The following is a 55,594-nucleotide window of genomic DNA, read 5'->3' as shown; positions in this document are numbered from 1 at the left end:
CCGGTCACGCCCGGCACCGCAAAGATGCGGCGGGCAAGCGGCGATTTCTGCGCAGCTTCCGCGCTGGGGAAGTCGGCGGTGCCCATGTCCAGCACGGTCAGGCCGGGCAGAAACTTCAGGGTCGCGGGGTTCGGCGTGGATTCGGTCTGGATGAACATCGGTAAGCTCCTCGGTCAGCGCCAGATATGCGCCTTGCCCCTGCCATAGTCAAGGTTTGGAACGATTCTAAAGTGCATGCCGCATGTGCCTTTTCCAGGCGCCTGCCGTGCGGGCGGTGTCAGGCCGGGGGGGCGTCAGCTCGGGGAGCGGGGGCCGGGGGTCAGGTGATGGCCTCCAGCCGCTCTTTCGACATTTCGCCGGGCACGATGGTCATCGGGCAGGGCAGGCTGCCGGAATTGCGGGTCATTTGCGTCACCAGCGGACCGGGGCCGGATTTATCCGTGCCCGCGCCCAAAACCAGCACACCGATCTGCGGATCATTGGCGATCACATCCAGAATCTCGGTGGCGGGCACGCCCTCACGGATCACCAGCTCCGGGTCCACCCCCTGCCGGTCGCGCATCCATTTGGCGAAAACCTCGAAATGCGCCACGATCCGTTCGCGCGCTTCCTCGCGCATGATGTCGGCAACCCCGAGCCAATGCTGGAACTCTTCCGGCGGGATCACGGACAAGATGGTGACCCCGGCGCCCGTATGGGCGGCCCGCATTGCGGCGTACCGCATGGCGTTCAGACATTCGCGGGTGTCGTCGAGCACCACCAGAAACTTGCGCATCGTTCTCTCCCTCATCTTCGCGCGATGATTGCCGCAAAGGTCCGGGCCTGTAAACCGGCAGAGTGGTGGTGCGCGCGGCGGCCGCCTCCGCACCGGTCCCGAACGGCCTGCCCTCCGCACCGCCCCCCCCGCACCGCCCCCGCCCCCGCATAGATGGTTCCGCAACCGCGGGGGCAATGCTATGGCGGCACAAAGCGCAGACAAGGCGGGGGGCGACATGACGGACAGGTCGGGCAAGGCACGGCTGCTCATCCTGGGGGGCAACGGGCGGCTGGCGCGCCTGTTGCGCCCGGCCTTTGCGCTCTTGCCCGAGCCGCCGCGCTGTCTCTGGCAGGCGCGGCAGGCGGCACCGGGCATTGATCTGATCCTTGATCCCCTCGCCGAACCGCAGGCATTGGCCGCCGCGATGGCGCAAGCCGAGGTTACCCTGGTGCTGGCGGGCCGCATCCAGGGCAATGCGGCTGATCTGGCGGTGAACAGCACATTGGCGCTGGCAGCCTTGGCGGCGGCGGCGGGGCATCCGGTGCTGCTGGCCTCGTCGGCGGCGGTCTATGGGGCGGGGCAGGGCCTCCTGCGCGAGGATGGCCCCGCCGTGCCCCTTGCGCCCTATGGCATCGCCAAACAGGAGATGGAAGCGGCGGCGGCCCTGCAAGCAAGCGGACCTTGCTGCAGTTTGCGGATTGGCAATGTGGCGGGGGCGGATGCCCTGCTGGGGCAGTCGGCCCCTGCCGGAGGCCGCATTCTCGATATCTTTGCCGACGGGCGCAGCCCCGCGCGCAGCTATATCGGGCCCATGGCGCTCGCCGTGGCGCTGGACCGGCTGGCGGCGCGGGCGGCGGCGGGCGAAAGCCTGCCCGACCGCCTCAATCTTGCCCTGCCGGGGGCGGTGGAGATGGCCGACCTGCTGCGGGCAGCGGGAGAGCGCTTTGTGCCACGCCCCGCACCGGTCAGTGCGATTGCCTCGGTTGAGCTGGATGTGTCCCGCGCCGTCGCCCTCGGCCTTGTCCCGGCCTCAAGCCCGGCGGAAGGGCCAGATGTCCTGTTGCCGGGTGCAGAGGCCGCCAATGCACAGGCGCGCGCCATTCTGGCGGATTTGCGCATGGTTCAGGCCGCAGCCGCTTCCAATGGTCCGGAGGCCACATCATGACCCTGTCAAAACGCCTGTTCGACATCCTGTTCTCGGTGCTGCTCGGGGTGCTTCTGGCGGTGCCCATTCTGGGGGTTGCTGCGATCCTGGCGCTGCGCGAAGGCCGGCCTGTGCTCTACCGGTCCGAACGCATGCGCGGGCCCGATCAGGCGTTCGAGTTGCTGAAGTTCCGCACCATGCGCGCGAGTGTCGAAAATGCCGGGGTCTCGGGCGGCGACAAGGCCGGGCGCATGTCCGCCTTTCAGCGCCGTCTGCGCCGCACACGGCTGGATGAGCTGCCGCAGCTGTGGAACATCTTGCGCGGAGATATGAGCTTTGTCGGCCCCCGGCCCCCGCTGCGCCAATATACCGAACGGTTCCCCGCGCTCTATGGTCAGGTGTTGCGCAACCGGCCGGGCGTTACCGGCCTTGCCTCGCTGGTCTATCACCGGCACGAAGAGCGCATACTTGCCGATTGCAGCACCGCCGAGATGACGGATTCCGCCTATTGCCGTCGCTGCATCCCCGCAAAAGCCCGGCTGGATCTGATCTATCAGCGCCACCAGACCCTGTGCTTTGACGTGGTTTTGCTGGCAAAAACCTTGAAAAGCGTTGCCCGGAAGGGGCCGTGAGTGCTGCAATGCGGCGTAGACGATTGTTGCAGATTGCTTGCAACTGTGACTTGCTCTAATCGAGCATGAAAGGATCCGCAGTCAACGCACGCCATTTGAGAGAAAGTCGGGGATGATCCGAACGCTGGTCGCCATGACGCGCCGTCAAAAAGCCTTGATCCTGCTGGGGTTGGACTTTTGCCTGGTGCCTCTTTCCCTGTTTCTGGCCCTGTCACTGCATGCCGCCTCTCGGGGCTCGCTCTCTCTCCTTGCGGATTTTACCCCCTATCTGGCCGTCGCGGCAGGCGTTGGTGCGGCGCTGTCGATCCGCCTGGGCGTGCCGTTCACGCCGCTCAAGGATTATCAGCTCTCGGGGGTGCTGCGCAGCACCGTCGTGGCAATTGGTGTGGTGATCGTCACGGCGGTTCTCGCCGTCACGTCGGGGCAGGCCGAAATCGGGCATCCCGGTGTGATGGTGTCGTTTGGCCTGATTTTGATGGTGACGATGATCGCTTTGCGCGGCGGCCTGTTCTACCTCGTGCTGGGCATGTACCGGCGCAGCCGCGAAGTGACGCGGGTGGCGATTTACGGGGCAGGGCGCACGGGGCTGGCGCTGGCCGCAGCGCTGCGCAGCCATCCCCATATCGTGCCTTTGGTGATCCTGGATGACAATGCCACCCTGCGCGGGCTGAACCTGTGCGGGCTGCCGGTGATGTCGGGCGGGCAATATGCCAAGGTGGTTGACCGCTACAAACTGAGCCGTGTCATTCTGGCCATGCCCAACCTTTCGGCCGACAAGCAAACCTACCTCTCGCGGCGGTTTGAAAAACTGGGGGTTGAGGTCCAGACCCTGCCATCCTTTGCCCAGCTTCTGGGCAGCGATGATTTGCTGGAGAAACTCACCCCGGCGGGGCTGAACGGTCTGCTGCGCGCCGATCATTTGCGCGATGCCGGGGGCCGTGGCTATGAGGAATATCGCGGCGCCTCAGTGCTGATTTCGGGGGCGGGCGGCTCGATCGGTCTGGAACTCTGCCGTCAGGTGCTGGCCTGCCGTCCGCGCCAACTGGTGATGCTCGAACTGAGCGAACTGGCGCTGTATAACGCCGAGGCTGAAATGCGGGTGCTGGCGGAGGCCGCAGGCGTGCGGGTGGTGCCGGTTTTGGGCTCTGTGCAGGACGGCAAGCTGGTGGAGAATGCGCTGGCGGAGCATCGGGTCGAGATTGTCCTGCATGCGGCGGCCTATAAACATGTGCCGATGGTCGAGGCCAATCCGCGCGTCGGCGTGTCCAACAACACCCTCGGCACCGCGGTTCTGGCGCAAAAGGCGCGCGACGCCGGGGTGCGGCGCTTCGTCCTCGTCTCGTCTGACAAGGCGGTGCGGGCAACTTCGATCATGGGCGCCTCCAAACGTTTTGCCGAACTGGTGGTGCAGGATCTGGCGGCGCGGCCCGGCAAGACGCGGTTCTCCATCGTGCGCTTTGGCAATGTCATGGGCTCCTCCGGTTCGGTGATCCCGCTGTTTCAGGAGCAGATCGCCCGCGGTGGCCCGGTCACCCTGACCGACCCCTCGGTCACCCGCTATTTCATGAGCATTCAGGAAGCGGCACGTCTGGTGCTGCTGGCCGGGGCCTTTGCCGAAGGCGGCGAGGTTTTCGTGCTGGACATGGGCGAGCCGGTGCAGATCCGCGATCTGGCAGAGCGTCTGATCGCCGCCGCTGGTTTCACGCTGCGCAATGCGGAAAACCCCGATGGCGACATCGAGATCGTGGTGACCGGATTGCGGCCGGGCGAGAAGCTTTATGAAGAGCTGATGATCGCCCCTGGCGTGCAGGCGACGGCGCACCACAAGATCGTCAAAGTGCGCGAGGCATCTCTGTCTGAGCTGGAAATGGCGGGTGCGCTCAAGGCGTTGCGCGACGCGGTGGTGCAGGGCAGCGATGCCGCCGTGCTCAGCGCCGTTGCGCGGGCGGTGGCGGATTATCAGCCAAATCCCGATGCGCAGCAGGCCCGGGACGCTGCCGCCGAGGCCGTCAGGCTCGATCCGCCCGCTGTGCAGGCGCCAAAGCCCGCCACCCTTGCCCCGATGGCCGCGGGCAGCCCGGCCAAAGCCCGGGGCGTGGCGAGCAAAACGCCGGCAGAATAAAGGGCGCGCCCCGTCTGGCTGCGCAGGCCGGCATGCCTATGGGGGGCAGACGCCGCCGTGTCGTGGCTGCGCGCAGGGCCAAGGGCGGCCCCGCCCGTGCGGTGCCCGGCCCCAGTTAAGGCGCCCCGTCAAGGCACCGCGTCAAGCCACCGTCTGAAACGGATCCTCTGGATAGCCCACGCCACAAAGATAGAGCCCCTGAGGCGGGCAAACCGGCCCGCAGGCCGCGCGATCGCGCGCCGCCAGGGCCTCGGCCACGCGGTCAGGGGCCCAGGCGCCCGCGCCCACCCGCTCCAACGTGCCAACGATGGAGCGCACCTGATTGTGCAGAAAACTGCGCGCCCGCAGGTGAAAGTTGATTTCCTGCCCCTGCGTGGTGGCAACGGTTTCGATGCGGATCTCATCCAGCGTCTTCATCGGCGATTTCGCCTGACAGAGCGAGGAGCGGAAGGTGGTGAAATCATGATGCCCGAGCAGATGCGCCGCACCCGCCCGCATCGCCTCGACATCCATCGGCGCCAGCACCTGCCAGACCTTGCCACGGTCATGCACCACCGGCGCGCGGCGGCAGACAAGGCGGAAGAAATACCGCCGCTCGCGCGCCGAGAACCGCGCGTGAAAATCGTCATCCACCCGGGCCAGATCGACAATCGCAATCGGTGCGGGCTTGAGGTGATGGTTGATCGCCCCGGCCAGACGGAACGTGTCCCAGTCGCGGATCAGATCGACATGGGCCACCTGCGCCGTGGCATGCACCCCGGCATCGGTGCGCCCCGCCGCCGCGATGCTGTGCTCGCCCGGCTGGATCTTGGCCAGCGCGGCCTCGATGGCACCTTGCACCGAGGGGTGATTGTTCTGCCTTTGCCATCCGGCAAAGGGCACACCGTCATATTCGATCTTGAGGGCATATCTGGGCATGCCGCCCCATAGCGCGCCACCGCCCCCGCTGACAAGTCCGCCGCAGCGCTCCGGGCTGCGGATCTGCACAGTTCCCCTGTAAACCTGCGCCGGGAATGCCTATGTTCGGGGCAAGCAAGAGTGGGGCAGGGGCATGGCGCGCATCGCCGACCGTATCGGCACATTGGGCAGCGATCTGGGCGATGCGGTTTCCGGCGCGCTGTTCGATCAGACCATCCGCCTTGGCATCACCGGCCTGTCGCGGGCGGGCAAGACGGTGTTCATCACCTGCCTCGTCGCCAATCTGATGGACCGCGCCCGCATGCCCGGGCTGGTCGGGGCCGATGTGATCAGCGCGGCCTTTTTGCAACCGCAGCCGGACGACACCGTGCCGCGCTTTGACTATGAAAACCATCTGGCGGCGCTGACCGGCCCCGCGCCCTATTGGCCCGAGGGCACCAAGGCGGTGTCCGAGCTGCGGCTCTCGTTCCGCCTGCGCCCACGCGGTCTGCTGGGCGGGCTGCGCGGCGCGCGGCGGCTGCATCTGGACATCGTGGACTATCCCGGCGAATGGCTTCTCGACCTGACGCTGATGGAGAAATCCTATGCGGAATGGTCGGCCGAAACCCTGTCGCGGCTGGAATCCCGCAGCGATACCGCCCCGCCGGAGGCCGCGGCCTATCGCGCCGCGGTCACCGCCACCGACCCCGCCGCCCCGCTGGACGAGCCGCAGGCCCAGGCGCTTGCCCGCGCCTTCACCGCGCATTTGCAGGCGGCCCGCGCGGCGGGCTGGTCGGATTGCACACCGGGGCGGTTCCTGCTGCCGGGCGAATTGGCGGGCTCTCCGGTCCTGACCTTCGCGCCCTTGCCGCAGCCCGAACCCTGCCCGCGCGGCTGCCTCTGGCGCGAGATGGAGCGCCGCTATGAGGCCTATAAGGCCAGGATCGTGCGCCCCTTCTTTCGCGATCATTTCGCCAAGATCGATCGGCAGGTGGTGCTGCTGGACGTGCTCGGAGCGCTGCATCACGGCCCGGCGGCGCTGGAAGACATGCGCCGCACGATGGCGCAGATCCTGACCGCGTTCCGACCCGGCAAAACCGCCTGGCTCGCCAGCCTTCTCGGCGGGAAGCGGGTCGAGCGGATCCTGTTCGCCGCCACCAAGGCCGACCATCTGCATCAAAACCAACATACGAAACTGACGGCGATTCTGGCGGCCTTGCTGCGCGATGCGCGCGACCGGGCGGATTTCGCGGGCGCCGACACCGCGGCGATGTCCATCGCCAGCCTGCGCACCACGGTCGAGGAGACCCGCCCCAGCCGGGGCGAGTCCCTGGACATGGTGCGCGGCCATCTGCCCGGCGGCAAACAGGCGGCGTTTTATGCGGGCGATCTGCCCGCCGACCCCGCCCGCCTTCTGGCCCCCGCCCGCCAGGGCGCCGCCGACTGGCCGCAAGACCGCTTTCAGGCGATGGATTTTGCGCCCGCGCCGCTGCATCTGCGCCCGGGCGAGGGGCCGCCGCACATCCGCCTCGACCGCGCCGCGCAATTCCTGATCGGGGATCTTCTATGAGCCAGCCACCGAAAGCACCGCTTGTCATCGAGCTTGAGCCCGAGGATCTGGCGCCCGGCCCGCTGGGCGCCCCGATGGGCCCCGCCGAGGCGCCGCTGATCGACGATGCGGGGGCGCCCCTGCCGCAGGGCCGGGCGATGCAGATGGCAGCACGGCTGGCGGCGCGCCCCCCCTCGCGCCTCGCGCGGTTCTTTTGGCAAAGTGCGGGGGCGGCGTTCAGCTTTTTCCTCGGGCTGGCGGCGTGGAACGCGCTGACGGCGCTGATCGCGGCGCATCCGGTGCTGGGCTATATCGGCACCGGGCTGACGCTGGCCTTCTTGCTGGCGGCGCTTCTGGTCATTGGCCGCGAGCTGCGGGCCTGGGCGCGGATGGCGCGGCTGGACAAGGTGCATCGCGCCGTGATGCAGGCCGCCGCCGGATCTGACCGCAAGGCGGCGGATGCGGTGGTGGATCAACTGCTGACGCTCTATGCCAAACGCGAGGATATGCGCTGGGCCACGAACCGTCTGTCTGAGCGGCGGGCAGAGGCCTTTGATCCTGACACGCTGCTCTTGTTGACCGAAACCGAACTGATGGCGCCGCTGGACACCGCCGCCCGCGCCGAGGTGGAGGCCGCGGCGCGCACTGTGGCGACGGTGACGGCACTGGTGCCGTTGGCGCTGGCGGATGTGGTGGCGGCACTCACCGCCAATCTGCGGATGATCCGGCGGCTGGCCGAGATATACGGCGGCCGCGCGGGCACCTTTGGCAGCTGGCGGCTGGCGCGCACGGTGCTGACGCATCTGGTGGCCACCGGTGCGGTGGCGGCAGGTGATGATCTTTTGGAGACGATGGCGGGCGGCGGCATCCTGTCAAAACTCTCGCGCCGCTTTGGCGAGGGGGTGGTCAATGGCGCGCTGACCGCCCGGGTGGGCATTGCCGCGATGGAGGTCTGCCGGCCGATGCCGTTTGTGGCGCTGCCAAAGCCGCGGGTGACCAATCTTGTCGGCCGGGCGCTGACCGGGCTCTTTGGCCGCGACAAGGCCTAAAAGAACTTCGGTACCTCGCCGGGCGCGCGCCCGATATCCTCAACGCCCTGTTTCAGCCCCTGACCGATCCGATGCGCCAGCGCCGACCAGCCCGCGGCGGCCAGCGGGTCCAGCTCTTGCCGCAATGTGTCGTCAAACAGGCCGAGCCAGACCGGGAAATGCCCCGGTTTGACATCCCCCGCCCGGCGATGCGCCATCATCGGGCTGCCCTCATAGCCGCGCTCAAAGAGAATGGCATTGCGCCAGAAGGCGGCGATCTTCGCCTCATGCTCGGGCCAGTCGGTGACATGCGCGCCAAAGATCGGCCCCAGCATGTGATGCCCGCGCACCCGTGCGTAAAATGCAGCGACCACCCGGTCGATCTCTTCGGGGGTAATCTCAAAACGCGGTGGCAGTGGGCTCGGGGGCATCGGGATCTCCTTCGCCCCCGAGATAAGCAGAGGCGCGCCGCGCCGCAAGCGCCGCAAGGTCGCAGTCTTGCTTCGGTGCAAATATCCCCGCCGGAGGCTCCTGCGGCGATCACGGAAGCCTCCGGCGGGGATATTTAGAACGAAGCAATGCAAAAGCGCCGGGTGCTGCCCTTGCCGGGTGCGCCCCCACTTGCCGGGTGCGGCGGGCACTTCTATAAGGCGGGCATGATCTGGCATCTGCGCATATCCGCACGAATTACCGGCCCGGCGCTCTGACGCGTCAGGGTTGCCGGGAGATGAGCCATGCCCGGGCGCTTTGCGCGCCCGACACCCCCCTGCTTTAGGAAAATTCCATGTGCGCCGATACGCCTGAAACCACTGTCGATTACCGCGATACCGTCTTTTTGCCCGAAACCGATTTCCCGATGCGCGCCGGTCTGCCGCAACGCGAGCCGGAATGGCTGGCGCGCTGGGCGGAGATGGGCATCTATGACCGCCTGCGCGCCAAGGCCGCCGACGGCAGCCGCGTGCCCTTTACGCTGCATGACGGCCCCCCCTATGCCAATGGCCATCTGCACATCGGGCACGCGCTGAACAAGACGATCAAGGACATGATCGTGCGCTCGCATCAGATGATGGGTCGCGATGCGCGCTATGTGCCGGGCTGGGATTGCCACGGTCTGCCGATCGAATGGAAGATCGAAGAGCAATACCGCGCCAAGGGGCTGAACAAAGATGACGTGGACATCGTCACCTTCCGGCAGGAATGCCGCAGGTTTGCCGAGGGCTGGGTGGATATCCAGCGCGAGGAGTTCCAGCGTCTGGGCATCACCGGCACCTGGAATGACCCCTATCTGACGATGGATTTCCATGCGGAATCGGTGATCGCGCAGGAATTCATGAAATTCGTGATGAACGGCTCGCTCTATCAGGGCTCAAAACCCGTGATGTGGTCGCCGGTAGAAAAGACCGCTCTGGCCGAGGCCGAGGTGGAATATCACGACCTGACCTCGCATACGATCTGGGTGCGTTTCCCGGTGACAGCGGGCGACCTTGCGGGCGCTTCGGTGGTGATCTGGACCACCACGCCCTGGACCATCCCGCAGAACCGCGCGGTCTCGTTCGGCCCGGGGATCGCCTATGGGCTGTATGAGATCGGTGATGTGGCCGAGAATGCCACCGCCAGGACCGGCGAGAAGATCATCGTGGCGGATGCGTTGGCAGCCTCGATCTTCACCGCGGCCAAGGTGGAAAGCCACACGCGCCTGGCCGATGTGTCGGCGGCGGCGCTGGAAGGCATGACCCTCGCGCATCCCTATGCGGGGATTGAGGGCGGCGCGGGCGAGTGGGACTTTGACGTGCCGATGCTGCCGGGCGACCATGTGACCGAGGATGCGGGCACGGGCTTTGTGCATACCGCGCCGAGCCATGGGGATGACGACTATCAGATGGGGCTGAAATTCGGCCTGCCAATGACCTATAATGTCGAGCCGGACGGCAGCTACCGCGCCGATCTGCCGCTGTTCGGCGGTCTCGCGATCATCACCGCCGAGGGCAAGGAAGGCCCGGCCAATGTCGCCAATATCAAGGCCTTGCATGGCGCGGGCGCTTTGCTCGCCAAGGGCAAGATCAAGCACAGCTATCCGCACAGCTGGCGCTCGAAAGCGCCGCTGATCTATCGCAACACGCCGCAATGGTTTGTCGCGATCGACAAGGATTTGAATGATGGCATGGACGAGCATGGCACCACGATCCGTCAGCGCGCGCTGAAAAGCATCGAGGAGCTGGTGAAATTCACGCCGGCCACCGGCCGTAACCGCCTGCATGCGATGATCGCGCAGCGGCCCGATTGGGTGCTCTCGCGTCAGCGCGCCTGGGGCGTGCCGCTGACTTGCTTCACCAAGGCCGGGGCGAAGCCGACGGATGCCGATTTCCTGCTGCGCGATGCTACGGTGAATGCCCGCATCGCCGATGCCTTTGAGGCTGAGGGCGCGGATGTCTGGTACACCGAGGGCTTCAAGGAAAAGATGCTCGGCGGGCTTTATGATCCGGCGGCTTATGTGCTGGTGCGCGATGTGCTCGACGTGTGGTTTGACTCCGGCTCGACCCATGCTTTCGTGCTGCGCGACCGCGCCGATGGCACGGCGGATGGCATTGCCGATGTCTATATGGAAGGCACCGACCAACACCGCGGCTGGTTCCATTCCTCGCTTCTGCAGGCCTGTGGCACCAAGGGACGCGCGCCCTATCGCGGGGTGGTGACGCATGGGTTCACCCTGGACGAAAAGGGCATGAAAATGTCCAAATCGCTGGGGAACACCATCGTTCCGGCGGAAATCGTCAAGGATTACGGCGCCGATATCCTGCGGCTCTGGGTGGCGCAGGCCGATTACACCTCGGATCAGCGGATCGGCAAAGAGATCCTGAAGGGCACGGCGGACAGTTATCGCCGGCTGCGCAACACCCTGCGCTTCCTGTTGGGGAACCTTGCGGGCTTTACCGAGGCCGAAAAGGTCGCCCCGGCCGAGATGCCGGAGCTGGAGCAATGGGTGCTGCACCGTCTGGCCGAACTCGACCAGCAGGTGCGCAAGGGTTATGCCGCCTATGATTTCCAGGGCGTGTTCCAGACGCTGTTCACCTTCTGCACGGTGGACCTCTCGTCGCTTTATTTCGACATCCGCAAGGATGCGCTCTATTGCGACGCGCCGGGGGCGCTGCGCCGCCGTGCCGCGCGGACGGTTCTGGATATCCTGTTCCACCGGCTGACCACCTGGCTCGCGCCGATCCTGGTGTTCACGATGGAAGACGTCTGGCTCTCGCGCTTCCCGGGGGCCGACAGCTCGGTGCATCTGCAGGACATGCCGGAGACCCCGGCGGATTGGCTGAACGAACCTTTGGCGGCGAAATGGGCACAGATCCGGCAGGTGCGCCGGGTGGTGACCGCCGCGCTGGAGGTGCAGCGCACCGCCAAGGTGATCGGGGCCAGCCTTGAGGCGGCGCCGGTGGTGCATGTCGAGGACAAGGAAGTGCTGGCCGCGCTGAAATCGGTGGATTTCGCCGGGCTCTGCATCACCTCGGATCTGTCGCTTTCGGCCGATCCGGCCCCGTCCGAGGCCTTCCGCCTGCCGGAAGTGCCGGGCGTCGGCGTGGTGTTCGAGCTGGCCTCGGGAGAGAAATGCGAGCGCTGCTGGCAGATCCTGCCGGATGTCGGCAGCCATGCACATGCGGGCACCTGCGCGCGCTGTGATGCCGCGCTGAGCTGAGGCTGAAGGCCCTTGCCAGTGGAAAGGCGCGCCCGGGTGGCGCGCCTTTTTCATGTGATCAGCGGCGTGGCAGCGGCTCTGCCGGAACCACGGCACGGCGATAGAGATGCCAGGTTGCATGGCCGAGCACCGGCAGCACGAGGATGAGGCCGATGAAGAAGGTCATCACCCCCAGCCCCAGCAACACCGCGACAGTGGCCCCCCAGGCGGCGGTGACCACCGGGTTTTGCCGCGCCAATGTCAGCGAGGCGACCACCGCGCGGCCGACGCCGACATGCCGGTCGATCAGCAGCGGAAACGAGATCAGCGTGGCGGCCAGCACACAGGCCGCAAAGACAAAGCCCGTTGCCATCCCGATGATCAGCATCGCCCAACCCGCGCCGGTCGTGAAGATATCGCGCAGGAAGGCACTGGCCGAGGCGGGGGATTCCGGCCCCATCGTCATCGCAAAGATGAAATATGCCGTCACCATCCAGACGGCAAAGGCGGCCAGCAGATAGCCCCCAAGGAGCAGGATCGGAAAGAACGACGGCGAGGTCAGAATCGCAAAGGCGTCGCCCCAGCCGGTCTCCACACCCTGCTCGCGCCGACGGCTCATCTCATAAAGCCCGATGGCGGCGAGCGGCCCCAGCAGGGCAAAGCCCGAGACGAGCGGGAACAGCAGCGGCAGCATGTCGCGGTCCAGCGCGAGGCGTACGAGCAGCAGGCCGATCACCGGATAGACTAGCACGATGAACATCACATCGGTGCGCAAGGCCATGAAATCGTCCAGCCCCTTGCGCAGGGCGACAGAAATGTCCGCGAGTTCAAGTTTGTTCAGGGTGACCGGCGCGGCGTCGTCGCCGATGATTTCACCGGTGCCATCGCTGATCCGGTGCCGACTTCGGCCCAAGGATGCCGCGGCCCAGGACAGAGGATTGCCGATTGTTGCGACCATGACGTGTCTCCCTCATCTCGAAAGAGTGACGGGCAGAGCGCGGTGGCGCATCGGCCCCAGGATATTGACGTGGGGTCATCTTAGCAGATAATCGACGATTTGTCCTCTGCCGCCGCCGATCTCACGCAGCTTTGCGCCAGATCATGCCCGATCGGGATGCCGCAGTGCAGAGCAACGCAGCCGTAACAGGCCGCCGTAACAGGCTGCCGGTCAGGCGCGTGGTCAGGTGCGGCGGGGAAAAAGCTCTTGCACGATGCCAGCCAGGAGGAGGTAGAGCGAGGTGATCACCAGCCCCCAATGCGCCCAGCTGCCGGGGTGGAAATCATCCACCGCCGCCCAGGCGGCAAAGCCGGTCCAGGCCAAAGCGACGGGCAGCGAGAGCATGCGCCACCGCTCGGTCCGCACCGGGTGGATGAATTTCAGATTGGTGAACATCGTGGCCGCGAGGGCGACAACGATCCCCAGCACGATCCAGAAATTCGGCTGCACGGCAAAGAGCACCAGCACCACCATATTCCAGCAGGCCGGAAAGCCTGCAAAGGAATTATCCTTGGTTTTCATGCGCGTATCGACGAAGTAGATCACCGACCCATAGGTGATGACGATGATCGCGATCCAGCCGGTCCAGCCCGGAAGCACGCCCGATTTGAACAAGGCATAGGCCGGAATGAAGACATAGGTCAGATAATCGATGATCAGATCCAGCAGCACGCCATCATAGGTGGGCCAGTTCCGCTTGACATCATAGCGTCTCGCCAACGGGCCATCGATGCCATCGACGACAAGGGCCACGACAAGCCAAAGGAACATCAGGCTCCATTGTTCCTGAACGGCGGCAAGCATCGCCAGCATCGACAGGACGGCGCCGGTCGCGGTGAGCAGATGAACGAAGAGGGCTTTCAGGCGCGGTGTCATGTGCCCGTCATGCCGCAATCTGCCGGTTGAGGCAATGCTTGCGGCGCAAGTTATCGGAAATCCCGAAAAACCGTGGCGCGGCGGCGCGGGGCGGGGCCTTGTGCAGCATGGCGCGGTGGGGCCTCGGCGCCGATGGACCCCGGGGGAGGGTCCATCGGCGCTTGCAGGTGGTCAGTGCGCGCGCGGCGGCGGGGGTGAGGTGCGGCCGGACGGGCAAGGGTGTTTTCAGGGCCACGGGCTGTTGGGGGTGAGGTCGCGCGTCGCCCTGTCAGATCAAGCCGGGGGTCAGGCCACCTCCGACAGCAGGTTGAGGAACTGGTTCGCCCGATTGCGGTCAAATGTGACGTTGTCCTGACCCTGTTGCGCCGACCGGGCCTCGAACAGGGATCGATAGACGCTGTCGGCCGCCTTCGTGGTGCTGGCGCTTTCCTCGGGGGAGGGGCCGTGCGGACCATTGCCCTCGCGGGCGTCCGCGGTTCCGGTGGCGGCGCCTGTCGCCTCGCTGCTGTGGGGGCCATCTGCCGAGGTCAGCGCAGAGGTAAAGGCGCCCAACTCATCCGCGGACACCTGTCCATCGGCGTTGGAATCGGCGGCGCTGAGAATCTGGGAGAGCAACGCGCCCGCTGCGCTTTCGGTGCTTTCGGCGCTGCCCGAGAGGGCGCTGTCGCCATCCGTATCGCCATCGCTGTCGGTGCGCAGCGCGTCGAACAGGGATTTTGCGCTGGCGCCGGTGCCGGGAGGCGGGCCGGGCGGCGGACCTGCGGGGGGACGTCCTTCGGTGGCTTGCGTCGCGTTGGACGCAGCGCCGGACCCGCTGGCGAAATCGGTGGTGGCGGCGGTGCTTTTGCTCTGCTGCGTGCCCTGCAGCTGCTGAAGACCGGCCCACGACGCTCCCGCCAGGGATGTCATCGAAATCAGGGTCATGGGATACCTTTCTGGTTGAGCCCTGCCTCTATCGATGGCGCCGAGACCTTAACCGTTGATGAGGTTTTGCGGCAGCCTTGCGATGAAATGCTGAAAATACCGGGCAATTTCGCCCTATGGGGGCGGTATGGCCGGGGAGCTCGCCGGTGGGTTGCGGGCGGTGGGTCGTGCCCGGTGCCGGGCCCGCGGCACTTGTATCAGGCGCGGGGATGCGCGCGGGCGTAAACCTCCATCAGGCGGGCGGTATCGACGGCCGTATAGACCTGCGTCGTCGCCAGCGAGGCATGGCCCAGCAATTCCTGGATCGCCCGCAGATCGCCGCCCGCAGAGAGCAGATGCGTGGCAAAGCTGTGGCGCAAAGCATGCGGCGTGGCGCTGGCGGGCAGCCCCAGTGCGCCGCGCGCCATCTCCATCGCCTTGGCGATCAGCCGCGGGTTCAGCGCCCCGCCCCGCGCGCCGAGAAAGAGCGGCCCCGTGGGCCTGGGCGCATAGGGGCAAAGGCGCAGATATTCCGCCACGGCGGCACGCGCGGCGGGCAGCACCGGGACAATGCGCTCTTTGCCGCCCTTGCCGATGATGCGCAAAACCTCGGGCAGGGGGGCGTCGGCCCCGGTCAGGCCCAGTGCCTCCGAGATCCGCAGGCCGCAGCCGTAAAGCAGGGTGATCACCGCCGCATCCCGCGCGGCAATCCAGGGCACCATCGCCTGCACATCCACCTGCGCAATCACCGCCCGCGCCGCCTCTTCGCTGAGCGGGCGCGGCAGTTTGCGGGAAAATTTCGGCGCGCGGGCCGACAGAACGGCGGTGGCGTCAAAATCCTCGCGCTCGGCCAGCCAGCGGATGAAACTCTTGACCGCGCTCAGTCGGCGCGCAAGCGAGCGGGCGGCGATGCCCCGCGCCCGCTCATGCGCCAGATAGGCCCGCATGTCGGACTGCCCAAGGCTGGCCAGGCGGCCAAGCCCCATCCCCTCGCCGTGATGATGGCCCAAAAAGCCCAGAAACCCGCTCAGATCAGTGCGATAGGCGGTGATCGTGGCCTCTGACGCGCCCTCAAGCGCGCGCAGATGGTCCAGCCAGCGGTTCAGCGCCTCGCCCAGGGCGGGCGAGAAACCAAGCGGTGGCAGCGCCGCCATCAGCCGAGCCAGCGGCGCATCGCGCGCTCAAACACCCCGGCGAAAAAGCTCAGCAGATCGGTACCTTGCGAGGGTTTGAACAGATGCGGGTCTTCGGCGCCCATCACCAACAGGCCGGGCAGACGGCCGGGGCCGAAATCGAGCCGCATCAGCGCCTCCGACCGGATCCAATCAGCGGAATCCCCATAGATCGCATGGCTTTGCGGCAGGGTCTGGCGCAAAACCACGGTGCGCGGCTGCGCATTGCGCCCGCCGCGCATATATTCCGCGATGAAGCCCGGTTCCGCCACGCAAAGCACATCGCCCAGACGGTTCAGCGCCGGGTCATCCTCATTCCGCGGGCTTTCCAGCACGAGGCGCACGCAATCGACGCGCAGAATATCGGCCACTTCGGTGCCGAGGTTTTTCAGGAATTCTTCAAACTCCAGCGGATCCAGCATCTTCAGCACCGCGCGATGCACCTGATTGGTCCCCGCGAGGTTCTCATAGGCGGCGGCGATCACCGAACGGTGGGTGTCCTCCAGCCGGTCGAGCCGCGCCTCCAGCCGCTCCATCGCGACGCCGCGCAGATCGATGATATTGGTGCCCATCGCGCGTTCATTCGCAGCAATCAGCGCCTTCATAAGGTCGTGATCTTCCAGAATGGCATCGGGGTCGGCAATGATTTTCTCGCGGATCTGATCCGCCAGTGCGCTCTCGGTCATGGGGCCTCTTCGGGTGACTCTGCTGGTCATTTGCCGCAACCTTACACGAATTCCCGGGGAGGACAGAGGGGATTTTGCGCCGCAGCAGAGATGCGCCGGTGGCCGTGGCAGGGCTGCACGGGCGATTGACCCCGGCGTGGGCCAATGCGAAACCCAAGGCCAGCAAAGGGGGCGCCGTGGCAGAGACCGGGTATTTCGAGGCAGGCGAACGGGTGGCGGTGCTGACTGCCGAGCCGATCGGGCGGCCATTGGACTACCGCGCGCCGGAAGGGGGATGCTTTCCCGGTGCCTTTGTCGAGGTGCCGCTGGGCCCGCGCAAGGTTCTGGGCGTGGTCTGGGGCCCGGGCGAGGGTGGCTTTGACGCGGCCAAATTGCGCTCGGTGATCCGGGTGCTCGACGCCGCCCCGATGCGCGAGGAGCTGCGGACCTTTCTGGTCCGGGCGGGCGAATATACCCTGACCCCCTTGCCGCAGATGCTGCGGCTGGCCACCCGCGCACCGGGTCTGGGCGAGGCACCGGGGATGCGAAAAATCTATCGTCTCGGGCAGGGCGAGCCCGCGCGGATGACCGATGCCCGCACCCGGGTGCTGGAGGTTTTGCGCGAACATGGCGGGGCCGGGTTCATGCTGGGCGAGCTGGCGCATCTGGCCGGGGTGACGACGCAGGTGGTCAAGGGCCTCGTGGCCTCGGGCGCGGTCGAGGAGGGCGAAAGCCCGCGCGATCTGCCGTTTCCGCGGATGGATGCGAGGCTGGCGGGCAAGGATCTCTCGCCCGATCAGGCCGCCGCCGCCGCGCGCCTGAATGCCGCGATCCGCAGCGGCGGCTATGGCACGACGCTCCTGAAAGGCGTCACCGGCTCCGGCAAGACCGAGGTCTATCTCGAGGCGGTGGCGGAATGTCTGGCGCAGGGGCGACAGGCGCTCGTGCTCTTGCCCGAGATCGCGCTGACGCAGGAATTTCTGACCCGGGTCGAGGCGCGTTTTGGCGCGCGGCCCGGTGAGTGGCACTCGGGCGTCACCCTGACCGAGCGGCGGCGGCTCTGGCGGATGGTGGGCGAGGGCGGCTGCGATATGGTGGTGGGGGCGCGCTCGGCGCTGTTCCTGCCGTTCCGCGATCTGGGGCTGATCGTCGTCGATGAAGAGCACGACACTTCCTACAAGCAGGAGGAGGGGGTGCTCTATCACGCGCGCGACATGGCGGTGCTGCGCGCCAGCCAATGTTCGGCGCAGGTGGTGCTGGCCTCGGCCACGCCGAGCCTCGAAAGCTGGGTGAATGCCGAGGCGGGGAAATACACCCGCCTCGATCTGGCCGCCCGCTTTGGCGTCTCGGAATTGCCCGAGATGGCGGCGATTGACCTGCGCGGCGAGAAGATGGCCGCGAACCAGTGGATTTCGCCCAGTTTGGCTGAGGCGGTCACCGCGCGGCTGGGCACGGGCGAGCAGAGTCTCCTCTTTCTCAACCGCCGCGGTTTTGCGCCGGTGACCATCTGCCGCGCCTGCGGCCATCAGATCGGCTGCGATCATTGTGACGCGCGGATGGTCGAGCACCGCTTTCAAAAGCGCCTCGTCTGCCACCAATGCGGCGAGACGAAACCGATCCCCACCGCCTGCCCCTCCTGCCATGTCGAGGGGAAGCTGGCGCCGGTGGGGCCGGGGGTGGAGCGGTTGGCGGAAGAGGTTTCCGAACGCTTCCCCGAGGCGCGGCTCTCGGTGCTGTCCTCCGACCTCTTCGGCTCGGCCCGCGCGCTGAAAGAGGCGATCGGCGCGATTGCCCAGGGGGCGGCGGATATCATCATTGGCACGCAGATCGTGGCCAAGGGGCATAATTTTCCGCATCTGACGCTGGTGGGGGTGATTGACGCCGATCTCGGGCTGCAAGGCTCGGATCTGCGCGCGGCCGAGCGGACGTTTCAGCTGATGCGGCAGGTGGCGGGGCGTGCGGGGCGGGCAGAAAAGCCCGGCATGGCGCTCTTGCAGACGCATCAGCCCGAACATCCGGTGATCCGCGCGATTTTGGGCGGCGATGAGGAGGGGTTCTGGCGCGCCGAGGCCGAGAGCCGCCGCGCGATGGGGGTGCCGCCCTATGGACGGATGGCGGGGATCATCCTCTCGGGGCCGGATGTCGCGCAACTCTTTGAATTTGGCGGCGAACTGGCACGCCGGGCCGAGCCGTTGCGCCGAATTGGCGCCGAGATTTTCGGCCCCGCCCCGGCCCCGATTGCCCGGGTGCGCGGACGGCACCGGGTGCGGCTGTTGATCAAGGCGGCGAAGGGCGCGCCATTGCAGGCGGCGCTTGCCCAATGGCTGGCGCAACTGCGGGCGCCGAATAATCTGCGCGTCGCGGTGGATATCGACCCGCAGTCTTTCCTCTGAGCGTGGCGCGGGGGGCTGTCTGCCCCCACGGCCTGCGGCCTCCCCCGAGGATATTTCAGATCAGGCAAAGATGCAGGGTGATTGGAAATGCCGCGCCGCGCGCCTATCTATGGGCTCAGCACAGGAGGCGCATGATGTTTTCTTTGATGGGCAAAAAAGCCACCCTTCCCACCCTCGCCGAGGCCCTCCCGGGGCGCCCGGAGCCGATTCCGACCGCCGAGACGCATTTCATCTATCACCGTCCGCTCTTGGCGCCGGTGCCGGAGGGCATGCAGGAGGCTGTGTTCGGCATGGGCTGTTTCTGGGGCGTGGAGCGCAAATTCTGGGCGCTGGACGGTGTCTGGAACACGATGGTCGGCTATGCGGGCGGCGTGACCCCGAATGCGACCTATAAAGAGGTTTGCACCGGCATGACCGGCCATAATGAAGTGGTCCGCGTGGTCTATGACCCGGCGGTCATCAGCTATGAGGCGCTGCTGAAGGTCTTCTGGGAAAACCACGATCCGACGCAGGGCATGCGGCAGGGCAATGACCGTGGCACGCAATACCGCTCGGGCATCTACACTTTCAGTGACGCCCAGCAGGCAGCGGCAGAGGCCAGCCGCGCCGTGTATGAAGCCAAATTGCAGGCCGCGGGTTACGGGACGATCACCACCGAGATCCTGCCCGCCCCGACCTTCTATGTGGCCGAGGAGTATCACCAGCAATACCTCGCCAAGAACCCTGAAGGCTATTGCGGCATCGGCGGCACCGGCGTCACCTGCCCGATCGGCCTGCCCGCATAAGGCTCTTTCTCTGGCCTTTGCTTCGTCGGAAATATCCTCTGGGGGGAGGCCGCAAGGCCGTGGGGGGCAGACAGCCCCCCTTTCCGCGGCCTTTTCCCCCGCACGACTTGACGGCAAGGGGCCAAACCGCCTAGCTGCCCCGAAACCTGCCGGAGCCGATCATGCCCACCTATACCGCCTTCACCACCCTTTCCGACCGCGACCAGGCCGAACTTCTGGCCGAACTCGTCGAGGAGCTGGAGCCCGAGCCCTATGGCGTCGGTGTCTTTGAGATTGAGGATGGCTCGGAGCGCTGGGAGGTCGGCAGCTATTTCAACGAGGCGCCGGATGAAACCGCACTGGCGCTTCTGGCGATGGCACATGGCGCGGCGCCCTTCGTGATCTCGGAACTGCCCGATGTCGACTGGGTGGCGCATGTGAAACGCGAGCTCTCCCCCGTGGTGGCGGGCCGCTTTTTCGTGCACGGCAGCCATGATGCGGACAAGGTGCCCGCCGATGCGACGCCGCTTCTGATCGAGGCGGCGATGGCCTTTGGCACCGGCCATCACGGCACGACGCTCGGCTGTCTGACCGCCTTTGACCGGCTGGAAAAGGCCGGTTTCCGCGCCCATAAAGTGGCGGATATCGGCTGCGGCACCGCCGTTCTGGCGATGGCGGCCGCGACGGTCTGGCCCGAGGTGGTGCTGGCCTCGGACATTGATCCTGTGGCGGTGGCGACGGCGGCGGCGAATGTTGAGGCGAATGGTCTGGCGGGCCGGGTTGTCTGCATCGAGGCGCCGGGGTTCGAGCATGACGATCTGATCGCGGGCGCTCCCTATGATCTCGTGTTCGCCAATATCCTCAAGGGTCCGCTGATTGATCTGGCCCCGGCGATGGCACGCCATGTTGCGCCCGCGGGCAAGGTGATTCTCTCCGGTATCCTGCATGAACAGGCCGATGATGTGATCGCCGCCTATGAGGCGCAGGGCTTTTGTCGCGAGACGCGCGACGAACATGCCGAATGGACGACATTGGTGCTCACCCGCGGTCAATGACCGGGGAATTCGCGCGAAACCTATACGAAAGCGCTGATTTTGTGGCATAATATCCGCTGTGCCGCGTATGCGTCTTTGGGGAGTTTGTGCCATGGCCGACGAGAATCTGAACAGCTTTCAACAGCGGTTGTCGCGGATTGATGGCATTCACGCCGAAGGCGGCGCCTTTGAGGCGACAGGGATGCTCGGGCGGCGGTATTTCGCAACGGCGCCCGTGCGGCGGGGGCGGGGCGGCTGGCTGCGGGCTGCGGGTTTGGTTCTGGCGGCGGTGCTGGTCTTCAAAAGCGGTCTGCTCGCCTATCTGGGCGCCGGGGTCTACGGCGAGCGCGTTGCACAATTGCAGCGCGGCGGCCCGGTCGATCAGCTGGGGGCCTGGGTTTTGGTGGCCGATCCGGTGACGGTGCGGCTGGCTTCCTATGGTGCCGAGATTTTGCGGCCGCTGCGTCAACCCTGATCCGATGCCCGCCCGGGGTCCGGGTTGGTGGCCTGAACAAATGCAGTCGGCCCGGATCGGCGCCCCGAAAGCAGAAAGGCCGCGCCGGGGATGCCCGGCACGGCCTTTGGCGTCAGTGACGCAGAGGGAGGGCAGGTGCGGATCAGCCGCGTTGTGCCACCCAGTTGATGTCAGCGCGGCACAGGCCGATATCGTCCAGCTCGCGGTCGCTCAGGCGGGCCAGCAGATTGCGGGTCACGCGTGCATCGTTCCAGTCGCGCAGAGCGGAAACGGTTTTCGAGATCAGCCCGGCAAAACCGCCCAGGGCCATCACGCGGTTCGTATCAAAGGCAGACATGTCGAGTTCCTTTTTAAACTGCACATTATTGAAGCATCTCGCTTCGTGAGCTGCATTTAGTCGGGGCAGTATGTGAAAACAAGCACTGGTCCAGCAGGTCTGATATGCAGTCGCAGCATGGCTCGTCACCAATGTCTTAATCCGTCATCGGACCCTTGCAAAACAGGGCGTTTTCGGTCGGAAGCGGGGGCAAAAGGGTCGGTTTTTGCTGCTTTGCAGCAAGACGGCGGGTCGCGGCTTGTTACAATCCTGCGGCAATCTGGCCCGGACGGTTACCGCTTTGCGATGTTCTCTTTTCGTGCTAGTGCGTGAATTCAGCAACAAACCCCCGGAAGTGGGGTCATCTGATGGCAGGCAAGGCAGGAGGGAACGGCAGATGCGCGTTCTGGGAATCGATCCGGGGTTGCGAAACCTCGGTTGGGGCTTGATCGACATGCAGGGCTCGCGGCTGACGCATGTCGCCAATGGCATCATCCATTCGGAGGGCACGGATCTGTCGCTGCGGCTGTTGCAGCTGCACAGCGAGCTGACGCGGGTGGTCGAGAAATACGCCCCGGATGCGGCGGCGGTGGAGCAGACCTTTGTGAACAAGGACGCGGTGGCCACGCTGAAACTGGGGCAGGCGCGCGGCATTGCGCTGCTGGTGCCGGCGCAGGCGGGGCTGGATGTGGGCGAATATGCCCCGAATGCGGTGAAGAAGGCGGTGGTCGGTGTCGGCCATGCGGCCAAGGAGCAGGTGGCGCATATGGTCAAGGTGCAACTGCCCGGCGTGGTCTTGGCGGGGGCGGATGCGGCGGATGCGCTGGCGATTGCCATTTGCCATGCGCATCATCTGCAAAGCGCGGGCCGCCTTGGCATCGCGATCAAGGGCGCGGATGCGCGCCGCGTCACCGGCGCACGGGGGCTGGCATGATCGGGCGTCTCGCGGGGATCATCCTGCACCGGGGCATGGACCAGGTGCTGCTTGATGTGCGTGGCGTCGGCTATATCGTGCATGTCTCAAGCCGCACGGCTGCAAGCCTGCCGCCGGTGGGCGAGGCCTGCGCGCTTTATACCGATCTTCTGGTGCGTGAGGATCTGCTGCAACTCTTTGGTTTTTCGACGCTGGTGGAAAAGGAATGGCACCGGCTCCTCACCTCGGTGCAGGGCATCGGCGCCAAGGCCTCGCTGGCCATTCTGGGCACTTTGGGGGCGGAGGGGGTCAGCCGGGCGATCACTTTGGGCGATTGGGCGGCGGTGAAGGCCGCGCCCGGTGTTGGCCCGAAGCTGGCACAACGTGTGGTGCTGGAGCTGAAGGAAAAGGCCCCCTCTGTCATGGCGATGGGCGCCGGGCTGACGGTGGATCTGACGCCGGGCGATGAGGTGATCGAGGCCGCACCCAAACCCCGCCGCCCCGCCGCCGCTGCGGCTCCGGCACCCGCGCCGCAGGTGAACTTTCAGGCCGAGGCGCTCTCGGCACTGACCAATCTGGGCTACAGCCCCTCGGATGCCGCCAGCGCGGTGACCCGTGCGGCGGACGATCCGGCCTCTGTCGACACCGCCAAACTGATCCGCGCCGCGCTGCGCCTGCTGGCGCCGAAATCCTGAGGACTTGCTTCGTTGAAAATATCCCGGGGGGAAGCCTTTTTGCCCCCGTCGAGGGGGCGAAAAGGCTGGGGGACAGCGCCCCCCGGCCCCTTGTCCACCCTTGCAACCCCCCGGAAATCGCCCGACACTGCCCCGGGTAGGAGCCCTGAAATGACCCGTCCCGCATGACCAGCCCTGACCCCACCCTGCGCGCCGCCCCCATGGTCGAGGACGCGGACCGCGCCCTGCGCCCGCAGGCGCTTGAGGAATTCGTCGGTCAGGCCGAGGCCCGCGCCAATCTGCGGGTGTTTATCGAAAGCGCCAAGATGCGCGGTCAGGCGATGGACCACACGCTGTTCCACGGCCCCCCCGGCCTCGGCAAGACCACGCTCGCCCAGATCATGGCGCGCGAGCTTGGCGTCAATTTCCGGATGACCTCGGGGCCGGTGCTGGCCAAGGCGGGCGATCTGGCCGCGATCCTCACCAACCTTGAGGCGCGCGATGTCTTGTTCATCGACGAGATCCACCGGCTGAACCCGGCGGTGGAAGAGGTGCTCTATCCGGCGATGGAGGATTTCGAGCTGGATCTGGTGATCGGCGAGGGGCCCGCCGCCCGCACCGTGCGGATTGAGCTGCAGCCCTTCACCCTCGTCGGCGCCACCACCCGTCTCGGCCTGCTGACCACACCCTTGCGCGACCGTTTCGGCATTCCCACCCGTCTGCAGTTTTACACCGAAGATGAGCTGGATCTGATTGTTACCCGCGGTGCGCGCCTCCTTGGTATTCCCGCCGAGCCGGGCGGCACGCGCGAAATCGCCCGCCGCGCGCGCGGTACGCCGCGGATTGCCGGGCGGCTGTTGCGCCGGGTGGTGGATTTCGCGCTGGTCGAGAATGACGGCCAGCTGACCCGCGCGGTGGCCGATGGCGCGCTGAACCGGCTTGGCGTCGATCATCTGGGGCTGGATGGGGCAGACCGCCGCTATCTGACGCTGATCGCCGAGAATTACGCGGGCGGGCCGGTGGGGGCGGAAACCCTCTCGGCGGCGCTGTCGGAGAGCCGCGACGCGATCGAGGAAGTGATCGAGCCCTATCTTTTGCAGCAAGGCCTGATCCAGCGCACGCCGCGCGGCCGGATGCTGGCGCAAAAGGCCTGGGCGCATCTGGGATTGCCGATGCCAAAGCCCGCCGGTCAGATTGACCTGTTCGCGCCGGACGCCTGAGGTTAAAACCACGGGGCAAACTCTGTGGACATCCGGGAGATCTGCCATGCAGGCGCACGACATCGAAGCCCTCTTCAGCACGCCCGAGGGCGGCTATGCCTTTGCCCGGTGGGGCCGGCCCATCGTGCCGGTGGTGTTTGGCGTCGAGGCCGCCACGCTCAGCGTGGTCAAGGGCGCGGTGGAGGCCATCGTGGCGCTGGCGGGCCATAAGATCGCCGATCATGACGCCGAGCTGGGCGCCAATCTGATGATCTTTTTCTTCCGTGACTGGCAGGAACTGCTGGAGGTGCCCAATCTCGACCAGCTGATCGACGGGCTGGCCGATATTGTCGCGCGGCTGGATGATGCCGGGGCCAATCAATACCGCACCTTCCGCTTTGACGCCGAAGGGGCGATCCGCAGTTGTTTCGCCTTCGTGCGGATGGATGCGGCGCTGGATGAGGTGCCCGCCGAGACCATCGCCCTCAATCAGGCGGTGCAGATGATCCTGCGCTGGTCGCCCGGCGCCTTCACGACCATCGCGCCCCTGGCGATGGCGCGCGGCGTGGCGGTGGTGCGCCCCGAGATCGCGGCGGTGATCGAGGTGGCCTATGATCCCGTGCTGCCTGCCGCCAGCACCGAGGCGGTGCATGCGATGCGGCTGATGGCGCGGGTGACGGCGCTGGGCGCGCTGCCCGATGCCGGCGAGGGCCGGGCATGACCCACCAATTTGCGCTGCGGGTCTATTACGAGGACACCGATCTGGCGGGCATCGTCTATTACGCCAATTACCTCAAGTTCATCGAGCGCGGCCGCAGTGAATGGATCCGCAGTTTGGGCGTGGATCAGGGCGCACTGAAGACCGCGCAGGGCCTTGTCTTTGCCGTGCGGCGGCTGGAGGCGGATTACCTCAAGCCCGCGCATTTCGATGACGAACTGGTGGTGGAGACCCGGCTGAAGGCCGAAACCGGCGCGCGGATCGTGCTGGAGCAGGAGGTGCTGCGCGGGGCCGAGCGGCTCTTTGCGGCACAGGTGACGCTGGTCTGCCTGTCCGAGGGCGGAACGGCGGCGCGGATCCCGGCGGAAATTCGCCGGAAACTGGCGCCGCCGGTGCATTGAACCGCCGACAATGCGGCTTTTGCCGCAGTGCGGCGCCCTTGAAATAATGATGACGCAGATGTGTTGGCCTTCCCCCTGAAACAAGTGTAGAATCACTGCTAACAGAGCCATGCAAACGTGGCCCAACCGGCGAGCAGTGACAGATGGATACCCATACCCTTGCGGCAGCGCAGGAGATTGATTTCTCCTTGCTTGCGCTTTTCGCGCGTGCCTCCCTTACCGTTAAGATCGTGATGCTGATGCTGGCCGTGGCCAGCTTCTGGTCCTGGTCGATCATCATCCGCAAATTCATCACCTTCCGGGCAGCGCGGCGCGAGGCGGCCACTTTTGACCGTGCCTTCTGGTCGGGCGAGCCGCTGGATGAGTTGTTCGACGCCATCGGCCCGGCCCCGGAGGGGGCCTCGGAAAAGATCTTTGCGGCGGGCATGCTGGAATGGCGGCGCAGCCACCGGCAGGACGGCGAGTTGATCGCCGGGGCGCAGGCGCGGATCGACCGCTCGATGGATGTGGCGATTGCCAAGGAAAGCGAACATCTGACCTCGGGCCTGCCCTTCGTGGCGACCGTCGGGTCCACCGCGCCCTTCATCGGTCTCTTCGGGACCGTCTGGGGGATCAAGGTGGCCTTTGAGGAAATCGCCATTTCGCAAAACACCAGCCTTGCCGTCGTGGCACCGGGGATTTCTGAGGCGCTGATGGCCACGGGCCTCGGCCTTCTGGCCGCGATCCCGGCGGTTATCTTCTACAACAAGCTTTCGACCGATGGCGACCGGATCATCTCGGGCTACGAGGCCTTTGCGGATGAATTCGCGACCATTCTCTCGCGTCAGCTGGACACGGAGTAAGCCATGGGTGCGGGGGTTGTGAAAAAGGGCGGGGGCAGTGGACGCCGCCGCCGCGGGGGTCGCGGCAAGTCGCATATGATGGCCGAGATCAACATCACGCCCTTCGTGGACGTGATGCTGGTGCTTTTGATCGTGTTCATGGTGGCCGCGCCGCTGATGACCGTGGGCGTTCCGCTCGAGCTGCCGAAGACCGCCGCCAAATCGGTGCCGACCGAGCAAGAAGAGCCGCTGACGATTTCGCTGACCGCCGATGGGCTGATCAGCGTGATGAACACCGAAGTGGCATCCGAAGAGCTGGTCAGCCGCCTGCAGGCGATTGCCGCCGAGCGCGAGAGCGACAAGCTCTTTTTGCGGGCCGACGGCTCCATTCCCTATTCCCAGGTGGTGCAGGTGATGGGGGCGCTGAACGCGGGCGGCTTCTCGAATATTGTGCTGGTGACCGATACCGGTGGCCCGCAAATGACCGGTGCCGCGGCACCGGCAGCGCCTGGGAATTGAGGCTGAGCCGATGTCTATCGACAGAGCGGACAAGATCGGAACCGGGATCTCGGCGGCGCTCCATCTGGGGTTGATCGCCTGGATCGCGCTGTCGGGTGCGCTGTTTCGCAATGATCCCTCCGAACCGGTGCAGATGACCGAAGTGGCGGTGATGTCGGAATCCGATTTTCAGGCGATGATGGCGTCAGCGCCGAAGGCTTCCGACAATCCGGTGACGCCCGAGGCCCCGGCAGAGGCTTCGGTTGAAAGTCCGGCAACGCCCGCCGAAGAAACCCCGGTCGAGGTGACGCCGCCCGCCGAAAGCCCGGCGGAGCCGACGCCCACCCCGGAGGCAAAGCCCGATCTGAGCGAGGTTTCCCCGCCCGTGGCCGAGGTGCAGGACAGCGCACCGACCCTGCCGAGCCCGCCCGTGGAAGTGCCCTCCGAGCAGCTGACGCCCGATGTCAGCCCGCGTCCGCTGGCCAAACCCGCGACCCGTGTGGCGCCGACGCCCACCGAAGCCCCGGCACCGGATGCGAAAGTGTCGGAAACCGCCGTGGCCGAGACCAAGCCCGAAGAAACCCCCGAGCCCGCCCCGGTGGTGGAGCCGCCGAAGGAGGCCGCCGCGCCGCCGGAAGCCTCGACCGAATTGCTGACCGAGACAAACAAGGATCAGGAACAGCAAAATTCGGCGCCGAGCAGCTCTGACCGTCCCAAGACCCGGCCCGCACGACCCGCGCCCGAGAAGGTGGCGGAGGCCAAGCCTGCGACCGACAAGCCCGCCGCCGACAAGCCCGCTGCAGAGAAACCCGCCGCCGACAAACCGGCGACGGAAAAGCCTGCGCCCGCGAAACCGGCCACGCCCGCCAAGCCACAAACCGATTCGGTGAATGATGCGCTGGCCGAAGCGATGGGCGGCACCGGCACCGGCGGCAGGGGGCTGGCCGCTTCCGGCCCGCCGATGACCTCGGGCGAGAAAGACGCCTTCATGATCGCGGTGAAAGCCTGCTGGAACGTCGGGTCGCTCTCCTCCGAGGCCCTGCGCACCACGGTGACCGTCGGCTTTGACATGAACCCGGACGGCAAGCCGAACACCGGCAGCATGAAGATGATCGAATTCTCGGGCGGCTCGGAAACCGCGGCCAAACAGGCCTATGAGGCGGGCCGCCGGGCGATTATCCGCTGTGGCGCCAGCGGTTTCCCGCTGCCCGCCGAGAAATATGATTACTGGTCCAAGGTGGAAATCGTCTTCGATCCCAATAAAATGAGGATGAAGTGATGACTGCCCGCGATTTGATCCGCTACAAAAGATCTGACCCCATCAAAGGGACGTTTTGCATGTTTCGTACCATTCTGCCGGCCGCCGTGCTGGCTCTTGTCTCGCTGATCCCCGCCGGGGCCGTGCTGGCGCAAAACGCGCCGCTGCGGCTGGAAATCACCGAAGGGGTGATCGAACCCTTGCCCTATGCGGTGCCGGGGTTCATCGCCGAGAACGCCGAGGCGGCGCAATATGCCGCCGACATCACCCGCGTCATCGCCGATGACCTTTCGGGCACCGGCCTTTTCCGTGAAATCCCCTCCAGCGCCTATATCAGCGGCGTGTCGAGCTTTGACGCGCCCGTCGCCTATGCCGACTGGAAAGCGATCAACGCCCAGGCGCTGATCACCGGGGCTGTGCAGGTTTCGGGCGGCAAGATTTCGGTGAAATTCCGCCTCTATGACGTGTTCTCCGGCCAGCAACTGGGCGACGGGCTGCAGTTTGCCGCCTCGACCGGCAGCTGGCGCCGCATGGCGCATAAGGTGGCCGATGCTGCCTACAGCCGGATCACCGGCGAGGGCGGCTATTTCGACAGCCGCGTGGTGTTTGTCGCCGAAGCGGGCGCCAAGAATGCCCGGCAAAAGCGGCTGGGCATCATGGATTACGATGGCGCCAATGTGCAGTATCTGACCGACAGCTCGACCATCGTGCTGGCCCCGCGTTTCTCGCCCTCGGGCGACCGCGTGCTCTACACCACGTTTGAGACCGGCTTCCCGCGCATCAAGATGATCGATGTGGCCTCGGTCACAGGGCGTTTCCTCGCCGATCAGCCGGGCACGATGACCTTTGCGCCGCGTTTCTCGCCCGATGGCAGCCGCGTGGTCTATTCGCTGGAACAGGGCGGCAATACCGACATCTGGATCATGGACATCGCCTCGGGCCAGGCGCAGCGTCTGACCAATACCCCCGCCATCGAAACCGCGCCCTCTTTCTCGCCCGATGGCAGCAAGATCGTGTTCGAGAGCGACCGCTCGGGCGGCCCGCAGCTCTATGTGATGGGCGTCAATGGCGGCGAGCCGGTGCGGATCTCCTTCGGCGAAGGGCGCTATGACACGCCCGTCTGGTCGCCGCGCGGCGACATGATCGCCTTTACCAAGCAACATGCCGGGCGCTTCCACATCGGCGTCATGCGCACCGATGGCTCGGAAGAGCGGCTGCTCACGGCCTCGTTCCTTGACGAGGGCCCGACCTGGGCGCCCAATGGCCGCGTCATCATGTTCACCCGTGAAAGCGCGGGGGCAGGCGGCGCGCCGGGGCTCTATTCGGTCGATATCTCGGGGCGGAACCTGAAACAGGTGCCCACGGCGGGTGCGGCGTCGGACCCGGCCTGGTCACCGCTTTTGCCCTGAGCGGGCAGCAAGATTGGCCGAGACGGATTCACAGACGTCCGGCAACCTGTTAGAACAGGCCAAAGGCCAGCGAATAGGCCCTGACGGCCAGATGCCCCGGGAAAAAACCCCGGGGTGAGATGATAGCCAAAACCAAAGGCGGACCCCGAATGACACTTCTCCCCAAAGCCCTTCTGATCGTCAGCGCGCTTGCACTGGCAGCCTGTAACAACCCGGACCGCTATGGTGCCAATGGTGGCGCCAATGGGGGTGCCAACGGCATGGGCGGCATTGACCAGTCCAGCCTCGGCGGCGCCAATGACCCGCGCTCGCCCGCCTATTTCAACCAGGCGATCGGCGACAAGATCCTGTTCGCGGTCGACACCTCGACCATCTCGACCGAAGCCGCGCAGATCCTCTCGGCGCAGGCGCAATGGCTGAACACCAACACCCAATATTCCGCCATTGTCGAAGGCCATGCCGACGAGCAGGGCACCCGTGAGTACAACCTTGCGCTGGGCGCCCGCCGGGCCAATGCTGCGCAGGAATATCTGATCTCGCAAGGCGTGGCGGGCAGCCGTCTGCGCACCGTCTCCTACGGCAAAGAGCGTCCGCTCGAGGCCTGCTCGACCGAGGCCTGCTATGCCAAGAACCGCCGTGCGGTGACCGTTATCTCGCTCGGCGCGGGTTCGTGAGGTAGGCATGATGTTTCGGGGGTTGCGGCTTTCCGGCGTGATACTCGTGGCGGGGCTGGTGCTGTCGGCACCGGCTTTCGCGCAGGATAACGGTCAGACTCTGGCCGATATTCGCGCCGAACTCGACCGGCTGGCGGGCGATCTGCAGGGGCTGCGCTCCGAACTGGTCGCCTCGGGCGCGTCGGGGATTCAGGCGGCGGGCGGGGCTTCGGCCCTGGACCGGATGAACACGATGGAAGCGGCGCTGTCGCAGCTGACCGCGCGGTCAGAGGCGCTTGAGAACCGCATCAACCGGGTGGTGGCCGATGGCACCAACCGGCTGGGCGACCTCGAATTCCGCCTCTGTGAGATCGAGACGGGCTGCGACGTGGGCGCCATCGGGGCCACGCCGATGCTGGGCGGTGCCGGGGCCTCAACCCCCGCCCCGGCCCCGAGCGGCGGCGGCTCCAGCGGGGCTTCGGCTCCGGCAACGGCACCCTCCAGCTCGCTGGCGATGAATGAACAAAGTGATTTTGATCGGGCCAAGGCGGTGCTCGATCAGGGTGACTTTCGCGGCGCCGCTGACCAGCTTGCGACCTTTGCCCAAACCTACACGGGTGGTCCGCTGACCGGAGAGGCGATGTATCTGCGCGGCGAGGCGCTGAAAGGTGCGGGCGATCTGCCCGGTGCCGCCCGCGCCTGGCTCGAGGCCTTCTCGAGCTATCCCGAGGGGCCGCGCGCGCCCGACAGCCTGCTGATGCTCGGCCAGTCTTTGGGCGAGCTGGGCCAGATGCAGGAAGCCTGCGCGACGCTGGCCGAGGTGGGCTTTCGCTTCCCCTCCTCGCCGGTGGTGGCCAAGGCAGGGCAGGTGATGCAGGGATTTCAGTGCCACTGATCCCGCCCGAGACAGATCTTCGTGCCCGGTTCCGGGCCGCTTTCACGCCCGGCCGGTTCCCCCGGCTGGGCGTTGCGGTTTCCGGGGGCAGCGATTCGATGGCCCTTTTGCATCTTTTGGCCGAGGCGCGGCGTGCGCCTGAGGGGCCGGGGGCCGAGGCGTTGCAGGTGGTGACCGTCGATCACGGTTTGCGCCCCGAGGCGGCAGGAGAGGCCAGGGTGGTGGCAGAGGCCGCGGCGGCACTCGGCCTGCCGCATGCGACCCTGCGCTGGCAGGGGGCAGAGGGGCCGGGCTGGGACGGGCAGGGCAACCTCTCTGACGCGGCCCGCCGTGCCCGTTATGGGCTGATGGCAGATTGGGCGCGGAATGCGGGCCTGCAGGCGGTGGCGCTCGGGCATACGGCGGATGATCAGGCGGAAACCCTGCTGATGCGCCTCGCGCGCGGGGCGGGGATTGATGGCCTCTCGGCGATGGCGCCCGAGCGCGTCTCGGGCGGCATGCTCTGGCTGCGGCCGATGCTGGGGCTGACCCGCGCCGCCCTGCGCGCCGATTTGCAGGCGCGCGGCGTGGTTTGGGCAGAGGATCCGAGCAATCAGGACGCCCGCTACACCCGTGTGCGCTTTCGTCGCGCCCTCGCGGATCTGGCGCGGCTTGGCCTGACGGCAGAGGGGCTGGCGGCGGTGGCGGCGCAGTTGCAATCGGCGCGGGCGGCGCTGGATGTGCAGATGCTGGCGCTGGCCGAGCGGGCGGTGCGGCGCGACCATGGCGATCTGCTGATTGACCCAGAACCGCTCGCGGCGGCACCGGCGGAAATCCGGCGGCGGCTGGTGGAGGCCTGCCTGCGCTGGATCACCCGCGCCGATTACGGCCCGCGCGCGCCCGCGCTGGCGGGGTTCATCGCGGCGCTCATGGCCGGAGAAGCCGCAACACTGCATGGCTGCCGCCTTGTGAACGCCAAGGGCGGGCTGCGCCTGTGCCGCGAGGCGGGAAAGATGCCGGGCCGCCTGCCGCAGGGGCAGACCTGGGACCGGCGCTGGCAGATTGCCGGGCCGCTCGTGCCGGGGGCCGAGATCGGGGCGCTGGGTGCGGAAGGGCTGGCGCAATTGCCAGACTGGCGTAGACTGGGCAGACCCCGCGCAGCTCTGCTTGCCGACCCGGCGCTGTGGGCCGGAGATGATCTTTTGGCGGCGCCGACGGCGGGATTTGGCGCGAAATGGCGGCTTGAGCTGGTTTCTGAGGCACAGGATTTCCCTCAGGCGCTTTTATCGCATTGAACCTCGCCGCCGAATGCCTATTTTCGACTCAACGGCGCCGCCCCTCTGGGCGGCGCCCCTGAGAATTGGAGGATATTCCTTGGGTAACGCGCGCAACATCGCCTTCTGGGTCGTGCTGTTCCTTCTTATCCTGGCGCTGTTTCAGATGTTCAGCGGCGGACAAAGTGCGATCAATGCGCATTCGGTGAGCTATTCCGAATTCATGACGCGTGTGGATAAGGGGGAAGTGGCCACTGTTATGCTGGATGGCGAACAGGTTTCGGCCCGCAGCAAGGACGGCACGCAGTTTTCGACGATCAAGCCGATGTCGGATGAAATCGCCGACAAGCTGATCGCGCAGGGTGTGGAAGTGACCGTGAAACGTCAGGAAGAAAGCGGCTTCATGTCGCTTCTGGGCGTCTGGCTGCCCTTCCTGGTCCTCATCGGCATCTGGATCTTCTTCATGAACCGCATGCAGGGCGGCGGCAAAGGCGGCGCGATGGGCTTTGGCAAATCGCGCGCCAAATTGCTGACCGAAAAGCATGGCCGGGTGACCTTTGACGATGTCGCAGGCATCGACGAGGCAAAGGAAGAGCTGGAAGAGATCGTGGAATTCCTGCGCAACCCGCAGAAATTCAGCCGTCTGGGCGGCAAGATCCCGAAAGGGGCATTGCTTGTCGGCCCTCCGGGGACCGGTAAAACCCTTCTGGCCCGCGCGATCGCGGGCGAGGCGGGCGTGCCCTTCTTCACCATCTCCGGCTCGGATTTCGTGGAAATGTTCGTGGGCGTTGGCGCATCCCGTGTGCGCGACATGTTCGAGCAGGCCAAGAAAAACGCCCCCTGTATCCTCTTCATCGACGAGATCGATGCGGTGGGCCGGTCGCGCGGCGTGGGCATCGGCGGTGGCAATGACGAGCGCGAGCAGACGCTGAACCAGCTTCTGGTCGAGATGGATGGTTTTGAGGCCAATGAAGGCATCATCATCATCGCCGCGACCAACCGCAAAGACGTGCTGGACCCGGCGCTGCTGCGCCCCGGCCGCTTTGACCGTCAGATCCATGTGCCGAACCCCGACATCAAGGGCCGCGAGAAGATCCTGACCGTCCATGCGCGCAAAGTGCCGCAGGGACCGGATGTCGACCTGCGTCTGATCGCGCGCGGCACGCCGGGCTTTTCGGGGGCCGATCTGATGAACTTGGTGAACGAGGCGGCACTGACCGCCGCCCGCGTCGGCCGCCGTTTCGTGACGATGGAAGATTTTGAGCATGCCAAGGATAAGGTCATGCTCGGGGTCGAACGCCGCTCGATGGTGCTGACGCCGGAGCAAAAGGAAAAGACCGCCTATCACGAAGCGGGCCACGCCATCGTCGGCATGGCGATGCCGAAATGCGATCCGGTCTACAAAGCCACGATCATCCCGCGCGGCGGTGCCCTGGGGATGGTGGTGTCCCTGCCCGAGATGGACCGTCTGAACTTCCACAAGGATGAGGCCAAGCAGAAGATCGCGATGACCATGGCCGGGAAGGCCGCCGAAATCATCAAATACGGTGAAGAAGGCGTCTCGAACGGTCCGGCGGGCGACATTCAGCAGGCCAGCTCGCTGGCGCGCGCGATGGTGATGCGCTGGGGCATGTCGGACAAGGTCGGCGCGGTGGATTATGCCGAGGCGCATGAGGGCTATAACGGCTCGACCGGCGGCTTCTCGGTCTCGGCCTCGACCAAGGAACTGATCGAACAGGAAGTGAAAGAGCTGATCGATGAGGGCTACCGTGTCGCCTACCGCGTGCTGACTGAACAGTCGGAAGATTTTGAGCGTCTGGCCAAGGGTTTGCTGGAATATGAGACCCTGACCGGCGAAGAAATCAAACGCGTGGTGCGCGGCGAGTCGCTGGGCGGCGAGGATGACAATTCCCATTCGGGCAGCATCCCCTCGGTGACCTCGATCCCGAAGACCAAGCCCGTGGCCCCCTCCGGGGATGCTCCGGCGACCGAACCTTCGGCCTGATCATGGCCGACTGGAGCCCCGAAACCTATTCCCGGTTTCGGGGCCTTCGTTTGCGTCCCGCGCTGGATCTTCTGGCGCAGGTGACGGCGCTGCCTGAGGGCGACATTGTCGACCTTGGCTGTGGCAACGGGGCTGTGGGCCCGGCTTTGGCCGCCCGCTGGCCCGACCGGCGACTGACCGGCGTCGACAACTCCCCCGCGATGTTGGCTGAGGCGGCGGCAACCGGCGCCTACAAGCGCTGTCTGGCCGCCGACATCGCCGAATGGGAGCCTGCCAAGCCGGTGGCCCTGATCTTTTCCAATGCGGTGCTGCAATGGCTGGGCGATCACGCCAGGCTTTTGCCGCGTCTTGCCGGCTGTCTGCTGCCAGGCGGGACGCTGGCGGTGCAGATGCCCCGGCAGACCGGCGCGCCAAGCCACCGTTTCTTACGGGATTTTGCGCAGGAAATGTTCCCCGACCGCTTTGATTTCACCGGATGGGAAGCGCCCGTCGCCCCACCGGTCGAGTATATGCGGCTGCTGTCGCCGCTGGGGCAGGCGAACGTTTGGGAGAGCGACTATATCCAACGGCTGGAACCGGATGCGGCGCGCCACCCGGTGCGCGCCTTCACCGAATCCACCGCGATGCGGCGCATCACCAGCAAACTGACGGCCGCAGAAACCGCGACTTTCATCGCCCGCTATGACACTGCACTGGCCGCAGCCTATCCGGCAGAAGCGGACGGATCGGTGCTTTTCCCGTTCCGCCGTGTTTTCATGACTGTAAAGGTTGCAGATGGCCGCGCTTAAACCGACCGAAATCACCGGCAAGGTCACCTGGCTGGGGCTGGTGCCCGATCGCGCGGCCGGGCTCGCCGCCATCCCGCGCGAGACGCTGACGCTCAGCTTCGCCGGACCCGAGGGTGAGGATCACGGCGGGTTGACCCGCCCCTCGTGCTCGCGGGTGCTGGATCAGTACCCGCGCGGGACCGAGATCCGCAACGTCCGGCAATTGACCATCGTTTCGGCCGAAGAACTGGCGCAAATCGCGGCGACGATGGGGCTCGATGCGCTCGACCCCGCCTGGCTGGGCGCCACACTGGTGCTGGAAGGCATTCCGGATCTCAGCCACCTGCCACCTTCGTCGCGGCTGCAGGGCGCGGCGGGGGCCACGGTGGTGATCGACATGCAGAACCGTCCCTGCACCTTGCCCGCGCGGGTGATCGAGGAGGCGCGGCCGGGTTTCGGCGCGCGGTTCAAACCGGCGGCGGTGGGGTTGCGGGGCGTGACGGCATGGGTCGAGCGTGAGGGCAATCTGTCGCTGGGGGAGGTCATGCGTCTGCATGTTCCCGACCAGCGTATGTGGCAGCCGGGCTGATCAGATCAGCAGCAGCACCGCCGAAGCGGTTGCCAGGCCCAAAGCGAATCCAAGGTTGACGACGACGGTGACGGTGGACATGGCAGTCTCCTTTTCTGTGTCGGTGCGCCTGCGCGCGCGGTTCGGAATATCAACGCCCGGAAAAGCGCAAAAGTTCCCGATGTCTCCGGCGTTTTCCGGCGCCGCCGCACTGGCGCGGCACAGGGGGCGGGCGCTGGTGGTATTTTGGCGGAATTTTTTTGCGAAGGGTCGCTTCTGCGGCGCCTTGTGCGCTTGGGCTGGGTAGAGTCCTCAGCGCAGGCCCTGAACGCGGGTGTCGGCATGAAAGGAACGCTCTGTGACGTCTCTGTCCGCCCGGCATCAGATGAGGGAGCGCCGCCGCCGCCTCGGCGCCGCGCTTCGGCCCCCGCGCTGCCCTGTAACGCTACCGGGGCCTGTGACGGTACCGGGGACGGTATCGCGGGCGGATCGCGCCGCGCGGGGGCGGACGGGCGCCTATCAGAAACAACGCCATGCTGAATTTCATCATTTTGCCGAAAACGCCGCTCTGACCGGTGGGCTGCGGGGCTTGAGCCTTTGGCGGAAACCATGCAGAACCGCGCTACCCCATGGATTGATCTGTGACGCGAGGACATTGATGAGAACCGCCAAAGACATCTCCAGCATGGCCGAATTGCGGTCCGAGATTGATGCGCTCGACCGGCAGCTGGTGGATCTGATCCGCGTGCGGGTGGGCTATATTGACCGCGCCGCCGAACTGAAACCCGCCGAAGGGATGCCCGCGCGCATCGAGGCGCGGGTGGAAGAAGTCGTGGCGCGCGTCCGGGCCCATGCCGCGCAGGTGGGCGTGGATCCGGCGCTCGTCGAAGGGATGTGGCGGCAGATGATCGACTGGTCGATCGACCGCGAAGAACGGATTTTGGGCAAAGGGGAAGATGCATGACGGCGACGATCATCGACGGCAAGGCTTTTGCGGCAACGGTGCGGGAAAAGGTGGCGGTCCATGTCGCCCGGCTGAAGGCGGATCACGGCGTGACACCCGGTCTGGCCGTGGTGCTGGTGGGCGAGGATCCGGCCTCTGAGGTCTATGTCCGCAACAAGGGCAAGCAGACCGTGGAATGCGGCATGGCGAGCTTTGAGCACAAGCTGGTGGCCGAGACGCCCGAAGCCGACCTTCTGGCGCTGATCGCGCGGCTGAACGCCGATCCGGCGGTGCATGGCATCCTCGTGCAGCTGCCGCTGCCGGGGCATATGAACGCCGACAAGGTGATCAACGCCATTGATCCGGCCAAGGACGTGGATGGGTTCCACATTTCCAACGTCGGTCTCCTTGGCACCGGGCAAAAGAGCATGGTGCCCTGCACCCCGCTCGGCTGTCTGATGATGCTGCGCGATCACCACGGCAGCCTGTCGGGGCTGAATGCGGTGGTGGTGGGCCGCTCGAACATCGTGGGCAAGCCGATGGCGCAGCTCTTGCTGAACGAGAGCTGCACCGTGACCATCGCCCACAGCCGCACCAAGGATCTGGCGGCGGTCTGCCGGGGCGCGGATATTCTGGTGGCCGCTGTGGGCCGCCCGGAAATGATCCCGGGGGAATGGGTCAAGCCGGGCGCGACGGTGATCGACGTGGGCATCAACCGCATTGAGCGCGACGGCAAAACCAAACTGGTGGGCGATGTGGATTTCGCCTCGGCTGCTGCGGTGGCGGGGGCGATCACCCCGGTGCCGGGCGGCGTCGGGCCGATGACCATCGCCTGCCTTCTGGCGAACACGGTCACCGCCTGCTGCCGCAGCCAGGGCCTGGCCGAGCCGGAAGGGCTGACGGCCTGACAGATCGGCCCTTCGCGCAGACGTGGCGCGGAATATCCCACGACAGGACGGCGCCCCTCTGCCAGAGCGGGCGCCGTTGGCATCTCAGGGCTGCCGGTCGTGCCTCCGCCCTCTGGGGCGGCGCGCGGCGCGGCGAATCGTGCCGGATGCCTTTGGTGCCCCCGGGCGGTGAGAGATCGCATGTCCCCGGATGCCGCGCCTGTACAGCCGAGCGGGGGCCCTGTTGCCCAAGCGGGGCGAATTTATGAACAAAATCACGGTCCGGCCATTGAAAGCACAGGTCTGCGCAGGTATCGCGTGAAAGGATAGAGTATTAACGGGTCTGCGAGTGCAGTTTTTCAGGCAAGTCTTGGCGCAGTGGCGGGCCGCGGGTCAGGCCCCGGCGGTCTTGATCGCCCTGCTGGCTTTTTCGCTGTTCGCAGTTGGCAGCGGCCCGTTCGAGACCATCCATATCCTCAGTTTTGAGCAGCGTCTGCTGTACTGGCCGGCCATTCTCGGCCTTGGGCTGTTTCTGGGCACTTTGGTGCGGGCGGTGCTGATCGTCCTGATCGGGCATTGGCCGTATTGGGCGCTGTCCTTTGCCTGTGCCAGCCTGATCAGCGTGCTGTTTGCGCCGCTGTTGTGGTTTCTGGTGCGCAGCTTTGCGCCGCCGCTCTTTGCCGAGTTGCTGCCGCCGCTCTGGCACATCGGGCTCTACACCTGGGTGGCATCGCTCTGGGTAAGCAGCTTGCGGCAGGTGATCGCGCCAGCCGCCCCTGTCGCAGCGCCGCCCGCATCGGCCGCACCCCCGGTCGAGGGCAGCCTGCCAGAGCCGGTGGCGGCGGAAGAGACCGCCCGCGCGGCGGCCCTGCCGGGCGCGGCGCTGCTGGCGCGGCTGGACCCCGCCGACCGCGCCCCGCTGCTGCGGTTCAGCGGGCGGGACCATTACATCGACGTGGTCACCGAAGCGGGCAACACCCGTCTTTTGCTGCGATTCTCGGATGCGCTGGCCCTGCTGGAGCCGGAGGCGGGGATGCAGGTGCACCGCTCGCATTGGGTGGCGCATGCGGCGGTGCAGGGTGTTGTGCGCCGGTCGGGCCGGTTGTTTCTGATCCTTGCCGATGGCGGCGAGGTGCCGGTGTCGCGCCCCTATCAGGAGGCGGTGGTGCAGCAGGGCTATCCCACCGCCGACAGCGGCACCGCCAAGGCCCGCCGTCCGGTCAGCACTGCCAGCGCCTCTGCGCCGAACAGGGCGGAAAATAGCGGATCGCGCACCGATAGCCCGCCGGTATAGGCCCCGAACGCGGGCAGGATCACCCGTCGCGCGTCGCGCAGGAAACAGGGGCGGCTCTGTCCGGCCAGCCGCGCTTTGGGATGGTAATGCCCGGAAATCTCCAGCTGTCCCTGCGGCTGAGCCGCCTCGGCGATATGGCGCAGGAGCAGCGGGCCGATGCTCAGGCTCGCGCGATGACTGCCCCCCAGCGCGACGGGGCCGGGATCATGATTGCCCTCGATCCACACCCAGTCACGCCCCGCCATCAGGCGCGTGAGCCACAGTTGTGCCGTTTCGGGCAGCTGCGCCGCCGCTGGGTCATCGAAACTATCCCCGAGGCAGATGACCTGCGCCGGATCCGTGGCGCTGATCTCTGCATCCAGCCGGGTGAGGGTTTCCGTGGTGTCATAGGGCGGCAGCAGCGTGCCGCCGCGCCGGGCAATGCGTTCGGATTTGCCCAGATGCAGGTCCGAAACCACGAGAATGCGCCCCTCGGGCAGCCAGAGCGCACCGCTCGCCCGCGCCTCAAGCGCGATACCCGCCGCGCGGAAGCCGTGATGGGTCATACCGCCCCCTCCCATCCGGCCAGGCGCAGCAGACGCGCGGCCTCTTCGGCCAAGAGCCGTTCGCGCCCCGCGCCCTGCACCGGCACCCGGCCCTGCTCCAGCAGGAGCGGCGCGCAAAGGGGGGGCAGCTGGTCAAGGCGGATCAGGTCGATGCGGCCTTGGGTGCGGCTGGCCATCTCGTCCAGACGCGCGAAATCGATCAGCCCGCGCATCGCCTCGTCCCGGGTGACGCGCAGCAAGAGGTGGTCGGGGTCGTGCCGCGCGAGCGTGTCATAGAGAATGTCGGTCGAGAATGTCGCCTGCCGCCCGGATTTGCGCTGCCCCGGCAGCTGCCGCTGGATCAGCCCGGCGACGGTGGCCACATTGCGAAAGGCGCGCTTCATCACCGCGTTTTGCGCCAGCCAGCCCTCCAGCCCCTCGCGCAGGCCCGTGGGGTCCAGAAGCGCTTCGGGGTCGCGCACCGGCTCCAGCCCCCAGATCAGCGTGGCGTAATCCGAGGCGACAAAGCCCAAAGGGTCGAGCCCCGCCGCCTCCATGCGCCGGGTGAGCAACAGGCCGAGGGTCTGCATCGCATTGCGCCCGGCAAAGCCCCAAAAGCAGGTGTAGTGGCGCTCTTCCAGCGGAAAGCTCTCCACCAAGAGGCGGCCGGGTTCGGGCAGGGCCGAAACCTCGGCCTGCAGGCGCAGCCAGTCGCGCGTGTCGTCGGGCAGGCCGTCGGGGCTGTGCAAGAGGCGCAGGATGCGGGCCGAGAGCTGGGTGGAGGTGGCGAATTTCGTGCCGGAAAACACCGCCACTTTCGGGCTGCGGCCGGGGGCGCGGCTGACCTCGACCACCATTTCGCGCAGCCCCTCATAGCGCACGATCTGGCCGCCCATCAAAAACGTGTCCCCGGCGGTCAGGCTGGCGGCAAAGCTTTCCTCCACCTCGCCCAGAGCCGCGCCCATGCGGCCCATCCGCACCTTCAGCGTTTCGGTATCGACGATGGTGCCGATGTTCATCCGCAGATCGCGGGCGGCGCGCGGATCGCGCAATTGCCACAACCCGTCGCGCAGCATCAGCCGCCGCCAGCGGTCATAGGCGCGCAGGGCATAGCCGCCGGTGGCGCAGAAATCGAGGCAGGCATCGAAATCGGCGCGGCTGAGCCCGGCATAGGGCCCGGCGCGCCTCACCTCGCCATACAGCGCCTCGGCGGCAAAGGGCCCGGCGCAGGCGGTCAGCAGGAGGTGCTGGCAGAGCACGTCCAGCGGCCCCGGCCCGCGCGGCTCGCCGTCCAGATCACCCTCAGCTGCGGCCTGCAGCGCGGCGATGCATTCCACCACCTCGAAACGGTTGGCGGGCACCAGACGCGCCTTGGAGGGGGCATTGTGGCGGTGATTGGCGCGGCCGATGCGCTGCACGAGGCGTTTGACGTTCTTCGGCGCACCCACCTGAATGACCAGATCCACCGCGCCCCAGTCGATGCCGAGATCAAGGCTGCCGGTGGCGACCACCGCCCGCAATTCCCCCGCCGACATCGCCGCCTCCACCCGCTCGCGCGTGTCGCGGGCAAGGCTGCCGTGGTGGATGCCGATCGGCAGATCCTCACTATTGGCCAGCCACAGCTCGTGAAAGAACAACTCGGCCTGCGCGCGGGTGTTGTGAAAGATGATGGTGGTGCGGTGCGCGCGGACCGCCTCCAGTATCGCCGGGATCGCATGGCGACCGCCACCGCCCGACCAGGGCGCGGGCGGCAGATCATTCAACATCGCAATGTCAGGAGCGGGGCCGGGATCGGCGGTCAGAATTTCCGCCCCCTCAGGTGCCAGAAACCGCGCCAACGCCGCCGGGTCCTCGACCGTGGCCGAGAGGCCGACGCGGCGCAGCCCGGGGGAGAGGCTTTCCAGCCGCGCGAGGCCGAGCATCAGCTGATCGCCGCGCTTGCTGTCGGCGATGGCGTGGATCTCATCCACGATCACCCGCTGCAGCCCGGCAAAGATCCGCGGCGCATCCTCATAGGACAAAAGCAACGCGAGGCTTTCCGGCGTGGTCAGCAGGATCTGCGGCGGATCGGCGCGCTGGCGGCGGCGCTGGCTCTGGCTGGTGTCGCCGGTGCGGTCCTCAATGCGGATATTCAGGCCCATTTCCGCCACCGGCCCGGTCAGATTGCGCCGGATGTCCGCCGCCAGCGCTTTCAGCGGCGAGATATAGAGCGTGTGCAGCCCGGCGCGCGGGGTGGCGACCAGATCGGCCAGCACCGGCAGGAACCCGGCCAAAGTCTTGCCGCCGCCGGTGGGGGCAATCAGCAGAAGCGCCGGGGCCTCGGCCTTGGCCAGCATCGCGCGCTGATGCGGATGCAGCTGCCAGCCGCGCGCGGCAAACCAATCGGCAAGCACGGGCGGCAGGAGGGGGGGCAGGGGCGGGGCACTGTGCTGCATGCCCCCAATCTAACCCGCCGTCCGCCGCTGCCAAGGGGGCAGGGGCGGGCCCCGCGCCTAGTGCATGATCTCTTCGTCGGTGACGAACATATTGGCCCAGGCGCGGTCGATCAGCTCGGGGCTCATCTGCGGCGGGATGCCCTCAAAGGCGCAGATCGCCAGCATCTGATCAATCAGGAAGACCGGCTGATAATTGGCATAGACATTGTCTATCTCGGGGTATTTCGCGCCCAGAAGATGGCGAAGCGCCGCCTCGTTCAGCGGGATCTGTTTCTTGCGGGCGACGAGGGCAAAGATTTTCAGGAAATCCTGCTGGTTCGGCCCGTCGATCTTGATCTTGAAAAAGATCCGCCGCAGCGCTGCCTTGTCGAAAATCGTGTTCGGGTGGAAGTTGGTCGAGAAAATCACCAGCGTGTCAAAGGGCACTTCGAATTTCTCGCCCGATTGCAGCGCAAGGATATCGCGCCCCTCTTCCAGCGGCACGATCCAGCGGTTGACCAGCTTCTGCGGCGGCTCTGCCTGACGGCCAAGGTCGTCGACGATGAACACCCCGCCCGAGGATTTCAGCTGCAAGGGCGCGGTATAGGTGCGGGCGGTGGGGTTATAGGTGAGGTCGAGCATATCCAGCGACAGCTCGCCCCCGGTGATCACCGTCGGGCGGTCACAAAGCACATAGCGGGTGTCAAAACGGCGGGCAGATTTGCGCAGGGAATTCGGGTCATCCACGCTTTCGGTCGCCGCCGAATGCACGATCGGGTCGTAGACGGTGATCACCTGACCCGCATATTCGATGGCGCGGGGGATGTAGATCTTATCCCCCAAGGCGTCGCGGATGCCGTTGGAGATCGACGATTTACCGTTGCCCGGCGGCCCGTACATCAGGATCGAACGGCCCGAGGAGACCGCAGGCCCCAGCTGATCCAGAAGCGTCGGCGGCAGGATCAGATGCCCCATCGCCTGCGTCAGCTGTGCCCGCGTCAGCGCGATATTGCGGATGGATTGCTTTTTGACCTGAAGGCGGTAGGCCTCCAGCGGCACCGGCATCGCGCCGTAATATTCCGATTGCGCCAGCGCATCGAGGGCGCGTGCCTTGCCGCCGTCGGTCAGCTGAAAGCCCATCTCGCCGCCCGAATTGGCGTGCAATGTGCCGGTGGCCTCGACCAGCTTTTGCCCGCGCGCCAGATCGATCAGCTCTTGCGTCAGACCCAGCGGCAGCGCGATCAGCCGTGCCAGACCGGAGGCGGTGTCCATATTGGTGCGGAACATGGTTTTCAGCAGGATGTCGCGCATCATCACCGGCGAAATGCCCACATCGGCCAGCGCGCTGGGCGGCACAGGGGCGGGCACACCGGCATAGGGTGCCGGGGCGGGGGCGTCGGGGTTAACCGTTCCGGTGATCGCATTCATCGCGGTTTTCCTGTTCTTTTCCGGCTCTTGCCATTTTCACGCCATCAGATGCGGCTAAAAGGGCATTGAGAGATTATCTGAGGGCAAACCTGCCCGGCCATTGTGGCCGAAAAAGGGAAAAAGCACGGAGAGGCTGGGATGGCAGGGGCAGAGAGCAAGGCGGCAGAGGTCGCGGAGATTGCGGGAACGCGACGGCAGAGCGGCGGCAGGCTGGTGCTGTTCATGCTGGCCGTGGTGCTGATCCTCGGCGGACTGCCGTTTTTGCACGGGGCGCTGTTCATCGACCGGTTTGAGGGCGATGCCCTACATCTGGCGGATATGGTGCTGCGGATGGCGCAAAAGGGTCAGGTGCCGCATCTGGATTTCATGACGCCGATCGGGGTGCTGGCGCTGGTGCCGTTCGAGCTGGCGGTGAAGGCGGGCTTGGGCATTGGCCATGCCATTCTGGCCGGGCAGATCGGTGTGGCATTGGTGCTGTTCCTGCCGGTGCTGCGGGTGGCGCGGTCACGGTTTTCGGGCGGGCTGGCCTATGGTTTTGCCTTCTATGTGCTCCTTCTTTGCATGGCGCTGGTTTACGGCGCGGCGCAGGGATCGGTGGCGATTTCGATGCATTACAACCGCTGGGCCTGGGCGCTGGCCTATATCGCGCTGGGGTTGGCGGTGCTGCCGCCGACCGCGGGCCGCGCGCGTCCCCTGCTGGACGGCGCGTTGATCGGCCTTGCCATGGCGGGGTTGGTGTTGATCAAGGTTACCTATTTCATGGCCTTCGCCCCGGCGATCCTGCTGGCATTGGTGCTGCGCCGCGAGGGGCGGATGCTGCTGAGCGCCCTTGTGGCGGGCCTCGTTGTGGCGGGTGCGGTGACGGCGTGCTGGGGGATGGCCTTCTGGCTGGCCTATTTGCAGGATCTGACCGCCGTGGCGCAATCCCCGACGCGCTCTGCCCCCGGTCTGCCGCTTTCATCGGTGATCGGCGGGCCTGCCTATCTGGCCAGCTCGCTCGCGCTTCTGGCGGGGGTGGTCTTCCTGCGCCAGGCGGGGCGGATGGTGGAGGGGCTCTTGCTGCTCGTTCTCGCGCCGGCCTTTATCTATGTGACCTATCAGAATTTCGGCAATGACCCGCAATGGCTGATCTTTCTGGCGCTGATGCTGGTGCAGTTGCGCCCCGGGGCAGAGCGGCGCAATGCGATGGGCTGGAACCTGCGGCAGGCGCTGACCGTGACCGGCTGGGTGGCGCTGATCGGCGGGGCCGCCTCGCTGACCGATATGGCCTTCAGCGCGGTCCGGCATCTGGGGATCCCGAGCCAGGGCTATTCGGCGTTGGTGACGGCGCAGCCGCAAAACGCCGATCTGCTGATCGAGACCCGGCGGTTTTACGATGTGCGTCTGATGAACCGTGGCCGTGAGGCAGGCCCCGCCTATGCCCTCTATGCGGCCAGCGTCAAGGCCACGGATTCGCACGGAAATCCGGATCAGGATGCCATCCTGAACGGCGAAACCCTGCCGCGTTGCGAGATGAACAACGGTTACGGCGCATGGTTTGATCAGGCGGCGCGGGATCTGACCGCGGCGGGATATGGCGGCAGCGCGATCCTGTCGACGGATCTGTTCAACCAGTTCTGGCTCTTCGGGGATTTTGAGCCGGTGAAAGGTGCCGCCCCCTGGTATTATGTGGGCGCGCCGGGGCTGGAAGCGGCAGATTACGTCGTGGTGCCGCTCTGCCCGATGGCCAGCAGCGTGCGTCAGAATTTTCTCGATGCGGTGACCGCCAAGGGCTGGGGCCTGCAAGAGATGCGCCGCACCGAAACCTATGTGCTGTTGAAACCGGTACCGCCTGCGCAGCCCTGATCAGGCGCTGATCGCCACCAGAAACAGATAGGACCAGAGCGTGCCGATCAGCGCGAGGCCCATCGGGAAATCCGCCCGCCGCCAGGAGACCCAATCCGGGGCCATGGCGCGGGCGGCGGGCAGGGCCCGGAACAGCCGGTGCGCCGCAAAGGCCGCAAGCAGGAAAGCGGTCAGCAGTTTCAGCACCAGCGGCAGGTCGGCGCTGGCGAAGAACGGCGCCATTGCTGCGCCGAACTTGGCGTCTCCTGCGCCGAAATGCGCGATCTGGTTCAGCACGAAACCCAGCGCCAGCATCACCAGAAAATGGCTCCAGCGCCAGGCCCAGGCCTCCAGCGGCATCACCAAAGGCCCGGCGATCAGGAACACCAGCATCAGCGCCAGCACCGCGCTGTTGGGAATTTTCATCCATTTCGCATCCGACCAGGCCACCCAGGCGCAGATCGGGCTGACCAGCACCAGGAACACGAGCGCCGCACCGGCAGGGGTCAGGGACAGCATGGATCAGCCTTTGCTCGGGGCGGCATCAAGGGCGGCCAGCGCGCGGGCGGCCTCGTCGAAATGCTGCGGATGCGTGTCGACCGCCTCTTGCAGCAGGCCCTTGCCGATGGTCACATCGCCCTGCTTGATCGCCGACAGCGCCGCCGTATAGAGCAGTTGCGCCTTTTCCACCTGCGACATCGAGACCACGGGCAGATCGTATTTGCGTTGTGCGGCACGGGCGAGCACGAGGTTGTTCTTGGCGGTGAACAGATCCGGCTCATAGCGCAGCGTATCGCCAAAGAGTTTCTCGGCGCCGGGATAATCCCCGCGCGACAGTTTCGAGAAGCCCCAGTTGTTGTAAACGCCCCCCGGTGTCGTGGTCAGCCCGGCAGCGATTTCATAGAAACTGTCGGCTTTTTTCCAGTTCTTGTTGCTGTCGGCGACCATCGCCTCCAGCCGGTAGCGCTGAAAGGTCTCATGGGTGGGGGGCACCGAATTCAGCACCTGCTCGGCCTGCTTCCACTCATTGGCACGGATCAGCGCATCGGCCAGATTGACCTTGTCATCGGCTGTCGAGGCGGGCATGGCGACCACGCCTGCCCAGGCCTTTGCCGCCTCCGAAGGCTGTTTGGCGCGGATCAGCGATTTCGCCAGACCGCGTTTCAGGTCGATCCGGTCGGGGTTTTCGCTGGAGGAACGGCGGAAATAGGCCACGGCCTCTGCCGGATCGCCGACGGTCAGCATGATGTCGGACAGATTGGTCTCATCGATCACATTGACCGATTTCAGCGCCTCTTTGGATTCGGCATCCACCGAACGGTTGCAGGCACCCAGCATCAGGGCGCCGCCGCACAAAGCTGCGATCAATAAGGGGTGGCGCATATTTCTGCGTCCTTTGCTCGGGCCTCTTCCGGCATCCGCCTCAGTGAGGTGACAGCAGCAGATATTCGCCATTGCCACGCCGCATCAGTTTGAACCTGCCGGTTTCAGGGGCAGCATACGCGGTGCCCTGCGATTTTGCGAGCGCCAGACGAAGATTTTCGCGGATGGAGTCGGTTTCGCCACTGTCGAGCGCATAGGCGGTCTGGAAGACCCGCGCCGCCTCGGCCACCTTGCCGCGCTCCATCAGCACGACGCCGAGGTTGTTCCAGGCGGGGACAAAACCTTTGTCCGCTTCTGTCGCGCGGCGCAGGATCTGCTCGGCCTGCCCCAGCCGCCCCAGTTTGAGATTGGCCGAACCGATGGCGGAAAGCACATCGACCGTGGCCCCCTGTTCGCCCGCCGCGCGGTAATAGGCGCGCAGGGCCAGCTCATATTCCCCCGCCGCCATCAGCCGGTGGCCCACGATCAGCCCGTCCACCGCCGTGCCGCCAGCGGTGCCGGGCGCGTAGGGCGAATTTTTGGCCTCGCGCAGGGTGTCCGGCCCGCAGGCCGTGAGCAGCGCCACCAGCAGCATCGCACTCAGCAGGATACGCCGCGGAAACAGGGGGGCACGGGAGGGCATTGGGGGGCTTTCAGGATCTGGCGTGAGGGGCGGGAACAGTCCCCCCGATCATTGCCCGATCTGCTTGAAAGTTTCCAGCATGGCGTGAATGGAAGGCCCGATCAGGATGATCAGCAGCGGCGGCACGGTGAACATCATCGTGCCCAGCGTCATCTTGGTCGGGATCTTGTTGGCGGCCTCTTCGGCGCGCATCACCCGCTTGTCGCGCATTTCGCTGGAATAGACGCGCAGGGAATCGGCGATCGAGGTGCCGAAGGTCTGCGACTGGATCATCACGGTGACGAAAGAGGCGATGTCCTGCACGCCTGACCGCTCACCAAAGCTGCGCAGAACGGCAGTCTTTTCCTTGCCGGCCTTGATCTCATGCGCGACGATCTCAAACTCTTCCGACAGCGCGGGATAGCCTTTCTCCAGCTCTTTCGAGACGCGGATGATCCCCTGATCCAGCGATTGCCCGGCCTCGACGCAGACCAGAAGCATGTCCAGCGCATCGGGGAAACCGTCCTGCATCTCTTGCGCGCGGGTCTGGATGCGGCGGTTGACCCAATAGACCGGCAGGTAATACCCGGCCGCCCCGGGCACCAGCACTGCCATGATCATCTGGGTCGAGGAAATCTCGCCCTGCGACGATGAAATCATCGCATAGGCCACCCCCAGGATCAGCATGGTCAGCCCCAGCGCAAATTGGCTGGCATGGAAGGTGCGCACCGCGTTTTTGCCGCGGTACCCCGCGCGGGTCATTTTCATGCGCGAGGCGGACATTTCGGCTTCGGTCTGCGGTTCGAGAAAGCCCGCGAATTTCTCGAGCTTGTCGGTGCCGGAACCGTGGCGCAGCTTGGCCCGGCCTGAGGGGCCGCCCGCACCACCGCCCGCCGTGACCGCGCGGGCCTCGGCGGTGCTGGCGCGGAGTTTGTCCAACGGGTCGGGCTTGCGCTTCATGATGATCGGCAGGGTGCCCGCGACCATCAGCAGGCCAAGACCCGCCAAGGCAATCACCGGCCCCAGCGGGCCGAGCAACTGCGTCAGACTGGCGTTCAACTCGTTCAGCATGGCGGCACTCCTCAGACCTTGATCGTGGTCATGATCTTCATGAAGGCGAAGTTCATCCCCAGCAGCACGAAGACGACAATCGCCGCCGGAATGAACGAGGGGGTGCCCTTGACCCCGTCGTAATAATCAGGGGCCACGACCTGGATGATCAGCATCACCGCGATGGGAAAGCCGGAGAGGAAGACGCCCGACCATTTCGCCTCGGCGGTGATCGCCTTGACCCGGCGGAACAGGCGGAACCGCGCGCGGATCACCTTGGCCAGACCTTCGAGAATCTCGGCCAGGTTGCCGCCCGATTGCTGCTGGATCGAGATGGCCACGGCGAGGAAGCGCAGATCCTGCATGTCCAGCCGCTCCGCCAGATCCGAAATCGCCTCGGCCACGTTGCGGCCATAGGCGCATTCATCGGCGATGATGCCAAATTCCGAGCCGAGCGGATCGGGCACTTCCTTGGCCACGATCTGAATGGCCGAGGAGAACGGGTGCCCCACGCGCAGGGAGCGGACCATCAGTTCGACCGCGTCGGGCAGCTGCTCTTCGATCATGGCCATGCGCTTTTTGGCCTTGCCCGAGACCCAGAACCAGATCCCGCCCACGCCCATCGCCACCGCCACCACCGCCCGCACCGGCGGCGCGGCATCGGTGCCGATCGACAGCCCCATATAGGCCACCACCGACACCAAGCCCATGACGCCGATCAGCGCGGCGGGTGAGAAGGCGATATTGGCCTTTTGCGCCTTGGTCGCCAGCAGCGAATAGAGCGGAATGCCGCGCGAATTCTTGTGCTGGTTGGCCTCTTTGCGCAGCTGCTCCAGCACCTGTTCGCGCCGCCCGCCCTTTTCCAGCAGGTCAAGGCGCCGGTTGACCTTGGAGTTGAGCGAGATCGACTTGCCGAAGATCAGCAGATAGATCCCCTCGACCAGCAAGAGCACCGCGACAAAGATCAGGCCGTAGATGATGGGGGTTGCGCTGAGGATCATGGTCTCTCTCCGGCCCGAAGGCCTTTAATTCCCGACAGGTTCGTAGATCGAGGCGGGCAGGTCATAGCCCCATTGCCGGAAACGGTCGGCAAAGTTGGAGCGCACACCGGTGGCGGTGAAACGGCCGATGATCTTGCCATCCGGCGCAAGGCCGAGGCGTTCGTAGCGGAAGATCTCCTGCATCGAGATCACATCCCCCTCCATGCCGGTGATCTCGGTGATCGAGACCATGCGGCGCGAGCCGTCCTGCAACCGGCTGGCCTGCACGATCAGGTTGACGGCCGAGGCGATCTGGCTGCGCACGGCCTTGATCGGCATCTCGATCCCCGACATGGCGATCATGTTCTCCAGACGGCTGACGCCATCGCGCGCCGAGTTGGCGTGGATCGTGGTCATCGAGCCATCATGGCCGGTGTTCATCGCCTGCAACATGTCGATGACCTCTTCGCCCCGGGTTTCCCCCACGATGATCCGGTCGGGCCGCATCCGCAGCGCGTTGCGCAAACAGTCGCGCTGGGTGACGGCGCCCTTGCCCTCAACGTTGGGCGGGCGGCTTTCCATCCGGCCGACATGGATCTGTTGCAGCTGAAGTTCGGCCGTATCCTCGATGGTCAGAATGCGCTCGTGGTTGTCGATAAAGGACGAGAGCGCGTTCAGCGTGGTGGTTTTCCCCGAACCCGTCCCGCCCGACACGATGACATTGAGGCGGGTGGACACGGCGGCCTGCAAATAGGCGGCCATTTCCTCGGTAAAGGCGCCAAAGCGGACCAGATCGTCGATGCCCAGCTTTTCCTTCTTGAACTTCCGGATCGAGACCAGGCTGCCATCCACCGCCACCGGCGGCACCATGGCGTTGAAACGGCTGCCATCGGAGAGACGGGCATCGACATAGGGGTTGGATTCGTCAACCCGCCGCCCCACCGCCGACACGATCTTGTCGATGATCCGAAGCAGGTGCTTTTCATCCTTGAAGGTGGTGTCGGTCAGCTCCAGCTTGCCCGCGCGCTCGACGAAAACCTGCTGCGGGCCGTTCACCAGAATATCGTTGACCGTATCGTCTTTCAGCAAGGGTTCGAGTGGGCCGAGGCCCATCACCTCGTCATAGAGCTCCTGGTTCAGCGTTGCGCGTTCGGTGGCATTCAGCGCCACCGCCATCTCGGTCAGCCCCTCGGTGGTGATCGCGGCAATCTCGGCGCGCAGATCCTTTTCCGAGGCACTTTCGAGCGCGGCAAGGTTGAGATCATCCAGCAGCCGCTTGTGCAGCGCCTGCTTCAGCTCGCTCATCTTCTCTTTGCGTTTCTTTTCCTTGTCCACGGCCACGGCAAGAGAAGCCATCGGCTGCGGCGCCACCCTGCGCTGAACCGACGGCGTCACGGCGGCCGCGCTGGCGGGGGCGGGGGCCGTCGCAGGGCTGGGCTGGGCCGCAATCGCGGGGGCGGGCTTGGCCGTATCTGTGCCGGATTTTTTGTAACGCGAGAACATGATTAGCCTTTCAGCCGCGGCCGGTATCAGCTGCGGCGCGGTTCAGATCGTGCAGGGATTTCGCCAGTTTCTGGATGTCACGGCGCAGGGGCAGCTTGGCGGCGGTTTCCGCCAGCGGCAGGCCGTGGTCATTCGCCTGCGTCACCGCCTTGCCGCCATCGGCCAGTTGCGCCTCGATCGCGATGTCGAGGCTTTCGGCCAGACGCCGCACACGGGCCTTGCCGGTGAGATCGGTGAATTTCGGCGCGCGGTTCAGCACGAAGCGCAGTTTCTCCGCCGGCAGCCCTTCGGATTTCAGCGCCCGGATCATCCGCAGGGTGTTTTGCGCCGACCGCATGTCGAGTTCCAGCATGGCGAAATACACATCCGCCTGATTCAGGACGGCCTCGGTCCATTGCACCACGGTCGTCGGCATGTCGATGACGACATAGTCGAAGTTCGCCCGCGCCATATCGAGGATGCGGCCAATGTCTTCCGAGCTGACAATGTCGAGCGGCAGCATGTCGGCAGGCGCCGTGAACACGTGCAAACGGTCGTTAAAGGTCAAAAGCGCCTGCGAAAAGCTGTCGGCATCCATATGGGCGGTGTCGGTCAACAGCTCAAAGATTGACTCGCGGCGCGGCAGGTCGAGATAGGTCGAGGCGCTGCCATATTGGAAATCGAAATCCAGCAGGCAGACGCGCGGCCCGCCCTTTTTGTCGATGGTGGCCAGTTCCCAGGCCAGGTTCACCGCGAAGGTGGTGGCCCCGGTGCCGCCCGCCATGCCATGCACCGGCAGGATGACGCCATCGCGGCCGCCGGTCGCCTTGAAGCTGGGGGCCGCCGTGGCGGGCACGGCCGCCAATGCGGGCGCGGCGGCGGGCAGGGCGCTTTCCTGCAGGCGGTCGATCGCCTCGTGCAGGGCGCCCTCGGGCAGCGGGTAGGGCACGAAATCATCCGCCCCCAGACGCAACAGCTGATGCAGGGCGATCGGGCTCACCTCTTCGGCGATCAGGATCACGCGGATCCCTTTCTCCTTGGCGGTGGTTATGATCGAAGAGATGCGGTGCAGATCCTGTTCATCCTCGTCATCCACCGCGATGGCCACGAATTCGAGCATGGCGCTTTCGGGTTGATGCAGGAAGATCTGTGCATCGGTAAAGGTCAGGTCGCCCCAGCTTTCACCGAGTTCGGTTTCCATGTCTTCGATCAGAAGATCGAAATTCGACACGTCGCGCGAAATCGTGCAGGCGCGGATGGGCGCGGGTTCAGGCTTCAACACTGCTGCAACACTCATTCCTTGGCGTCCTTCTGTACGCGGAGCGCGACGGTGATCCTGTTGGTCATTTTCATGTCTCTCTTCAGGTCCCATCGAGGTCCAGGCGCGACTCGCTTGTCGTGCCTCTTCTGCCGAGGATCAAAATCACTTGGAATTCGGGCGAGAATGGGGCCGCATCCGCGTAATTATGCGACTTTGGGTGACGATCCGACGCGAAAGGCGGTCTTTGTTGCCAAAGACCGCCTTTCAAGAGGGGCGATTGTCGCGCGATTCGGATCAGTCTCAGCCGCCGGGAGAGGTGGCGTCACCGACAGAGGCGCCCATGTCGCGCATCGTGGCGCTTTCCACATATTCGCGGAAGATCACGGCAGCATATTTGCCGTTCAACAGCTGCGGGCGGCGCTCCACAAAGCCCGACACTTCGGTCACCGTGCGGCGGTTTTCGCGGTTTTCCGACTGGGTGTAGACCAGCGGCTGGGTTTCCCCAAAGGAAACGACGGCCTCAAGCCGCGAGCGGCTGATGCCCTGGCGCGCCAGATAGGCCACCACCGCCTGCGCACGGCGCAGCCCCAGCGCCTTGTTATAGGCGTTGCTGCCCACAAGATCGGTGTGCCCGTAGACGCGGAAACGGATCTCGGGGAATTGCCGGATCCAATTGGCCTGTTTCGACAGGATCACCATCGCGCTGCCGTCGAGGACCGCAGAGTTGAAGGCAAAATTCACCGTATTGGGCACTTCAGAGGCAAATTTCTGCGTCAGGCTGATTGCGTATTCCCGCTCGCCCGACTGCACCAGCGTGTTGTTCATCGTGGCATTGCCGAAATCGCCGCCGTCGTAATCCGCACCGGCTTCGTTTCCGCAGCCCGCCAGAGCGAGGGCGCCCGCCAGCAGGGTCATGCTCAATCCAAGGCTGCGCCGCATCACGTCACTCCATCACATAGCCATAGGAGCCGGAAAAGTCCTGCTTGGCGACTTCGGCCGCAGCACCCGTGGGCCTGCTGCCCTGGGTTTTGCCAAAGAGGAACAGTTCAGACTCGCTCGGCGGGCGCACACGGTCGGTGGGCAGCGCCAGCGCTTCGCCGCGCGTCGGGCTGACCAGATGCGGCGTCACGATGATCACCAGCTCGGATTGCTTGCGCGAATAATCGGCGCTGCGGAACAGCGCGCCCAACACCGGCACGTCGCCCAGCCAGGGCACCTGCGAATTCAGATCGTTGAAATCATCCTGCAACAGGCCGGCGATGGCAAAGCTCTCGCCGTCGCGCATCTCGACCGTGGTTTCCGCATCGCGCCGTTTGAAGGCGTTCACGCTGAAGCCGCCCGAACTCATCGTCACCGTGGTGTCGATGGACGAGACCGAGGATTTGATGGTCAGGTTGATCAGATCGCCATCCACCACCCGCGGGGTAAAGGCCATCTCGACCCCGAAGGGTTTGTATTCAATGGCAATATTATTGTCGCTGATCACCGGGATCGGATATTCGCCACCCGCGAGGAACTTGGCTTCCTGCCCGGAGAGGGCGGTCAGGTTCGGCTCGGCCAGCGTGCGCACGACCCCTTTGGCTTCCAGCGCTTCCAGCAGCACTGCGAATTGCAGATTGCCGGCGGTAAAGCCCAGACCCAGTGCGCCGTTCGCGTCAGAGTTGATCGGCATCGTGCCATTGTCGAACGCATTCGAAATCGCGCCATTGCCGGTGAAATTGCCGCTGCCGCCGATCACGCCCAGATTGCCGCCCGAGGTGGTGCCGCTGATCCCCAGCGAGGACGACAGGTTCTTGGACACCGACCGCTGCATTTCGGCAAAGCGCACCTTCAGCATCACCTGCTGGGTGCCGCCGACGCTCATCAGGTTCGAGACCCGGTCCGGCGCATAGCGCTGCGCGAGGTCAAGGGCGCGGTCCAGCTTGGACGCGGAGGACACCGTGCCCGAGAGCACGATGCCGTCATTGGCGGTGCGCACCTCGATCGGCTCGCCCGGCAGGATCTGCCCCAGCCGTTCCTTGAATTCGGCGATGTCCGGGGTGACCTGCACTTCGACATTGGTGATCAGCTTGCCGTCCGGCCCGAGGATCGTCATCGTCGTGCGGCCGGGCACCTTGCCCAGCACGTAAATGGTCTTGTCGGACAGCGTGGTGATGTCGGCGATGCCGGGGTTTGCGATCGAGAGCTCGGCAAAGGGCTCGTCGCTTTCCACCACCACCGCGCGGTTCATCGGCACCTGCAAGGGCGCTGACGTCGACCCGGTCATCACGCGCAGAGTTTCGGCAAGCGCCGGATGGGGGGCCAGCGACAGCAGGGTAACCGTAGCCAGGGCGATCGCTGTGCCCATAAGGCCTGCCCTGAAAATCTTGTTCATACTCATTGTGATCCTGCCTCTCCGATCACGCCACATCTATGGGTCTCTGTGCCCCTTTGCGGGGTCTCGTCTGCCCTAGTTCCGGGCACCATGCGCGAGTTGGTGAATTTTTGCAAGAATCAACCGCTTGCGGTGCCATTCTTGCACCTCCGATTGCCCGGATGCCAAAACGCCGCCCCGGATCGGGACGGCGCGGCGCGCGGTTGGGCATGTCAGTTGGTGCAGGGAATCTCGGTTTCCACCATCTCGGTGCCTTTGCGGGTCTTGATCGTGCAGACGCGCGGTGCCTCAACCTTCACCGCTTCTTGCGGCGCAACGATGCCGAGCAGCGAGTCCCGGTCAATCTCGATGGCCCCGACAACCATCGTGTCCGCGGCCCCCACCAGCGAGAGCGTCAGCTTGCCCGCCGATTGTGCCAGTGTCAGGGCGGCCACCTGCTCCGGGCTGACTTCGGTGGTCACGGTGCGGGCGATCATCGTCGCCTCCGAGCGGTCGGCATCGGCGCTTTGGTCAATGGCGATGACCTTGAGGTTGGTTTCCAGCAGCTTGGCGACATCGCGGTCGCCGGACCGGCCCGACCAATAGACATCCACCCGGTCGCCCGGCCGCAAAAAGCCCGAGACGCCCGTGGCCAGATCGACGTTGATGGTAAAGGCGCGCATGTTCGGCGACAGATTGGCCATGATGCCCGCGTCCACACCGGGTTCGGTGATCTTGGTCGCCAGCAGCGGCTCAAAGGGCTCATAGCTGCGCAGGGCGGCACGCGGGCGGGTTTCGCCCTCGAAAAACACCGGTTTGACCGGCGCATCGGGGGTCATCGGCGCGACGATCTGGCTGAAGCTGGCTTCGGGCACCTTGCCCGCCTCGACGCGGATGGTGGTCAGATCACTCATGCTGAACCGCTCGCCATATTGCAGCGGGCGTTTGGCGACGACCAGATCGACGAGCACCGGCGCCTGTGCCTGTGCCTGGCGCAGGTAATCACGCTCCGCCTGAGCCTGAGAGATATAGCCTTGGGCCATGTGCACCGCGAATCCAGCGAGGGCGATGCCGAGGGCCAGGACGAGGCCGAAAATCAATCGCATGGGGTTTCCCTTCCTGGAAAGCGCAACGCCGCCTGTCTTGCAGGCGAATGCGGCGCAATGATGGCCCGGTCGCGGCGCAGGCGCGGCGGGTGTCGCGCGCGATGACCCGCAGGCGGGCAAGTTGCGGTCAGAATGTCGAGTTCAGCTCTTGTGCGCCGACGAAAGTGGCGATGTCGCCCGAGATCCGGCCGGTCTGAAACCAGATGGATCCGCCGGCGAGGGCGCCGAGGCTGACCACAGCCGCCGTCAGCACAACCCAGTCGACGGTCACAGCCCCGTCGTCGCCGCGCCACAGCCGGATGAGTTTGGCCAAAAATGGGGTGCTCATGCGAAATCCTCTCTGAAGCAGGGGTAGCTCTTGCGGTGATTGTGACAAGCCAAGGTGGCGGGATTGCGGCGGCGCTGGGCGCAAATCGTGGTATCCGTCGCGCCGGTGGCGCGGGATATGGAGAAGCCGCCCCGAGGGGCGGCCTCTGGTCCCGCTCGGGAGGTCAGCCTCAGAAGGTCGAGTTGACGCTTGCGGTGCTCAGGTAGCCCGAGATCTTGCCGGTGAGGGCTTGGGTCTGGCCACGCACCATGGTCAGTGCGGCGGCGCCGAGGCCGACAACGGCGGCGGTCAGCACGACCCAGTCAAC

At 65.7% G+C, this 55,594-nt stretch carries 53 protein-coding genes (1 of these 53 cut by a window edge); 29 read left to right on the top strand and 24 right to left on the bottom strand.

Features of this window, described 5'->3' with window-relative positions; all coding sequences use genetic code 11:
- Positions 1-158: the beginning of a NifU family protein gene (locus ACEN2S_RS13130; RefSeq protein WP_441866613.1), read on the bottom strand. It extends 406 nt beyond the left edge of the window; 158 of the gene's 564 nt are visible here — the first part of the coding sequence; it begins with the start codon at positions 156-158; the stop codon falls past the left edge of the window.
- Positions 159-319: 161 nt separating this feature from the next.
- The gene (locus ACEN2S_RS13125; RefSeq protein ID WP_441866612.1) at positions 320-775 is read right to left on the bottom strand and encodes a universal stress protein; all 456 of its coding nucleotides are present in this window, start codon (positions 773-775) and stop codon (positions 320-322) included.
- 217 nt (positions 776-992) lie between these two features.
- Here ACEN2S_RS13125 and ACEN2S_RS13120 point away from each other — a divergent pair, with 217 nt between their 5' ends.
- The 3 genes from ACEN2S_RS13120 (at position 993) to ACEN2S_RS13110 (ending at position 4,655) form a co-directional block, all read left to right on the top strand.
- A complete protein-coding gene (locus tag ACEN2S_RS13120) occupies positions 993-1,922 on the top strand; it encodes an NAD-dependent epimerase/dehydratase family protein (protein ID WP_441866611.1) in 930 nt (309 codons plus the stop codon).
- Entirely contained in the window at positions 1,919-2,533 is a 615-nt protein-coding gene (locus ACEN2S_RS13115; protein WP_441866610.1) for a sugar transferase, read from the top strand. Before ACEN2S_RS13120 ends, ACEN2S_RS13115 begins: the two co-directional genes overlap by 4 nt.
- A 112-nt stretch (positions 2,534-2,645) precedes the next feature.
- The gene (locus tag ACEN2S_RS13110) at positions 2,646-4,655 is read left to right on the top strand and encodes a polysaccharide biosynthesis protein (protein WP_441866609.1); all 2,010 of its coding nucleotides are present in this window, start codon (positions 2,646-2,648) and stop codon (positions 4,653-4,655) included.
- 141 nt (positions 4,656-4,796) lie between these two features.
- On the opposite strand, the gene truA is transcribed toward ACEN2S_RS13110, so the two are convergent.
- Positions 4,797-5,573: a tRNA pseudouridine(38-40) synthase TruA gene (gene truA / locus ACEN2S_RS13105; RefSeq protein ID WP_441866608.1), complete on the bottom strand. Its 777-nt coding sequence runs from the start codon at positions 5,571-5,573 to the stop codon at positions 4,797-4,799.
- A gap of 133 nt (positions 5,574-5,706) precedes the next feature.
- Between truA and ACEN2S_RS13100 the strand changes: the two genes are divergently transcribed.
- Together ACEN2S_RS13100 and ACEN2S_RS13095 are read left to right on the top strand one after the other, a co-directional pair.
- Positions 5,707-7,122, top strand: coding sequence for a YcjX family protein (locus ACEN2S_RS13100; RefSeq protein WP_441866607.1), 1,416 nt, complete (start codon positions 5,707-5,709; stop codon positions 7,120-7,122).
- Positions 7,119-8,150, top strand: a complete 1,032-nt coding sequence (locus tag ACEN2S_RS13095) for a YcjF family protein (protein ID WP_441866606.1) — start codon at positions 7,119-7,121, stop codon at positions 8,148-8,150. Before ACEN2S_RS13100 ends, ACEN2S_RS13095 begins: the two co-directional genes overlap by 4 nt.
- Here ACEN2S_RS13095 and ACEN2S_RS13090 read toward each other — a convergent pair.
- Positions 8,147-8,560 (bottom strand): group III truncated hemoglobin, encoded by a 414-nt coding sequence (locus ACEN2S_RS13090; protein WP_441866605.1) that lies wholly within the window; start codon positions 8,558-8,560, stop codon positions 8,147-8,149. The genes ACEN2S_RS13095 and ACEN2S_RS13090 overlap by 4 nt on opposite strands.
- A gap of 353 nt (positions 8,561-8,913) precedes the next feature.
- Between ACEN2S_RS13090 and ileS the strand changes: the two genes are divergently transcribed.
- Positions 8,914-11,823 (top strand): isoleucine--tRNA ligase, encoded by a 2,910-nt coding sequence (gene ileS / locus ACEN2S_RS13085; protein ID WP_441866604.1) that lies wholly within the window; start codon positions 8,914-8,916, stop codon positions 11,821-11,823.
- A gap of 58 nt (positions 11,824-11,881) precedes the next feature.
- Here the strand turns inward: ileS and ACEN2S_RS13080 are convergent, their stop codons facing one another.
- From ACEN2S_RS13080 to ACEN2S_RS13060, 5 genes are all read right to left on the bottom strand, one after another.
- Positions 11,882-12,760, bottom strand: a complete 879-nt coding sequence (locus ACEN2S_RS13080) for a DUF2189 domain-containing protein (RefSeq protein ID WP_441866603.1) — start codon at positions 12,758-12,760, stop codon at positions 11,882-11,884.
- Between the two features lie 222 nt (positions 12,761-12,982).
- Complete coding sequence (locus ACEN2S_RS13075) at positions 12,983-13,675, bottom strand: CDP-alcohol phosphatidyltransferase family protein (RefSeq protein ID WP_441866602.1); 693 nt, start codon at positions 13,673-13,675, stop codon at positions 12,983-12,985.
- A gap of 285 nt (positions 13,676-13,960) precedes the next feature.
- On the bottom strand, positions 13,961-14,599 hold the full coding sequence (locus tag ACEN2S_RS13070) for a hypothetical protein (protein ID WP_441866601.1): 639 nt from the start codon (positions 14,597-14,599) through the stop codon (positions 13,961-13,963).
- A gap of 197 nt (positions 14,600-14,796) precedes the next feature.
- A complete protein-coding gene (locus ACEN2S_RS13065) occupies positions 14,797-15,732 on the bottom strand; it encodes a tyrosine recombinase XerC (protein WP_441866600.1) in 936 nt (311 codons plus the stop codon).
- On the bottom strand, positions 15,732-16,436 hold the full coding sequence (locus ACEN2S_RS13060; RefSeq protein WP_441866599.1) for a DUF484 family protein: 705 nt from the start codon (positions 16,434-16,436) through the stop codon (positions 15,732-15,734). Before ACEN2S_RS13060 ends, ACEN2S_RS13065 begins: the two co-directional genes overlap by 1 nt.
- A gap of 176 nt (positions 16,437-16,612) precedes the next feature.
- Between ACEN2S_RS13060 and ACEN2S_RS13055 the strand changes: the two genes are divergently transcribed.
- The 4 genes from ACEN2S_RS13055 (at position 16,613) to ACEN2S_RS13040 (ending at position 21,081) form a co-directional block, all read left to right on the top strand.
- Positions 16,613-18,808, top strand: a complete 2,196-nt coding sequence (locus tag ACEN2S_RS13055) for a primosomal protein N' (RefSeq protein WP_441866598.1) — start codon at positions 16,613-16,615, stop codon at positions 18,806-18,808.
- 134 nt (positions 18,809-18,942) lie between these two features.
- Positions 18,943-19,593 carry a peptide-methionine (S)-S-oxide reductase MsrA gene (gene msrA, locus ACEN2S_RS13050; RefSeq protein WP_441866597.1) on the top strand — a complete coding sequence of 217 codons (651 nt, stop codon included), beginning with the start codon at positions 18,943-18,945 and terminating at the stop codon, positions 19,591-19,593.
- Between the two features lie 161 nt (positions 19,594-19,754).
- Positions 19,755-20,627: a 50S ribosomal protein L11 methyltransferase gene (locus ACEN2S_RS13045; protein WP_441866596.1), complete on the top strand. Its 873-nt coding sequence runs from the start codon at positions 19,755-19,757 to the stop codon at positions 20,625-20,627.
- A 91-nt stretch (positions 20,628-20,718) separates the two neighbouring features.
- Positions 20,719-21,081 carry a hypothetical protein gene (locus tag ACEN2S_RS13040; RefSeq protein WP_441866595.1) on the top strand — a complete coding sequence of 121 codons (363 nt, stop codon included), beginning with the start codon at positions 20,719-20,721 and terminating at the stop codon, positions 21,079-21,081.
- A gap of 142 nt (positions 21,082-21,223) precedes the next feature.
- Here ACEN2S_RS13040 and ACEN2S_RS13035 read toward each other — a convergent pair whose 3' ends face one another.
- Complete coding sequence (locus ACEN2S_RS13035; RefSeq protein WP_441866594.1) at positions 21,224-21,418, bottom strand: DUF1127 domain-containing protein; 195 nt, start codon at positions 21,416-21,418, stop codon at positions 21,224-21,226.
- A 376-nt stretch (positions 21,419-21,794) separates the two neighbouring features.
- Here ACEN2S_RS13035 and ruvC point away from each other — a divergent pair, with 376 nt between their 5' ends.
- The 18 genes from ruvC to ACEN2S_RS12945 all read left to right on the top strand — a co-directional run bounded on the left by ruvC (position 21,795) and on the right by ACEN2S_RS12945 (position 38,553).
- Positions 21,795-22,331, top strand: coding sequence for a crossover junction endodeoxyribonuclease RuvC (gene ruvC, locus ACEN2S_RS13030; protein ID WP_441866593.1), 537 nt, complete (start codon positions 21,795-21,797; stop codon positions 22,329-22,331).
- The gene (ruvA, locus tag ACEN2S_RS13025) at positions 22,328-23,005 is read left to right on the top strand and encodes a Holliday junction branch migration protein RuvA (protein ID WP_441866592.1); all 678 of its coding nucleotides are present in this window, start codon (positions 22,328-22,330) and stop codon (positions 23,003-23,005) included. Before ruvC ends, ruvA begins: the two co-directional genes overlap by 4 nt.
- Positions 23,006-23,169: 164 nt before the next feature.
- Complete coding sequence (ruvB, locus tag ACEN2S_RS13020) at positions 23,170-24,204, top strand: Holliday junction branch migration DNA helicase RuvB (protein WP_441866591.1); 1,035 nt, start codon at positions 23,170-23,172, stop codon at positions 24,202-24,204.
- A gap of 46 nt (positions 24,205-24,250) precedes the next feature.
- Positions 24,251-24,904, top strand: a complete 654-nt coding sequence (locus ACEN2S_RS13015) for a hypothetical protein (protein ID WP_441866590.1) — start codon at positions 24,251-24,253, stop codon at positions 24,902-24,904.
- Complete coding sequence (gene ybgC, locus ACEN2S_RS13010; protein WP_441866589.1) at positions 24,901-25,302, top strand: tol-pal system-associated acyl-CoA thioesterase; 402 nt, start codon at positions 24,901-24,903, stop codon at positions 25,300-25,302. Before ACEN2S_RS13015 ends, ybgC begins: the two co-directional genes overlap by 4 nt.
- Before the next feature lie 143 nt (positions 25,303-25,445).
- Positions 25,446-26,144, top strand: coding sequence for a protein TolQ (gene tolQ, locus ACEN2S_RS13005; RefSeq protein ID WP_441866588.1), 699 nt, complete (start codon positions 25,446-25,448; stop codon positions 26,142-26,144).
- Positions 26,145-26,147: 3 nt separating this feature from the next.
- The gene (locus ACEN2S_RS13000) at positions 26,148-26,642 is read left to right on the top strand and encodes an ExbD/TolR family protein (RefSeq protein WP_441866587.1); all 495 of its coding nucleotides are present in this window, start codon (positions 26,148-26,150) and stop codon (positions 26,640-26,642) included.
- 10 nt (positions 26,643-26,652) lie between these two features.
- A complete protein-coding gene (locus ACEN2S_RS12995) occupies positions 26,653-27,900 on the top strand; it encodes a hypothetical protein (RefSeq protein ID WP_441866586.1) in 1,248 nt (415 codons plus the stop codon).
- 59 nt (positions 27,901-27,959) lie between these two features.
- Positions 27,960-29,288 (top strand): Tol-Pal system beta propeller repeat protein TolB, encoded by a 1,329-nt coding sequence (gene tolB, locus ACEN2S_RS12990; RefSeq protein ID WP_441866585.1) that lies wholly within the window; start codon positions 27,960-27,962, stop codon positions 29,286-29,288.
- Between the two features lie 149 nt (positions 29,289-29,437).
- Entirely contained in the window at positions 29,438-29,962 is a 525-nt protein-coding gene (gene pal, locus ACEN2S_RS12985) for a peptidoglycan-associated lipoprotein Pal (protein WP_441866584.1), read from the top strand.
- Positions 29,963-29,969: 7 nt separating this feature from the next.
- Positions 29,970-30,836: a tol-pal system protein YbgF gene (gene ybgF, locus ACEN2S_RS12980; protein ID WP_441866583.1), complete on the top strand. Its 867-nt coding sequence runs from the start codon at positions 29,970-29,972 to the stop codon at positions 30,834-30,836.
- On the top strand, positions 30,827-32,110 hold the full coding sequence (gene tilS, locus ACEN2S_RS12975; protein WP_441866582.1) for a tRNA lysidine(34) synthetase TilS: 1,284 nt from the start codon (positions 30,827-30,829) through the stop codon (positions 32,108-32,110). Before ybgF ends, tilS begins: the two co-directional genes overlap by 10 nt.
- A 79-nt stretch (positions 32,111-32,189) precedes the next feature.
- Positions 32,190-34,094: an ATP-dependent zinc metalloprotease FtsH gene (gene ftsH / locus ACEN2S_RS12970; protein ID WP_441866581.1), complete on the top strand. Its 1,905-nt coding sequence runs from the start codon at positions 32,190-32,192 to the stop codon at positions 34,092-34,094.
- Positions 34,095-34,096: 2 nt separating this feature from the next.
- The gene (locus tag ACEN2S_RS12965; RefSeq protein ID WP_441866580.1) at positions 34,097-34,882 is read left to right on the top strand and encodes a methyltransferase domain-containing protein; all 786 of its coding nucleotides are present in this window, start codon (positions 34,097-34,099) and stop codon (positions 34,880-34,882) included.
- A complete protein-coding gene (locus ACEN2S_RS12960) occupies positions 34,869-35,450 on the top strand; it encodes an MOSC domain-containing protein (protein ID WP_441866579.1) in 582 nt (193 codons plus the stop codon). The genes ACEN2S_RS12965 and ACEN2S_RS12960 overlap by 14 nt, the downstream gene beginning before the upstream one ends.
- Before the next feature lie 637 nt (positions 35,451-36,087).
- Complete coding sequence (locus tag ACEN2S_RS12955) at positions 36,088-36,393, top strand: chorismate mutase (RefSeq protein ID WP_441866578.1); 306 nt, start codon at positions 36,088-36,090, stop codon at positions 36,391-36,393.
- The gene (gene folD, locus ACEN2S_RS12950; RefSeq protein WP_441866577.1) at positions 36,390-37,280 is read left to right on the top strand and encodes a bifunctional methylenetetrahydrofolate dehydrogenase/methenyltetrahydrofolate cyclohydrolase FolD; all 891 of its coding nucleotides are present in this window, start codon (positions 36,390-36,392) and stop codon (positions 37,278-37,280) included. The genes ACEN2S_RS12955 and folD overlap by 4 nt, the downstream gene beginning before the upstream one ends.
- A gap of 328 nt (positions 37,281-37,608) precedes the next feature.
- Positions 37,609-38,553, top strand: coding sequence for a LytTR family DNA-binding domain-containing protein (locus tag ACEN2S_RS12945; RefSeq protein ID WP_441866576.1), 945 nt, complete (start codon positions 37,609-37,611; stop codon positions 38,551-38,553).
- On the opposite strand, the gene pdeM is transcribed toward ACEN2S_RS12945, so the two are convergent.
- From pdeM to ACEN2S_RS12930, 3 genes are read right to left on the bottom strand one after another with little or no spacing between them, the layout of a single operon-like run.
- Positions 38,436-39,098 (bottom strand): ligase-associated DNA damage response endonuclease PdeM, encoded by a 663-nt coding sequence (gene pdeM / locus ACEN2S_RS12940; protein WP_441866575.1) that lies wholly within the window; start codon positions 39,096-39,098, stop codon positions 38,436-38,438. The genes ACEN2S_RS12945 and pdeM overlap by 118 nt on opposite strands.
- A complete protein-coding gene (locus ACEN2S_RS12935) occupies positions 39,095-41,512 on the bottom strand; it encodes a ligase-associated DNA damage response DEXH box helicase (RefSeq protein WP_441866574.1) in 2,418 nt (805 codons plus the stop codon). The genes pdeM and ACEN2S_RS12935 overlap by 4 nt, the downstream gene beginning before the upstream one ends.
- Positions 41,513-41,569: 57 nt before the next feature.
- Entirely contained in the window at positions 41,570-42,919 is a 1,350-nt protein-coding gene (locus tag ACEN2S_RS12930; protein WP_441866573.1) for an ATPase, read from the bottom strand.
- A gap of 138 nt (positions 42,920-43,057) precedes the next feature.
- Between ACEN2S_RS12930 and ACEN2S_RS12925 the strand changes: the two genes are divergently transcribed.
- Positions 43,058-44,764, top strand: a complete 1,707-nt coding sequence (locus ACEN2S_RS12925) for a hypothetical protein (protein WP_441866572.1) — start codon at positions 43,058-43,060, stop codon at positions 44,762-44,764.
- Here ACEN2S_RS12925 and ACEN2S_RS12920 read toward each other — a convergent pair whose 3' ends face one another.
- The 11 genes from ACEN2S_RS12920 to ACEN2S_RS12870 all read right to left on the bottom strand — a co-directional run bounded on the left by ACEN2S_RS12920 (position 44,765) and on the right by ACEN2S_RS12870 (position 55,287).
- Complete coding sequence (locus ACEN2S_RS12920; protein ID WP_441866571.1) at positions 44,765-45,262, bottom strand: prepilin peptidase; 498 nt, start codon at positions 45,260-45,262, stop codon at positions 44,765-44,767.
- A 3-nt stretch (positions 45,263-45,265) separates the two neighbouring features.
- Positions 45,266-46,126: a tetratricopeptide repeat protein gene (locus ACEN2S_RS12915; RefSeq protein ID WP_441866570.1), complete on the bottom strand. Its 861-nt coding sequence runs from the start codon at positions 46,124-46,126 to the stop codon at positions 45,266-45,268.
- 40 nt (positions 46,127-46,166) lie between these two features.
- Positions 46,167-46,748 carry a tetratricopeptide repeat protein gene (locus tag ACEN2S_RS12910; protein WP_441866569.1) on the bottom strand — a complete coding sequence of 194 codons (582 nt, stop codon included), beginning with the start codon at positions 46,746-46,748 and terminating at the stop codon, positions 46,167-46,169.
- A 48-nt stretch (positions 46,749-46,796) separates the two neighbouring features.
- Positions 46,797-47,798 (bottom strand): type II secretion system F family protein, encoded by a 1,002-nt coding sequence (locus ACEN2S_RS12905; RefSeq protein WP_441866568.1) that lies wholly within the window; start codon positions 47,796-47,798, stop codon positions 46,797-46,799.
- Positions 47,799-47,809: 11 nt separating this feature from the next.
- Complete coding sequence (locus tag ACEN2S_RS12900; protein ID WP_441866567.1) at positions 47,810-48,778, bottom strand: type II secretion system F family protein; 969 nt, start codon at positions 48,776-48,778, stop codon at positions 47,810-47,812.
- Positions 48,779-48,802: 24 nt separating this feature from the next.
- A complete protein-coding gene (locus ACEN2S_RS12895; protein ID WP_441866566.1) occupies positions 48,803-50,260 on the bottom strand; it encodes a CpaF family protein in 1,458 nt (485 codons plus the stop codon).
- 10 nt (positions 50,261-50,270) lie between these two features.
- Complete coding sequence (locus ACEN2S_RS12890) at positions 50,271-51,536, bottom strand: AAA family ATPase (protein ID WP_441866565.1); 1,266 nt, start codon at positions 51,534-51,536, stop codon at positions 50,271-50,273.
- Positions 51,537-51,800: 264 nt separating this feature from the next.
- Positions 51,801-52,439, bottom strand: coding sequence for an OmpA family protein (locus tag ACEN2S_RS12885; protein ID WP_441866564.1), 639 nt, complete (start codon positions 52,437-52,439; stop codon positions 51,801-51,803).
- Between the two features lie 4 nt (positions 52,440-52,443).
- Complete coding sequence (locus ACEN2S_RS12880) at positions 52,444-53,880, bottom strand: type II and III secretion system protein family protein (protein ID WP_441866563.1); 1,437 nt, start codon at positions 53,878-53,880, stop codon at positions 52,444-52,446.
- A gap of 206 nt (positions 53,881-54,086) precedes the next feature.
- A complete protein-coding gene (gene cpaB, locus ACEN2S_RS12875; protein ID WP_441866562.1) occupies positions 54,087-54,959 on the bottom strand; it encodes a Flp pilus assembly protein CpaB in 873 nt (290 codons plus the stop codon).
- Between the two features lie 127 nt (positions 54,960-55,086).
- Entirely contained in the window at positions 55,087-55,287 is a 201-nt protein-coding gene (locus tag ACEN2S_RS12870) for a hypothetical protein (protein ID WP_441866561.1), read from the bottom strand.
- Positions 55,288-55,594 lie beyond the last annotated feature (307 nt).

Source organism: Phaeovulum sp. W22_SRMD_FR3 (assembly GCF_052113705.1).
Classification (GTDB): Bacteria; Pseudomonadota; Alphaproteobacteria; order Rhodobacterales; family Rhodobacteraceae; genus JBGQOG01.
This window is presented reverse-complemented; position numbering and strand designations above follow the sequence as displayed.

Bases quoted from the DNA above. Each gene is read 5' to 3' on its own strand.
- ACEN2S_RS13125 (WP_441866612.1), bottom strand. From the start codon at position 775: ATGCGCAAGTTTCTGGTGGTGCTCGACGACACCCGCGAATGTCTGAAC.
- ACEN2S_RS13120 (WP_441866611.1), top strand. From the start codon at position 993: ATGACGGACAGGTCGGGCAAGGCACGGCTGCTCATCCTGGGGGGCAAC.
- ACEN2S_RS13115 (WP_441866610.1), top strand. From the start codon at position 1,919: ATGACCCTGTCAAAACGCCTGTTCGACATCCTGTTCTCGGTGCTGCTC.
- ACEN2S_RS13110 (WP_441866609.1), top strand. From the start codon at position 2,646: ATGATCCGAACGCTGGTCGCCATGACGCGCCGTCAAAAAGCCTTGATC.
- truA (WP_441866608.1), bottom strand. From the start codon at position 5,573: ATGCCCAGATATGCCCTCAAGATCGAATATGACGGTGTGCCCTTTGCC.
- ACEN2S_RS13100 (WP_441866607.1), top strand. From the start codon at position 5,707: ATGGCGCGCATCGCCGACCGTATCGGCACATTGGGCAGCGATCTGGGC.
- ACEN2S_RS13095 (WP_441866606.1), top strand. From the start codon at position 7,119: ATGAGCCAGCCACCGAAAGCACCGCTTGTCATCGAGCTTGAGCCCGAG.
- ACEN2S_RS13090 (WP_441866605.1), bottom strand. From the start codon at position 8,560: ATGCCCCCGAGCCCACTGCCACCGCGTTTTGAGATTACCCCCGAAGAG.
- ileS (WP_441866604.1), top strand. From the start codon at position 8,914: ATGTGCGCCGATACGCCTGAAACCACTGTCGATTACCGCGATACCGTC.
- ACEN2S_RS13080 (WP_441866603.1), bottom strand. From the start codon at position 12,760: ATGGTCGCAACAATCGGCAATCCTCTGTCCTGGGCCGCGGCATCCTTG.
- ACEN2S_RS13075 (WP_441866602.1), bottom strand. From the start codon at position 13,675: ATGACACCGCGCCTGAAAGCCCTCTTCGTTCATCTGCTCACCGCGACC.
- ACEN2S_RS13070 (WP_441866601.1), bottom strand. From the start codon at position 14,599: ATGACCCTGATTTCGATGACATCCCTGGCGGGAGCGTCGTGGGCCGGT.
- ACEN2S_RS13065 (WP_441866600.1), bottom strand. From the start codon at position 15,732: ATGGCGGCGCTGCCACCGCTTGGTTTCTCGCCCGCCCTGGGCGAGGCG.
- ACEN2S_RS13060 (WP_441866599.1), bottom strand. From the start codon at position 16,436: ATGACCGAGAGCGCACTGGCGGATCAGATCCGCGAGAAAATCATTGCC.
- msrA (WP_441866597.1), top strand. From the start codon at position 18,943: ATGTTTTCTTTGATGGGCAAAAAAGCCACCCTTCCCACCCTCGCCGAG.
- ACEN2S_RS13045 (WP_441866596.1), top strand. From the start codon at position 19,755: ATGCCCACCTATACCGCCTTCACCACCCTTTCCGACCGCGACCAGGCC.
- ACEN2S_RS13040 (WP_441866595.1), top strand. From the start codon at position 20,719: ATGGCCGACGAGAATCTGAACAGCTTTCAACAGCGGTTGTCGCGGATT.
- ACEN2S_RS13035 (WP_441866594.1), bottom strand. From the start codon at position 21,418: ATGTCTGCCTTTGATACGAACCGCGTGATGGCCCTGGGCGGTTTTGCC.
- ruvC (WP_441866593.1), top strand. From the start codon at position 21,795: ATGCGCGTTCTGGGAATCGATCCGGGGTTGCGAAACCTCGGTTGGGGC.
- ruvA (WP_441866592.1), top strand. From the start codon at position 22,328: ATGATCGGGCGTCTCGCGGGGATCATCCTGCACCGGGGCATGGACCAG.
- ruvB (WP_441866591.1), top strand. From the start codon at position 23,170: ATGACCAGCCCTGACCCCACCCTGCGCGCCGCCCCCATGGTCGAGGAC.
- ACEN2S_RS13015 (WP_441866590.1), top strand. From the start codon at position 24,251: ATGCAGGCGCACGACATCGAAGCCCTCTTCAGCACGCCCGAGGGCGGC.
- ybgC (WP_441866589.1), top strand. From the start codon at position 24,901: ATGACCCACCAATTTGCGCTGCGGGTCTATTACGAGGACACCGATCTG.
- tolQ (WP_441866588.1), top strand. From the start codon at position 25,446: ATGGATACCCATACCCTTGCGGCAGCGCAGGAGATTGATTTCTCCTTG.
- ACEN2S_RS13000 (WP_441866587.1), top strand. From the start codon at position 26,148: ATGGGTGCGGGGGTTGTGAAAAAGGGCGGGGGCAGTGGACGCCGCCGC.
- ACEN2S_RS12995 (WP_441866586.1), top strand. From the start codon at position 26,653: ATGTCTATCGACAGAGCGGACAAGATCGGAACCGGGATCTCGGCGGCG.
- tolB (WP_441866585.1), top strand. From the start codon at position 27,960: ATGTTTCGTACCATTCTGCCGGCCGCCGTGCTGGCTCTTGTCTCGCTG.
- pal (WP_441866584.1), top strand. From the start codon at position 29,438: ATGACACTTCTCCCCAAAGCCCTTCTGATCGTCAGCGCGCTTGCACTG.
- ybgF (WP_441866583.1), top strand. From the start codon at position 29,970: ATGATGTTTCGGGGGTTGCGGCTTTCCGGCGTGATACTCGTGGCGGGG.
- ACEN2S_RS12965 (WP_441866580.1), top strand. From the start codon at position 34,097: ATGGCCGACTGGAGCCCCGAAACCTATTCCCGGTTTCGGGGCCTTCGT.
- ACEN2S_RS12960 (WP_441866579.1), top strand. From the start codon at position 34,869: ATGGCCGCGCTTAAACCGACCGAAATCACCGGCAAGGTCACCTGGCTG.
- ACEN2S_RS12955 (WP_441866578.1), top strand. From the start codon at position 36,088: ATGAGAACCGCCAAAGACATCTCCAGCATGGCCGAATTGCGGTCCGAG.
- folD (WP_441866577.1), top strand. From the start codon at position 36,390: ATGACGGCGACGATCATCGACGGCAAGGCTTTTGCGGCAACGGTGCGG.
- pdeM (WP_441866575.1), bottom strand. From the start codon at position 39,098: ATGACCCATCACGGCTTCCGCGCGGCGGGTATCGCGCTTGAGGCGCGG.
- ACEN2S_RS12935 (WP_441866574.1), bottom strand. From the start codon at position 41,512: ATGCAGCACAGTGCCCCGCCCCTGCCCCCCCTCCTGCCGCCCGTGCTT.
- ACEN2S_RS12930 (WP_441866573.1), bottom strand. From the start codon at position 42,919: ATGAATGCGATCACCGGAACGGTTAACCCCGACGCCCCCGCCCCGGCA.
- ACEN2S_RS12925 (WP_441866572.1), top strand. From the start codon at position 43,058: ATGGCAGGGGCAGAGAGCAAGGCGGCAGAGGTCGCGGAGATTGCGGGA.
- ACEN2S_RS12920 (WP_441866571.1), bottom strand. From the start codon at position 45,262: ATGCTGTCCCTGACCCCTGCCGGTGCGGCGCTCGTGTTCCTGGTGCTG.
- ACEN2S_RS12915 (WP_441866570.1), bottom strand. From the start codon at position 46,126: ATGCGCCACCCCTTATTGATCGCAGCTTTGTGCGGCGGCGCCCTGATG.
- ACEN2S_RS12910 (WP_441866569.1), bottom strand. From the start codon at position 46,748: ATGCCCTCCCGTGCCCCCCTGTTTCCGCGGCGTATCCTGCTGAGTGCG.
- ACEN2S_RS12905 (WP_441866568.1), bottom strand. From the start codon at position 47,798: ATGCTGAACGAGTTGAACGCCAGTCTGACGCAGTTGCTCGGCCCGCTG.
- ACEN2S_RS12900 (WP_441866567.1), bottom strand. From the start codon at position 48,778: ATGATCCTCAGCGCAACCCCCATCATCTACGGCCTGATCTTTGTCGCG.
- ACEN2S_RS12895 (WP_441866566.1), bottom strand. From the start codon at position 50,260: ATGTTCTCGCGTTACAAAAAATCCGGCACAGATACGGCCAAGCCCGCC.
- ACEN2S_RS12890 (WP_441866565.1), bottom strand. From the start codon at position 51,536: ATGAGTGTTGCAGCAGTGTTGAAGCCTGAACCCGCGCCCATCCGCGCC.
- ACEN2S_RS12885 (WP_441866564.1), bottom strand. From the start codon at position 52,439: ATGCGGCGCAGCCTTGGATTGAGCATGACCCTGCTGGCGGGCGCCCTC.
- ACEN2S_RS12880 (WP_441866563.1), bottom strand. From the start codon at position 53,880: ATGAGTATGAACAAGATTTTCAGGGCAGGCCTTATGGGCACAGCGATC.
- cpaB (WP_441866562.1), bottom strand. From the start codon at position 54,959: ATGCGATTGATTTTCGGCCTCGTCCTGGCCCTCGGCATCGCCCTCGCT.
- ACEN2S_RS12870 (WP_441866561.1), bottom strand. From the start codon at position 55,287: ATGAGCACCCCATTTTTGGCCAAACTCATCCGGCTGTGGCGCGGCGAC.